Genomic DNA, 57,671 nt, shown 5'->3' with positions numbered 1-57,671 from the left:
ATCGGGGCCGATGTGGCGGTACAATTCCGTCACGAACGATTGGCAAAAGCGCATCACTTCCGCGTCCGATTTTCCGTGCGGATCGAAATCGCTTCCGCCCTTGCCTCCGCCCATCGGGAGCGTCGTTAAACTGTTTTTGAGCGTCTGCTCGAAACCCAAAAATTTCAAAACCGAAAGATTCACTTCGGGGCTGAAGCGCAGGCCTCCCTTGTACGGGCCGATCGCGCTGTTGAACTGCACACGATATCCGCGGTTGATGTGAGGTGCGCCCTTGTCGTCCGTCCACGGCACGCGGAACATGACGGTGCGTTCCGGCTCTACGAAACGCTCGAGGACCGCATTGCGTTCAAGTTCTTTTTGCATCTTTGCAACGGCGGGTTCGATCGTCGTTAAAACTTCCTGAACCGCTTGGAGGAATTCGCTCTGATCCGCATTTTTCAGCTGAACGTCTTCCCAAATCCGTTTGACGTATGCGTTTTTCATTTTTCTTCTACCTTCTTATCCGGCCGAGTTCATTGAAGCCGAATAAATAATACTAGCGCAAATTATCGTTTTTGGGTAGTATGTCGCTATGACGCTCTACGTTACCCGACACGGCGAAACCGAATGGAATGCAAAACACATCATCTCGGGTCTTGCAGAAATTCCGCTGTCGGAAAAAGGCAGGCTGCAAGCAGCTTCTCTCGCCGCCCGACTTGCCGAACATCAAAACGATTATCGTATCAAACACATTCTCGTCTCGCCTCTCGGCCGCGCACGGGAAACCGCATCCTATATCGAAAAGGCGCTCGGCATCGATGCCGTCGTCGAAGAACGTTTGCACGAAATCGATTTCGGCGCATTCGAACACACGAGCACACAGGGTGCGGAATTCCTTGCGATAAAGGCGAACCCGTATAAACGCTTTCCCGGAGGCGAATCGCTGCTCTATGCCGCTTACCGCGTTTACGGAGCTATCGAAGAAGGGCGTGCGCGCTTCGCGCCCGACAATATACTCTTCGTGTGTCACGGTATGCTTTCGGTGCTTATCAGTACGTACTTTCAGGATTACGAAACCATCGAAGAATTCACGAACAGCGGCTTTGAAAACTGCGGCTTACAGGCCTACGAATTCAAGTGATGAAGCGGATCGCGCGGATCAAAATTAATAATTATTAAATTATAGGAATATACGATGAAAAAACAAACGATACTGCCGGCTGCGGCGCTGGTGTGCGCCGCGGCGCTTACTCTGCTGTTTTTCGCCTTCGGGCGGAAAAGCGCCGGAAAAGCTTCCGGTGCGGAAACGGCTTTTTTAACAAAATCACAAAGTGCTCCCGCCGCACCGAAAACGGTTGAAGAGGTGCAGCGGGAAAAAGACGAGGCGTTCGTCCGTTCCGTGATTTCAAAGATGAGCGCTCGGGCGAGGGAAACGATCGTCATAGACGATTACGGTGAATTTATCGCGGATTTAAAAGCGGTGCTCGAAGAAGACGCACAAAATCCGAAAGACGATCTTTCGCTTTTGACCCTCGTCGATAAAACGCATCCGCTCCCCGACGGCTACGCCCCTGCCCGCCTCATTCCGCTCGTCAAAAACGATGCGTTCAACATTATCCGAAACGATCTTTCGTTGAGACCCGAAGCCTACGAAGCGCTCGTCGTTATGGGACGAGAAGCAAAAAAAGACGGCATTACCCTGCTCGTAAGCTCAACATACCGCTCCTACGAATATCAAAAAAAAGTATTCGAGCGCTGGGTTGCGATCGACGGACTTGCGGAAGCCGAAAGGGAAAGTTCTCGAGCGGGCACGAGTCAGCACCAGACGGGTCTCGTCATCGACTTCGGTTCCATCGACAACACCTTCGCAAACACCCGCGCGGGCGCGTGGATGCGAAATCACGCCGAAAGTTTCGGCTGGAGTTTGAGCTTTCCCGACGGCTATGAGGACGCGACGGGCTACCGCTGGGAAAGCTGGCACTTCCGCTACATCGGGAAAAAGGCGTGCGCGTTTCAAAAAAAATACTTCGGCGACATCCAACAGTTTACGCTCGAATTCATCGACGCGTGGAAATCTTTATGATCGAAGAAATCACGCTCATCGTACGCCCCGAAAACGAGCACGATGAACGGGTATTGAAACATAAAGCGACGGAAGCGCTTTCGAAAAAAAATATCAACGCCCGAAACGAAGACATACGGCTCGCAGTCGTAAAGCGTTCGATCGACGCACGGCACGGCCGCATACGCATCTGCCTGCGCTGCAAAGCCTATATCGGCGAAGCGCCCGACGTACAATTCGAAAAGTCCGTTCCCGAATGGAAGCGTGCCGACGGAGCAAGACGCGTCGTCATCGTCGGATCCGGTCCCGCCGGATTGTTCGGCGCACTCCGCCTGCTTGAAGACGGCATCACGCCGATAATCGTCGAACGAGGTGAAGAGACGGACGAGCGCAAAAAAACGATAGCTAAGATCGGTACGAAAAGCTCGGTCGACGGCGACAGCAATTACTGTTTCGGCGAAGGAGGCGCCGGCGCGTTCAGCGACGGAAAGCTTTACACGAGAAGTACAAAGCGTGGAGACGTAGGCCGCATCCTCGCCCTGTTCAATTTTTTCGGCGCGTCCGAATCGATCCTCTCCGACGCGCACCCGCACATCGGTACGGACAAGCTTCCGAAAATCGTAAACGCGATGCGCGAAAAAATCATGTCACTCGGAGGCGAATTTCACAGCTGCACAAAATGCGTCGATTTTCTCACGGAAACCGAAAACGGCAAAAAACGCATCACGGGAATCGCCGCAGAGCATACGAAAACGAAAGAGAAGCGCACGATCGAAGCGGACGCGGTGCTGCTTGCATCGGGACATTCGGCAAACGACATATACGCCCTCGTCGCGCGATGCGCTCCGGAAGCGCTCGAAGCGAAAACCTTTGCGGCGGGCGTGCGCGTCGAACACCCGCGAGAACTCATCGATGCGATTCAGTTTCACGGAAAAAATTTTCACTCCGCAGAATACCGCCTTACGACGCAAGTCTCGGGGCGCGGCGTCTATTCTTTTTGCATGTGTCCCGGAGGCTTTGTCGTGCCGTCGGCGACAAGCGGTGACGAAATCGTCGTAAACGGTATGTCGTCGAGCAGACGCAATTCAAAGTGGTCGAACGCGGCGATCGTCGTCGAAACGCGGCCGGAAGACATCCCCGAAGAATTTATTAAAAAAGCGGGCGACTGTCCCGCCCTTGCGGGCTTGTATTGGCGGACGCATCTCGAACGCGAAGCGAAGCTGCACGGAGAGGGACAAGCGGCACCCGCGCAACGCATGGAAGATTTCCTTTTACACCGCAAAAGCGATTCGCTTCCTCCGACGAGCTTTACGCCCGGCATCGTCGCAAGCAGACTCGACGAATGGCTTCCCGCGCACATCGAAAAGAGGCTCGAAAAAGCGTTTGTCGATTTTAATAAAACGATGCGCGGCTTTATTTCGCACGATGCGCTCCTCATCGCCGTCGAAACGCGTACATCGACTCCCGTCCGCATACTGCGAGATAAGGAGACGGGCGAATGCGTTTCCGTCGCGCGCCTCTATCCCGCAGGCGAGGCTTCGGGTTATTCCGGCGGTATCGTATCGTCGGCTATGGACGGAGAAAATGCGGCAGCTCTCATCGCCGAGCAAATCAAATCGGTATGTTGACTATACGCGGAAAAACAGCCATACTGTTCGTATGCATACCGCCGCACGAAAATCGGTTCGATACGACGATATCGGCAGAATAGACGCTCCCCAAATCTGCGCCCTGCCGGGCGTGCTCGACAACATAAGCAAAGAAGGATGCAAAGTGCATTACCCTTTTGCCGTGGTAGTCGACCTCGACAGCGATTATGAAATAAAAGTCATGCCTTCCCGCATCGCCGGCGAAATGCACAAAGCCCCCTTTACGCTGCTCTGTCATCCGCGTTGGGCAAAAGAAGACAAAGGCGTAACCGAAATCGGCTTCCGGATTCTCCGCTCCCCCGACTCCGTCCATCTTTCCGAATATATCGCAAGTCTTTCGGACGCCGCCGAAGATCAGACGGTCGAAAACCAAATCGTCGGCTCCGTATGCCAAGTAGTGTAAAAAAATTATCGGGCGCAGCGTTTTTATCGTTTCCCGACATGTACGATATGCTCGCCGCCGAACTTCGCGAACGTTTTTTTTGCGATTTGCGAGAGTCCGTTCGGTACGGCGATTTGCTCTATACGCCGCATATCGACAATTTATTAATTAATAATTTACAAAATGAAAGCGAAGCGATCGACGACGGGAAAATTGCACAAGGTATTCCCTCCTTGCGTGTGCCGTATTGGTGCCGCACCGCCATGCTCTCGCCTCTCTCGATCGATTTCGAATCGATCGGCGATGCTTCCCGCGAACTTTCGGACATACAGCGAAACTGGGCGCCGTATGACTATCAATTTTTCAGACGATCGGCTCTCATCAGAGCAAAGCTTCCGTATATCAATCTGAAAGAACGCTCCTTTCCCGTGCGCATACCGACCGCCCCTATCGGATTATATACGCTTACCGGAAAACACACGATGCTCGCCTCGGCCGCAACGACGAGCTTTTTGCCCGCAGGTGCGATTCGTTTTACGGAAAATCACGAAGACCCGCCGAGCCGCGCATATCTGAAACTCTACGAAGCGCTGACGCTCATGCGCCTTTTTTTCGGCTGCGACTTGCCGGGAAAAGGCGACCGCTGTTTTGACGCCGGTGCAAGTCCCGGAGGCTGGACGTGGGTGCTTACAGGTTTGGGCTGCAACGTGCTTTCCGTAGACAGGGCGGAACTCGTGCCAGAACTTATGAAAAACCCCCGCGTCGATTTTTTGCGCCACGACGCTTTTACGCTTAAACCCGAAGACGTCGGTGCATGCGATTGGGTTTTCAGCGATGTGATATGCTATCCCGAAAGGCTTTACGAATGGATCGGTATGTGGCTTTCAAGCGGTCTTTGCCGCAACATGATCTGCACCGTTAAAATGCAGGGCGGTATCGATTGGCAGCTTATCGAAAAATTTGCAACGCTCCCCGACAGCCGCCTCGTACATTTGAATTATAACAAGCACGAACTTACATGGCTCTGCTGCAAAAAATAATTAATAAAATAAATATCGGCTTAAAAAAAATCGGACACCCATCCGCAGATATCGCCGAGTAATCTGCAAAAAGAACGTCCGTTTTCTAAAAAAATTAATTTTTATTTTTCAAAATATCGCGAATTTCTTCCAAAAGCACGACATCGGCAGGCTTTGCGGGAGGCGCTTCGATTTCTTCTTCTTTTTTCTTAAATCGTTCGAATATTCTGACGACCGTAAAAATACAGATTGCGACGATCAAAAAATCGACGACGGTCTGTATAAACTTACCGTATGCGACCGTCGCTTCACCGATTTTGACGCTCAAATTCGTAAAATCGATACCGCCGATCAACAAACCGATAAGCGGCATAATGATATCGTTTACGAGGCTCGAAATGATTTTTCCGAACGCACCGCCGATGATGACACCGATCGCCATATCGACGACATTGCCGCGGGAAATGAATTTTTTAAAAGCCGTCGCTTCTTTCGATGCCGCGGAAAATCCGCTCTTTAAGCTGAACTTATTTTCCGAATTGTTTTCACCCATAGATTGCTCCTGTAATTGCAATTGATACATTAGGGAACCTCTAAAAACTTCAGTTTTTAGAGGTAACTTTGAAAATGCGATATCAGAATATGCTTTGTCGGACTTTCTGTCAATGATACGACAGATCGATTTCCGTGTTGCCTCGTAACCTGCGCTTGTCATAATTTTTTTTAACGGATATAGTACAAACTGTTTTAAAACACGCCGACGCGCTTTCTGCGAAATACGCGCACGACTGATTTTTTTTCGAAAGTTAAAACTTTGCTTGAAGCTTCGCTGCAAGTACCTGCAAAAGTTTTTATGGAGGATGATGAAAAACGCCGTCTGAAATATCGCCGGCGTCTTTCATTTCGAGTTTGCTTGGATGTTTGCAGAAGACGTATATACGTGCCGTTTTAATAAAATTACACGAAATACGATACGCTTTATTTTGCAAACTCGACTATTCGACGTGTGCGCCGCTCGAAACTTCGCGCTTACGCGCTCGTTGCGAGTCTCGCGCACGACTAAAAACTTTTTCGAAAGTTAAAACTTTCTGCAAAAGTTTTTATGGAGGATATATGATAGAAGTTTCGCACTTGTCCCGAAATTACGGGACATTCCGTGCGGTAAACGATGTGAGCTTTTCGATCCCGACGGGGCAAATCGTCGGTCTGCTCGGCCCGAACGGCGCGGGCAAAACGACGACGATGCGCATGATCACCGGTTTTTTAAAACCGTCCGGCGGCATGATTTCGATCGACGGAGTGAACATCGAAGATGCAAGCGTCGCATCGAAACGAAAGATCGGCTACATGCCCGAAGCCGCGCCTCTCTACGGCGATATGATTGTCGAAGATTACCTGCGCTATATTGCGGACATGCAGGGCGAAAATGCCGATGAAAAAATTCCCCGTCTGTGCGAAGAGTGCGGCCTCAAAGAAGTGATGGATAAAAATATCTCCGAGCTTTCGCGCGGCTACAGGCAGCGTGTCGGACTCGCGCACGCGCTCATGCACGATCCTGAAATATTGATTTTGGACGAACCGACGAGCGGACTCGATCCGAATCAAATCGGCGAAGTGCGAAACTTGATCCGCGAAATCGGAAAGACGCGCACGGTTATCGTTTCGACGCACATCCTCGGCGAAGTGGAAACGCTGTGCAGCCGCGTCATCATCATCGCAAACGGCAAGCTTGTCGCCGACAGTCCGACCGATGAACTGCGCGAACGATACGGCCATAAAGCAGCTCTCAAACTGACCGCAGGCGGATGTTCAAAAGACGATATCGCAGCCGAACTCAAATCGATTGCGGGAGTCGAAAACGTTTCGGCGGTAAGCGGAGAAGCCGTAACCGGAGATGCGGATGCGTTTTCTCTCCTCGTTTCGGTTTCGGGAACGGCTGAAGTCCGGCCGGCTCTTTTCAAAGCGATCGCAGCGAAGGGCGGCTGGTTATACGAACTTGCAATGCAGCGGAACAGTCTCGAAGACGTGTTCCACGAACTTACTACAGCGGAGGCGCAAAAATGAGCGACACGCTTAACAAAAAACATTCTCCCGCCGCCGTCATCATGAAGCGGGAACTCGCCGCGTATTTTACGAGTCCCGTCGCATACATCGTCACGGCACTCTTTCTCATCATCGCGGGTATCACCTTTTTCGTCTTTTTCTTTTTTCAAGATCGGGCGGAGCTGCGGAATTATTTTTCGCTCCTTCCGATTTTGCTTTCGTTTTTTATTCCGGCGCTGACGATGCGGCTGTTCGCCGAAGAAAAGCGAAGCGGCTCGATCGAAACGCTCATGACGCTTCCCGTCACCGAAAGCTCCGTCGCCGCAGGCAAATGGCTTGCAGCCTTTTTAAGCGCTGCCGTCATGGTCGCTCCGACAATGCTGTACGTCATTCCGCTTTTCATATTCGGTTCTCCCGATATGGGGCCTGTCGTCGGAGGCTTTTTGGGCGCTTTCTTTTTGTGCGCCGCCTTTTCGGCGATCGGAGTATTCGCGTCGGCGGTTACGAAAAATCAAATCATCGCGTTTTTCACAGCCTTTATCATCTGCATTTCGCTGACGCTGATCGATTCGTTTTTGATTTTCCTGCCGGCTGAAATCGTCGCCGCACTGTCGTACATCTCCGCATCGTCGCATTTTTCATCGATCGCACGAGGCATCATCGACACGCGCGACCTCTTGTACTTCGCTTCGCTCACCGTCTTTTTCTTTTATCTCACGGTGATCGTTCAGCAAAATGAAAGGAAGTAAAAATGAAAAAAATCATCAATTGGTTTCGCTCCCCTTCGAGCGATTTTGCGCTTCTCATCGTTTTATTAATTCTCGCAAACCTTGTCGGGCGCAGGGCCTTTTTGCGTTTCGATTTGACACGTCCGAAATCCTATTCGTTGTCGGAGGCGAGCAGACAGCTCGTCAAAACGCTCGACGAACCGCTGTCGGTCCGCGCGTTTTTCAGCAGCAACTTGCCCGCTCCGTACAGCACGACCGCGCAGTACGTACGCGACATCCTCGTCGAATACAAGGGAGCGGCAAACCGCAACTTTTCCTATTCGATCGTCGATATGAGCAAAGCGGAAAACGAAATGCTCGCGCAGCAATACGGACTGCAGCAAGTACAGATTCAGCAGCTTGCGAACAACGAAGTAGGCTTCAAGCAGGCGTATATGGGACTCGTCATCTCTTACGCCGACGCAATCGAAACGCTCGACGGCATCACGTCGTCCGAGGGATTCGAATACAAGCTTACGACGAAAATCAGCAAAATGATCTCGGCGGCGAACGTGCTTTCAGGTCTTCCGAAAGACGAGCGCATCAAACTGACGCTCTACGTAACCGACGCGCTCAAGCAGTTCGACATACGGGGCTTCGACGATATCGAAAAGACCGTGCGCGAAGCGTACGAAAGCGTCAACAAGCAAAGCATGGGCAGAATCGATTATGAAAAAATAAATCCTTCTTCATCCGATTTGAATACGCTGCAGTCGCGCTTCGGCATACCGCTCATCAATTGGACGGCGGAAAACGGTTCGACAGGCTCGGGCGCGATCGGCCTCGTGCTGGAACACGGAAACGCGTTCCGTCTCATCCCGCTTTCGATGCAGCGCTCGCTCATCGGCTACGTCATTACGGGACTCGGAGAACTCGAACAATCGCTTTCGGAAAGTCTTCAAAGCCTGCTCTTAAAGGCGACGAAGATCGGCTACGTAACGGGGCACGGAGAGGCGCCGCTTTATTCGCAGGCAGGAGCCTCACCTCTCATATCCCTTACAAACGATATGTACGAACTCGATGAAATCGATCTTTCAAAAGATACGATTCCCGCAAACGTCGCGTCTCTCATCGTCAACGGGCCGAAAACGGAATTCTCCGATGAAGAGCTGTATAAAATCGATCAGTTTATCATGCGCGGCGGCAACGTTCTCTTTTTTGTCGACCCCTTCGATTCGCAGTCGGCAGGCTATTATCAAGCGCCGTCGTTCGCGCCGCTTTCGACAAAGCTCGAAAAATTATTAAACGCTTACGGTATCAAGCCGGAAACGAACTACGTGCTCGACGAAAACTGTTATAAAGCGCGTCAGCAAAATTACGGAAACGTATCCTTGTGGTGGGCGCCGTTTATCCCCGCCGAACAGCTTGCAAAAAAGAACGAAATCACGGCAAACCTCGGCAGGATCCTTTTTCTGCAAACCTCCGCAATCGACACGAGCGGCGCCGAAAGCAACGCAGACGTGAAAGTGACAAAGCTCGTGCAGTCGTCTCCGAAATCATGGCTGCTTTCGGACAATATCCAGCTGAGTCCGATGATGTCGCCGCCCTACGACAAGTCCGTCGAAAAAGCGGAAACGCTTGCGGCGCTCGCCGAAGGAAAATTCAAAAGCGCTTTCGATTCCGATCCCGCTTCATCCGCAGAAGGAGCGCTTACGGCAAAAACACACTTGGCTGAAAACGTACAGAGCGGAAAAATCTTCGTCGCGGGAACGTCCGAAATCACGGGGCCGCAGCTCATCGAAGAAAACAGCTCCGAGCCGGTCGCGCTTTTTACGCGCAACGTCATCGACTATATGAACGGCAACGGCGATTTTTGCGCCATGCGCACGAAGGGGCTTTCGCTCAATACACTGCATAACTCAGGAAGCGCGCTCGCATTTGCCGTGCAGTATTTCAACGAATTCGGACTTGCCGTCATCGTCGTCATCGCGGGCTTTATCGTGTGGCGCATGCGCAACAAACGCCGAGAACGCATCCGCGCGAAATATAATCCGAACGATGCGCGCATCATCGATACGAAATCGAAGGAAGGTGATACAAAATGAGCAAACGAAAAATAATTCTTTTGACGGCGTGCGTACTTTTGCTCGGCATATATATCGCGCAGCTCGCCTCTTCTCTGCGAAGTTCGGTAAAAAACAAAACGCTCGGTGCGGATCCCGATAAGCTCACAATTGAAAACGCCGGCACTCTAATCGAACTTGTAAAATCGGATGACGGCTGGACGATCGGAGAAAAGCGCTACAAAGCGGATACAAACACAATTGACGGGCTTGTCAATGCGGTAAAAAATATACGCGTTCTCGACACCGTCGCCCAAGCCGGAAGCGATGCGGTCGATGAGCGCTACGAAATCGATAAAGCGAATGCGATCGTCGTAAAGGCATATAAAGGAAACGAACTTGTGCGTACGCTCACGATAGGAAAAGCGTCGTCGACGGGTTCGCAATCCTACCTTACGCTCGACGGCAAAAAAGACATATACCTCGTATCGGGAACGCTGCGCGACACGTTCAAAAAAGACGTCGCCGCTTTACGCAGCAAATCGGTATACACCGTCGATTCGAACGACCTCACCGCCGTTTCCGAAAGCATGGGAAGCACGGTGCTGTCGATTGTAAAATCGGGCGATCCCGCTGCATGGGTCGCAGCCGGCGGCGCGGCGAACGTCGATGCGGAAAAAGCGGCGAGTTGGGCGGCATCGCTTGCCGTTCTCAATGCGGACTCGTGGCTCGACGACGATTTTATCCTGCCCGCCGCAAACGAATCCGTTACCGTTATAACGGCAGGCGATAAAGCGATTACGGTGAGCGTGTATAAAGAAGGAGACGGCGACGATGCGAAATACTACGGCACGTGCAGCGAAACGCCGTACAAATTTGCGCTCTCCCGCTACTCCGCGAGAAAATACCTTAAAACCGCAGCAGACATGGCTGCGAATAAGTAAAATCGACAATCGATAAAATAAATCGAAAGAGAGGCTGTCAAAAAGGTCACCGACTTTTGCGACAGCCTTTTTGTTTTTTACTTGACAAACAGTATTTTCAGTGATAATATATGAACAGTTGTTCATTTATTTATATTACCGCAAATTGTCTAAGGAGAATCGGCGTGGCGAAAAAAAAGATCGAAGGCGGACAAAGCGACAAGCGTTTTCAGGATATTTTAAACAAACTGCCTGATGAAGACGAACTGTTCGATTTGGCGGAACTGTTTAAAATTTTCGGAGACTCGACGCGCATAAAGATTTTGTTCGTACTGCTCGAATCGGATATGGCGGTAAACGACATCGCAAGCGTTCTCAAAATGACGCAGTCGGCGATAAGTCATCAACTGCGTATTTTGAAAACGAACGGTCTCGTAAAATATACGCGAAACGGAAAATCGCTTATCTATTCCCTCGCCGACGGCCACGTAACGACGATTTTAAGCCAAGGCATCGAACATATAAGCGAATAAATCCGAGCAGTGCGGAACTTGCAACGAGCGCGAAGCGCGAAGTTCCCCGCGCAGGATTTATGAGCGCATCGGATAAAAGAAAAATGCGTCAAGCATTTTTCGACTTTCGACTTACAAAGAATAAAATTTATTATTAGGAGGTATGATAAAAAGGAAAACGAACAAGTGGTAATGTGATAAGCTGAACAAAGAAAGAGTTCAGCGGGAACCAGGCAAGAGTTCGACATATTTAGTGGAGGCTATGACCTTCGGTTAGGAGAATGAAGAGCTATTGCCGCACCATACGATAGTCGTAAGAGACTGAATGGGAGAATGGGACACATTACCGAATAGACTTTCCGCTGAGTGAGAACGGAGGTCAAGATGACAGTTTACATTGGCGTTGATTTGCACAAAACACAGTTTACCGTGCATGAGCGGACAGAGGAAACGGTTGAAAGCTTTGAGCAGATCAAACAGTATCCGACGACAGAAGTTGGGTATGCGGCATTTCTTGCGAGAATAACGGAGTACAAGATAGGCGGTTTCACTGTGAAAATCGGAGTTGAATCAACCGGCAACACAAGATTCTTCAAGGCTCAGGTAGAAAAAGTGGGAGCGCACGTGACGGTAATCAATACGTTGAAATTCAAGGTAATCAACGAATCGACGAAGAAAACCGACAAGCATGATGCTTCGACGATTTCAGAGTTTCTATCAAAGGATATGCTTCCGGAAAGCTATCTGTGCAGTAAGGGAACGGAAAACTTGAGACGGCTTTTGAAATCAAGGGAGCGGCTGGTTCATTCGATTGTCGGACAAAAGAATGAAATTCATGCGCTTCTGGTGAGTATGGGGCTACAGGATGAAAGTCGAAGCCTCCAAAGTAAAAAAGGGCGCCAGGAAGTTCTGGACACCCTGTCGTCGCGTAGCGACCTCGTGCTCGAAGCACAATCAGTAAAACTGATGATTGAAATTATAGAGCAGATGAGCCAATCGGTCAAGCTGATTGAAAAGCAGTTAAGCGAATTAACGAAAGACGATGAAATGGTTAGTCGTCTTATGACGATTCGAGGCTGCGGAAAAATCACGGCATGGATAATCCGCTCGTACACAGAAGATATAGGTAGGTTTGCCAGTGCGAAGAAATATGCGGCCTTTTGCGGGCTTGTGCCATGGGTACAGGATTCAAATGAAACGGTGAGACATGGCAGAATAACCAAGCGCGGTCCTCAGGAATTGAGAACGGCGTACGTACAGTTGGTGTTGGGAATTCGTCGTTGCAAGGATACTTCGGGATGGAGGATCATGCAGCGACTGGATTATATGAAAAAGAACAAAGGCAGCGGCAAATCGATTGTTGCAGCTGCAAGGAAGATGGCAGAAATCGTGTGGGCGTTGCTCACGGAAAAACAGGACTTTGATTCAACAAAGATGATGGGCAGATATAAACCTATGAGTCTTGCTGAACAAGCCCTCGTTGCCATGAATTAAACAGCTTAGAAAGTCACCTTGTTCATTGACTTTTTATGGGAGGAGCTATGAGTCACGAATGTCACTGTCATGCGTGTTGTAAAAGCGGACATGAACATGAGCATGAAGAAGGGAGCGAATTAAGCGTCCGTGAAATCGTCATCGCGGCGGTGCTGTTTGCACTCGGCTTAATCGTCGAACACGCGCATCCTTTCAGGGCGATCGATTTTTCGCTCGGTAAATTCGCGTCGGCGGATGAACTCGTTTCAATCGTACTTTTACTCGCAGCATACCTCGTGTGCGGCAGGAGCGTCGTCATCGACGCGGTAAAAAATATTATCAAAGGAAATTTCTTCGATGAAAAATTTTTGATGAGCGTCGCATCTCTCGGCGCTGTCGCAGTCGGTCAATATCCCGAAGCGGTCGGCGTCATGCTGCTCTATCAAATCGGGGAATACGCACAGGACAAAGCGGTCGACAAATCGCGCGATTCGATTCAATCGCTCATGGAAATCAGGCCGGACAAAGCATTCGTAAAACGCGGCGGTAAAATAATCGAAGTATCGCCCGACGATGTGAACGTCGGCGAAACCATACTCGTCAAGCCGGGAGAGCGCATTCCGATCGACGGCGTAGTCATGCAGGGAAAATCGTTTCTCGATACGTCCGCCCTTACCGGAGAAGCGGTGCCGCGACGCGTATTCGTCGGAAGCGACGTTATGGCGGGCGCGATCAATACGGACAGCGTGATCGAAATCGAAACGACGAAGATCGCCGGAGAATCGGCCGCCGCGCGCATCATCGAACTGGTCGAAAAGGCGCAGGGAAAAAAGGCGAAATCGGAACGCTTTATCACGCGGTTTTCAAAAGCGTATACGCCTATCGTGTGCGTAGCGGCGGTTTTGCTTGCGCTCATTCCGTCCCTCATCACGGGCGATGCGCACACGTGGGTGTACCGCGCGCTCATCTTTCTCGTCGTCTCCTGCCCCTGCGCGCTCGTCATATCGGTGCCGCTCGGATTTTTCAGCGGCATCGGAACGGCAAGCAAAAACGGCATCCTTATCAAAGGAAGCGAATGCGTCGAAACGCTTGCGCGCACCCGGACGGCGGTATTCGATAAAACGGGAACTTTAACAAAAGGCGTATTCGCCGTCACGGGAGTTCACCCGACGGACGAAGAACGCATACCGGCGGACGAACTCATCGCAATCGCGGCGCATGCGGAAACCTATTCGAATCATCCGATATCGAATTCGATCAAAGCGGCGCATTCCGGAGCATGCTGCAATCTCGTAAAGATCGCCGACGCGGAAGAGATAAGCGGAGAGGGCATCAGCGTCGTCCTCGACGGAAAGCGCGTACTTGCCGGCAATATGAAACTCATGGAATCGCACGCGGTAGAAGGCATCGTTCCGTGCAGCTTAAACGATTTCGGAACGGTCGTACACGTCGCAGTGGACGGACTGTATGCGGGACACATCGTCATAGCCGATCAAACGAAAGACGACGCGGCTTTTGCCGTCAAAAAGCTTCGGAAGCTCGGCGTCAAAAAAATCGTCATGCTCACCGGCGACAACAGAGAAACGGCGGAAGAAGTCGCGTCCGAAATCGGAGTCGATACCGTTTTTTCGGAACTCCTTCCTGCAGATAAAGTCGATAAAGTGGAAGCGCTGCTTGCGGAGCTCGGCGAAAAACCGCGGCGTCCGACGCTCCTCTTTGCCGGCGACGGCATCAACGATGCACCGGTACTCGCGCGGGCCGACACGGGGATCGCGATGGGCGGACTCGGAAGCGATGCCGCGATAGAATCGGCGGATGCCGTCATCATGACCGACGAACCGGCAAAGATAGCGGACGCGATTTCGATTTCACGGAAAACCGTACGCATCGTCACCGAAAACATCGTCGTTTCGCTCATCGTAAAAATCGGCATCATGGCGCTCGGCGCCTTCGGTATCGCAAATATGTGGACTGCCGTTTTCGGCGATACGGGCGTGGCCCTCCTCGCCGTAGCGAATTCGATGCGCGTCATGCTGTGGAAAGAGCGAGGGTGATGAGGCCGATTTCCCACTCCGCCGTTTTTGTGCTATACTCCGTCTATGATTCGGCTTGTCGCTTTTCTCGGAAATTACGGGCGCACATACGAAAATACGCGCCACAACGCCGCGTGGCTTTTTGCGGATTCATTACCCTTTGCACATCGCCTTTCGTGGCAGCATAAATTCAAAGGCGCTTTTTGTTCGCTCGATGCATCCCGCCTCGCTTCTTGGGCGGACGAATATCATCTCGGCACTTCAAACGCCCGAACCGCTTCCGACGCGATATATTTTTTAAAGCCCGAAACTTATATGAACGCGTCGGGCGAAAGCATCGGTGAACTCGCAAACTTTTACAAACTCACGGCGGATCACATACTCGTCGTACACGACGAGCTTGAACTTCCGGCAGGCACGATCAGCTTAAAGAAAGGAGGCGGACTCGGCGGGCACAACGGACTGCGTTCGACAAAAGCCGTTTTAAATACGGCGGATTTTTGGCGATTCCGCTTCGGCATCGGGCGGCCGGATAATCCCGACGTAGCCGATTACGTGCTCTCGCCTTTTACAAGCGACGAGCGCATAACGATGGCGCAAACGTTTAGCGCAGCGGCGATCCCGTTTACCGAAGCAATTCTTTCAAACGATCCGGCAAAACTCGTCGCGGCGTGGGGTAAGAAAAAAGTGTCCGCCGACTGACACGGGCGGAGGCGCGATACCGCTCCGTACCCTCACCGGCAATACATTAGATGGCGAGTTTTGAAAATAAATAAAATTATGCTTACAGCGAAGTTGCGACCGTATACCGGAACCGCTTGACGTGTGCGGGATGCGGCGTAACAGCGGGAGACACGCGTGCGACTTTGTGCGTTCAGCTTGCGCAAGTTTTGCTTTAAAAGCACAACCGGAGCGTAAGCGGGGATTCCGCTGTGAGAGCCGCGTTCACATGCGTCTACAAAGATTGTATGCCGGTCATTTTCGCCGAAAGCATATCTTTTGCTAATATTTTCAAAACTCGACATTTGACTTAATAATTGTTAAGGATTATACTATGAGCGATATACAAAACGATACGAATGCGGAAAAAACCGCGGCGGCGTACAAGCGGCTGTACGAAACGATACGAACGCTTCGCGCGCCGGGCGGCTGTCCGTGGGACAGAGAGCAGACACCGCTCACGATGCGGCGCGATCTGATCGAAGAGACTTTCGAAGCCGTGGACGCCGTTTCGACAGGGGATGCGGCGCATGCAAAAGAAGAGCTCGGAGACGTCATACTCAACGCATCGATGATCGCGTATATGTACGAACAGCAGAACGATTTTTCCGTCGCGGAAGCTTTGGATGAACTCACCGATAAATTGATACGGCGGCATCCGCACGTTTTCCCGCAGAGCGAAGGCATGTCGGAAGTGACGGAAAAAGTGACGACGGGCGAACAGGTTTTAAATCAATGGGACAGAATCAAAGAAAACGTCGAAGGAAGAAAGCGACTAAAAACGATTCTCGATGAAGTGCCCGAAGGCTTTCCTCCGCTCCTGCGCGCGTATAAGATGCAAAAAAAAGCGGCAAAAAAAGGCTTCGATTGGCAATCGATCGAAAGTGTCTCGGCAAAAGTGTACGAAGAACTTGAAGAAGTGCGGGAAGCATCCCAAGCGCTGCAGGATGCAAAATCTGCGGGCGACACTTTCGGCTCACAGACGGCAGCCGGCACACATACGGCATCTCCGCCGCAAAGCACACCGCCCGCTCGCATGAGCCGGGCCGAACGCGCGGCGCTGCACCTCGAAGAAGAATTCGGCGACCTCCTCTTTGCCGTCGTCAATTATATGCGGCACTCAGGTATCGATCCCGAAACCGCGATGGACAGAGCGAACCGCAAGTTTTACAGGCGCTTTGCGTACGTCGAAGAGCGGATGACAGAGGCCGGCATTCCGATGGACAGCGATCACTTGCAAGACGAAGATGCGTTTTGGAACGCTGCGAAAAAAGAGGGATTGTAACCGAATGCAACGGAGCGACATCAAATCGCCGAACCGGCGGAAAACAGTAATTTCTACCGAGTAAACGCAGACCCCCTTAACCCGCCGAATCCTGATTTCCGTTTTTATTGTATTTATACATCTTCCAGTGCTTTTTATCTTTTGCCGCAACAAACGCGTCTTTTAATGCCTGGGGGGAAGTAAAATCCCTGCAGTTACCTTCGGTGCTGTTCGGTCTTTCGGTAAAAAGCCAGCATTCCCCGTTACCGGTTGCAGGCCGTTCCGGCAGCGCGGTAAAGATTTTTATAAAAGCGTCCGCATTTAAAAAGTTGCTGTAGCAATGGAGCTTTTTCAAAGCACTCAATCCGCCTGCATCGAGCGAAGCTAAACGGTTATCTTCACAATGCAGTTCTTCCAAAGCAGCGCAATTTTCCACATTCAAAAACGCAAGCCGGCTCTCACTGCAATCAAGCGTCTTCAAAGCACCGAGGTTTCTCACATCAAGGGACGTAAGCGGATTTCTTTTGCAGTCCATGTATTCCAATATACGCAAGCCTTGGACATTGAGCGAAGTAAGCCGATTGTCGCGGCAGATAAGCTGCCTCAAAGAAGAGCAGCCCTGCACATTGAGCTGCGTGAGCTCGTTTCCGTCGCACGCCAAGTAGTCCAAAGAGCGCAAACCCTGCGCGTCGAGTACGGTAAGATCGTTTCCCGGACAGTAGAGTTTTTTGAGCGGCAAACCCTGCACGTCGAGGGAATCGATGCCGTTGGAAGCGCAATAGAGAAGTTCCAAAGGCAAGCCCCGCACGTTGAGCGCTTTAATCCGATTACCGTTGCAGTCGAGCTGCTTTAAAGAACGCAATCCCTGTACATCGAGCGCTCCGATCCGATTCCGAGTACAGCCGAGAACCCGGAGCTTGGACAACCCCTGCACGTCCAAAGACGTGAGGTTATTTTCCTGACAATGCAGTTCCTCCAAATCTTTCAGACCCTGTACGTCGAGAGAGGTAAGCAGATTACAACTGCAGTCAAGTTTTTTCAAAGAAGGACAGCCCCGTACATTGATGCCGGTAATATGATTAGGATAATAATCGCCGTACTGCCCTTCAATGTTCCAGCGTCCGACATAGAATTCCGTAATGTTTTTTGCCCGAATCGTAACCTTTGTACGTTCCGGATACAGATACAATTCTTCCGCTGCCGCTTCTTCTGCCGTCAGTTGTTTTTTCCATTTGAAGCCTTCTACTTTGATAGGCGATTTATCGGCGGTCACCACCGTAATTTTAATTCCCCTATCGGGATTGGCCAATACATCGGGATGCAGGATGAGCGAAATGCCGTCTTCGATTTTCTGTGCGGCTTCCTGCGCTTGAACATAGACGGTCGTATCCTCATTAACGGAGATATCTTGATAATAACCGTTTAATTCCGGTCCCGTTTCGTTCCCGATCCGCCAAAGACTAAACTCCCAGCTATCGTCATAATTTACGCACCCATCCGCATATGCAAGAATACCGGCCCATGTAAGACCCGCCGGTACGGTAAAAGAATTTTTTATAATACGTACGTGTTTTCCTCCGCGTACGGTAATCGTAATATGAGACGCTGAAGGATCGGAAGGCGGTACACAGCCAAGCATGCTCAAAATAAATGCAAGCGCCGCGATACAAAGGGCGTTTCGCGTATTCATTTTTTTACCTCCGTGCCGAAAAAACCGTACATAGCCGCTCGCATCTCCGATTCACGCAACCCCGAACTTTGTACGTACCCATTACACATTAATTACATTAAATCTCAGTCCAAACTCCGTTTCCCACATACTTCTGCAACGTCCACTTTTTTTCGGTTTTCGCCTTTTCAAAGGCTGCTTTCAAGTCCGGAGGATTTGTAAAATCTTTACAGTTGCCTTCTGAAACACCTTTTTCTTCGGTGTACAGATAGCAGTACGCATAACCTGTCCGCGCCGGTAAATCGCTAAAGAGCTTTGTAAATGCTTGTGCGTCGAGCTTATTAATCAAACAGTCCAACCCTTTTAAAGCGGTACAGCCTTGCACGTTAAGAACAGTAAGCTGATTTTTGCGGCAGTGCAGCTTTTCCAAAGCGGTACAGCCTTGCGCATTAAGAGCCGCAAGCAGGTTGTCGTTGCATTCCAGCTCTTTCAAAGCCCTTAAGCCGTGCACGTCAAGAGAAGTAAGACGGTTGTCGTAACAGCGCAGCGTTTGCAAAGCCCTTAAACCTTGTACCTTAAGCTCGGTAAGCTGATTGGCATCGCATTCCAGTTCCTCCAAAGCGGTACAACCTTGCACGTTGAGCGCGACAAGTTTATTGTTTTTACAGGACAGATTTTGCAAAGCCGTTAAGCCGTGCACGTCAAGCTCGGTAAACAGGTTGCCGTTGCACCGCAGCGTTTGCAAAGCGGTTAAGCTTTGCACGTTAAGAGCGGTAAGCTTATTGCCGCCGCACCTCAGACCTTGCAAAGCGGTCATGCCTCGCAGGTTAAGAGCGGTAAGCTCATTGTTGCGGCATTCCAGCTCTTGCAAAGCCGGCAAGCCCTGTACGTTAAGAGCGGTAAGCCGATTGTTGAAACACTCCAAACTTTTCAAAGCGGTTAAGCCCTGCACGTTAAGAGAGATGAGTTGATTGTTGTCGCATTTCAGCTCGGTGATATCGCCTTTCAGCGTTACCCTTGTGCCTTGTGCATGCAGTTCGGCTTCGGTATCGCTTGTAAGCATCGTTTCTTCGCAGCCTTCTACCGTAACATTACCGACGGCGGTTTTTACCTTAACCGTGATGGTACGCTTATCGGGACTTAAGATGAATGAGACGCCGCCTTCGACAAGGGGAGCTTCGGGTAGTGTTCCCGTACCGTCGCTCGGATCTTTACACGCAGTCATTACGAACAGGGCAAGCACCGAAGCGACAAAGAAAATTGTTTTCATTTTTATTATTACTTCTCCAAAACGTTCCTTAAAATTGCACAGCGAGTAAATCTTCGGATTTAGGAGCCGTGCAATTGGTGCGCGTAAGCGCACACGTACATCCGCGAGTTTTCGAAAGAAAACTCGAAGTTAAAAGTGCCGCGCTATTTCAGCGGCGCTTTTAAACCTTGTTTTTTCCATTTAATATGTAATTACTCATTACATAAACCCTGTATCTACGGTGTATGTTACAATTTTCTTTTTATGATAACTTCCTTATTGTTGCCGTCGATTTTCGGCTGTTATTAATAATAATTTTAATAGGTCTTTACCTCTCGCTGTTATACTTACGACACTGATGATATATCTCCGATTTATTTTTATTTGCATTTATTTTTCATTTGCGTTGCGCGATATACCCTTTCGGTATATAATATACTGTTATGCAAAACGATAAGCCGCTCATCGTTCAAAGCGACAAAACTCTCCTGCTCGACGTTCATGCGCCGAAAGCCGACGAATGCCGGAACGATTTGATTCCGTTCGCGGAGCTTGAGCGTTCACCCGAATATTTGCATACGTATCGTTTGACGCCGCTGTCGCTGTGGAATGCGGCGAGTGCGGGTTTTACGGCGGACGATATCGCGGCGGTTTTGAAAAAGTACAGCCGCTTCGACGTGCCGCAGGCGGTTATTGCATGGATGCGTGAAACGGCGGAGCGCTTCGGAAAGTTGAGGCTCGTCGCTTCTCCTTCTTCGGACGCGGAAGAATATCTCAAACTCGAAACGGATTCGGAGCGCATCTACCGCGAACTGTGTGCGAACCGCGGGCTTGCAAAATATTTATTAATCGATGAAGACGGCAGCCGATGCTTCCGTGTCCGCCTCACCGACCGCGGCACGGTAAAGCAGGAATTGATAAAGACGGGCTGGCCGGTAAAAGACGAAGTGCCGCTTGCAGACGGAGAAGCGCTCGATATCCGCCTGCAGAAAACGACGTCGAACGGCTCTCCGCTTGTCGTCCGCGAATACCAGATTGAAGCGGCGAAAGCGCTCGTCGGGGACAAAGGCCCCGGCACGGGATTCGGCACGATCGTGCTTCCGTGCGGCGCCGGCAAAACGATCGTCGGCATGCAGATCATGGACATGCTCAAAACGAGTACGCTCATCGTTACGACGAATATCACGGCCGTCCATCAGTGGATCGCGGAACTCATCGATAAAACGAATCTCACTGCGGACGATATCGCCGAATACACGGGCGCAGAAAAATCGATTAAGCCGGTGACTGTCGCGACGTATCAGATATTGACGTGGCGGCCGGAAAAAGACGGACCGTATCCGCATTTTTCTCTGTTTCGAAAACGAGCGTGGGGATTGATACTCTACGACGAAGTGCACATGCTGCCCGCTCCCGTTTTTCGCGTCGTTGCGGAACTGCAGGCGGTGCGCCGCGTGGGGCTCACGGCGACGCTCGTGCGGGAAGACGGCTGCGAAAGCTACGTGTTCAGCCTCGTCGGGCCGAAGCGTTACGACGTTCCGTGGAAAGAGCTCGAACAGTCCGGCTGGATCGCGTCGGCGGAGTGCATCGAAGTGCGTCTCGATTTGGATGCCGATGAAGAGATCCGATACGCCGTCGCAAACGCGCGCACGAAGCATCGCATCGCAAGCGAAAATCCGATAAAGGATCGGGTCGTCCGGGAAATCGTCGATCGTTTTCCGAACGATAAAATCCTCGTCATAGGCCAATACATCGACCAGCTCGAAAAGCTCGCGCGTATGCTGCACGCTCCGATCATCACCGGAAAGACGCCCGTATCCGAACGCGATGCGATTTACGGCGAGTTCCGCAGCGGCAAACTGCACGTACTCGTAGTGTCGAAAGTCGCAAACTTCGCGATCGATCTGCCGGACGCATCGCTCGCGATCCAAGTGTCGGGCACTTTCGGAAGCCGTCAGGAAGAAGCACAGCGGCTCGGGCGCATACTCAGACCGAAAGAACGCACGGCACGTTTTTTTACACTCATCACGCGGAACACGGTCGAAGAGGACTTCGGTGCAAACCGGCAGAAATTTCTCGCCGAACAGGGATATTCGTACCGCATCGTCAGATATCGCGACGAAAGCGATTTCGATGAAATTACGGAAGAGGGCTTATGCTGAACGAATCCGATAAAAAACGGCGCACGGCTTTATGGCAAGCCTCTCTCGCGATGCTCCCCGACAGCCGCTTTTTCGATATACTGCGCGCTTATCTCGGAAAAATAAAAACGCCGTACAACAAACAAAATCTCATCGAACAGCTGTCTTCTTTTTTTTGCAGGGAGCAAAACAGAAAAAATCTCCTCGCCCTGCTCGACGACTTCGACGAAAAAATCATCGCTGCCCTCATCCTCGTTCCCGAAGCGACGCAAAAAAAACTTTCGGATTTTTTTTCCGGAGAATACGTTTCTTCGGAAATTGCCGCACGGATTTCAAATCTCACCGACAGATTAATAATTTATAAAGACGAATCGGACAAAGACTGCTCCGAACGTCTGTACATAAATCCGCTGCTTGAAGATTTGCTTGCTCCTCGCATCGATATCGCGCGCATCATCCCCGAAGCGCAGTACGCATCCCGCACGGAAGGCGGAAGCTTTTCGCTCTCGCCCGAATTTATCGCCTCCGTCGTCTGCTATATTGCCGAAAGGCCGGATCTTTGCAAAGCGGACGGCAGTTTAAAAAAAATCGATGCGGCGCGCTTGAAAACAGTGTTCGCCTGCGGAACCGCCCCCGTTCAAACGCTCATTACCGCATTATTGAATCTGTCGCTCGTCAAACGAAACGAAAACGGCATCTCCGTTGATTACGCGCGATTGCTTTCGTTCGCGGAGCTTTCCCCGAAAAAGCAATACGCATACCTCACAGCTGCATCAAGCGCTTCGCTCGATCGGGAAGGACTTCGCTCGTACGCCGAACTCGTTCTCGACGTTGCAGCCTCCCTTCCCGATTCAGGCGTTACGAAACGCACCCTTCTCAGATGTATGTCGCTGCTCGGAAGTTCCGAACGGGCACAAAGCCGTTTCCGTGCGCTCATCGACCGTTCGCACGGCAAAGGCGACGACGGAAGCGATGCGCGTCCGCCCTTCGATCGCATCGTCGATGCTGCGGAAACGTTCGGCCTCTTTTCCGTCGCCGGAGAAACGAAAGAAGGAGATGCGATTTACCGCGTCGGAAAAGCGCTTTCGGATGAAGAGAAAGCAAATACGAGCGCACGATTCGTTTCGATCAATTCGGGCTTTACGGTCAGGCTTTTGCCGGGGCTCCCGCTCAAAACGCTTTTGCCGCTGTCGATTTTTTTGCGCATCGTCAATTTCGATACGACGGTCGAATTCGAAATCGATAAAGAGTCGATGATCCGAGCCTTCGATTTCGGATACACGGCTGAGACGATCTGCTCGCTGCTTGAAAAATACGCCTCGCACGGCATTCCTCAGAATCTCCGCGTCAGCATCGAAGACTGGCAGCAGCTCTATTCGTCGGCGATTTTGTATACGGGCTACGTTTTAAAGCTCGACGAAAAGAATTCGAAGCTCATCGAAAAAAATCCTAAGGCGGCACGCTTTATTCAAACAAAATTGGCGGAGGGAATCTATCTCTTGAACATTCGGAACGATGAAGATGCGGCGGCATTCGGTAAAGAGGCGGGCTTCGATTGCATCGGAAAAATCAATAATCTCGACGCAGAGCAACGAAGTATCGAATCATCCGCACGAACGAAAAGCGACACAGCCGACCGTACGCCGCCGTCATTTCCGCCGATCGGAAGCGGTGAAAACCGATTCAAAAACATTCGGAAAAAGAACGCCGCCCGCCCCGAAAAAAAACAGCGCGACAAACTGCTTTCGGATCTGCACCGCACGCTCGCTTCGCTCGATCTTTCCAAAGCGCAAAAAGAAAATCTTTCAGCCCGAATAAACAATAAAATCATTTTGTCGGCGGAACAGCTCGGCAAAGATACCGTTCGCTCCGAAGGTGCCGAAGCGGGCGGCATGGATTTTCTCGGCAAAGTGCGTCTCGTTGAAAGCGCGATCGCATCCGGCGACATGATCGAAGTGCGTATGCCGAAAACGGACGGTTCGGCAAAACTCGAAACGATTTTGTGTACGCCGCTTTCGCTTTCAAAAGCGAGCGGAGATGCGGAAACGACCGTGCGTATCGAAGCGACAAAAAAAACGGCGACGCTTTCCGTCGGCAGAGCCGCCAATATAAAACTTATTAAGACTTCGATTTTTTAATAAACATACTCCGATGCAAAACAATAAAGCCGCCGGCCGGCAATTGCCCCCTCGCACAAAAAAAACCGCTCCAAGCCGAAGTTTCCTCCAACTTGAGAGCGGTCAGATCAGTTTAATTTGTAATCAAATAGGGGCAGGGCGACACCCCCGTTCAGGGCAGGGGTTTCTCCCTGCCCCTATAACCCCATCCTTCTTCCTCGCACTGTTTAGGGGTTCCACCCCTAAAAACCCCCTAGAAAAGCGGGAAGTTATCTTTAGTCACCGCACACGGATGTGCAATTCCGATACCAGTGGCGGACCCTCATCGTATGCCGTTTAGGACGGCACCGTCAAAACTCCTCAATCGTGCCGAAGTCTTTCCAGCCTTCTGCGGCTTGGTAGAGCGCTTTGGAGCCGGCGGGGACGCGGAGCGTTGCGAATGCGATGGGCGTGCCTTTAAACACTTCTTGGCCAGCTGTAATGACCGGCGGATTTGCCGCTTTGCACGTTACCGTCTTCAGTTTAGGATTTCTCGAAAGTAAATACCACCTTATTTGGGCAAGCGTTGAAGGGAGCTCGACCGATATCAATTCGGGGCAGAAGGCAAGAGAGCCGTTATTAAGAACTTTTATGTTTTCCGGCACAACCATCGAACTCACTTTTATGCTGCGCAGCGAATAATCGCCGATAGATTCCAGCGAAGACGGCAAGTTAAGTGTTGCAAGGTTGGGGCATTCGTAAAACACAAGCCAATCAATAGTCTTTAAGCCGTTTGGCAGCGTAACGGAAGTCAGTGCGGAAATATTGCTGAAAGAAGCCTTTCCCAATTTTCTTACGCTTGCAGGAACGATGTAAGAAGCGTCCGGTTTACCCGGCAGATAGCCTAACAGTACGGTTTTATCTTTGTTAAAGATAACGCCGTTTTCGGCCAAAAGGTAGGCGTTATCGGATGCGACCGTTACGCTTTGCAGCGTAGTTCCCCAGGTAGAGACCCGCTCTACACCTGTTACCGTGTAGGTTACACCGCCGTGGGTAACTTCTTTGGGTATGGTAAGCGATGTTCCCGTGTACGGCGCATAGTTTGAAGAATCTGTATAAGCGGTTACACTCACCTTTCGCTCATCTTTGTTCCTTATGTGGTAGCGCACGCCGCCTTCTTCAAAGTAGTCATATTGAGGCGGTGGGTTTTTTACGGTAATGGTACCTGAAAGGGCGGTTTGTCCGCTTACCGTGTCGGTTACCTTTATGCGCGTTGAGCCGGCATTGCTGCACGTTACCGTAATATTGCCGTGACTGTTCAAGTTAGCCGTATCGAGCGTGATGATGCCCGCCGTTTCAGGCGTTGCCATGTAGCTGCCCGAACCCGACGTTACAAGCGTGTAGGTAAAGTTTTGTCCCTTTTCTTTGGTAAAGTTCCGCGTATCCAGAGTGAGTGCAGGACCGGTATAGGTACTTTTAAACTTTACTTTGATGTTTGCCGCTGCCGTTACGGTATGGTTGTAGGTTGTGTTTGTTCCCACTGCGGCGATAGGTGTTCCGTTGTTCGTCCATTGTTCCACTTCACAGCTCGAACCGGCAGGCTCTGCCGTAAAGACGACGGTTTTGCCGTGTTCGACCGTATCGCCCGAACTGATTTCCGTGCCGTCAACTTTTGCTGTAAGCGTGCCGTTTCCGCCGTCCACGCCGAAATCGATTTTACACAGTACCTGCTTAAAGGTTACGGTTACGGTAACGTCTTCGGTGATTTTAAGCGTCGCGCTCGTACTTCCGTCGGTACCGCCTAGTAAAAATGAGCCCGCCAAAACCGTCCACGTATCTACCGCATAGCCTGCATCCGGTACTGCCTTAAAGGTAATTTCGCTGCCATAGGGCACTTTGTGATGGACGGGAATTATCGGAACGGTATCTACGATGCCGTGCTCCGGCTCGGTAAGCGTTACCGTCTGCAGGGCAGGAAGCGGCTCGCCGTTTCTTTTAAAGAATACAAAAACCTGTGCGTTTGCCGTAACTTTGAGCGTGTAGGTCTTCTCCGTGCCGTTTACTTCTGTGCCGTCAAGCTCCCACTTTTCAAGATCATAGCCTTGAAGCGGTTCTGCCGTAAAGGTAAGCTCGGTATTTTCGGCTGCCATGCCGTCTTCGCTCAGTGCGGGCGATACCCTTACATTGCCGCCGATATTGCGGTCAAGCGCTACTTTGTACTTTGTTACCGGCGGGGTTCCGCCCGAATCGCTGCCGTTGGAGCAGCTTGTAAAAACGAGCGCTGCGGCAAAAAGCAAAACGCCCGCTGTAATCGGTACTTTTTTTAAAAGGGTTTTACCGAGCTCCCCTCCCCCTATACAAATGTACAGGGTTCGATTTTACTTTGTTCATCATAAACCTCCCATAAAAACTTTTGTAGGAAATTAGAGCCTTCGGCTCGTTCTGCAAAGAACTGATTCTACGTGTCCGCTTTCGCGGACTTCGAATCAATTTCCAAGAAGTTTTTAGCCGTGCGCGTATCTCGCAACAAGCGCGTCAGCGCGCAGTTTCGAGCGGAGCGCACACGTAAAATAGTCGAGTTTGCAACGCAAACTCGAGATAAGAACGCTGCGATTTCGAGCAATACACAGAAATCGCGAGTGTCTCCCATAAAAGAAAAACGCTTCGGCGTTTTTCGTCTCCGGACTTTAGCGACGGCGCTATTTTAGCCGCGCTTTGTATCGTACCTCCTCTGAAAACTTTTGCAGGATGCACGTCTTCCGATGTCGAACAGTTCCGCTATTCTATGATTATTATAACATATTCCGCTGATTTTCACAACTTTTATTAATCGAGGACACAGGGCTTACGCATGAGAATCTATATTCCTCAAAAAATAACCATTACCGTAAAAAATCGGCTGCACTCCCGGCAGCAGCCCTGCCGTTCGCCGCGGCAGACCGTGATTGGAATCGGACTGCGCGAACTTTTTTACCAAAAAGTTCGCTTGCCATCGGTCTGAGCGGCTCGGCGGCATTGCCGCTGCCTCGCGTTCCGCCTTTTTTATTTTATATTATGTCTCTTTTCTGTGTATACATTTTTCATGCGTAATCCCTGTCGAGGACACGTGATATTTTTGTTTTATTAATTATTGGAACCTCTAAAACTGCAGTTTTTAGAGCTAACTTTGAAAATGCGATGTTTTCAGAACGGTTGCACCGGAAATGTATACACGGAAAAAAGCATGTAAATGAAAAGAGGTAAAACGAGAGGCGGTCGAAGATGTGACGAATTGCTGCCGCGCGAGCAGCTCGGCTTACAGCTGTTTGATTCCTTTTTCGGTAAGGCCGGTCGCTTGGGCAATCTTTTGTATGGGATCGCCTAGCTGTTTTAAGATTTGAGCCGTTTCAAGCGCTTTTTGATATGAACCTTCGGAAATGCCTTCTGAAAAACCTTTCGCTTCGCCTTCTTGTAACGCTTCTTCCCGCTGCACGGCTATATCCACATCATAATCATATTCGGCAATTAACATATTCATCACCTCCCGGCTTTTTCGCTGTAAGTATTCCCTCAGGATGTCGTTTTGTATACACTCTTTGATCGCGTTCCGAAAGCCGTTTTCACTGTCGAGCTTCGTGTGTCTCCTCACGGTTTCAATGAACAGCGTGTATTCTTTCAGCGGTTTGCACGTGTGTAAGATTTCACTTCCCTTATTATAATTGATATTCGTCACGCTGACAACGACTTCGAGAGCAGGTTTTTCAGGCATCGTCATAAAGGCATCGGAAAGACGGAGCGTCGTGCTTTCGGGGTAATCCTCTTTCCCGTTGTAGAATACGTAAAACTCAGGCATCGGAATCTTTTTCAAACGTCTGAGATAACGGTCTCGCGGGTTTTGTATGCACTCATAAAGCCGAGCGGCATACTGTAAAAAGCGGAGCGGCATGTTGACATTTACAGTAGCTTGATGTTCTACGAGAGCGATGATTTTGTCATCTATGAGATAAGCGACGTCATTGCGGAAAGCCATATACATCACCTGTTCGAGACGGAGCGGTTCGAGTTCCGCCGATGCGTCAAGTTCTGTTCCATGCAATGCGTTGTAGAGCGAAAGAAAATTGCTCTTAGCGTTTTTATCTTCGCCGAAAAAATCGACAAAGACCGAATCTTTGTATCGTCGATTATACTTTACCATAAAACCTCCGGGATAACCGCACCGGAAATGGGTACTTAGAAAAGAAGCGCATACTTACATAAAAAAGGCGGAACGCGAGGCAGTGGAACTGCCGCCGAGCCGCTCTGACCGATGGCAAGCAATCTCTTTGTAAAAAGAGATTGCGCAGTCCGATTCCGATTACGGTCTGCCGCGGCGGACGGCAGGGCTGCTGCCGGGAGTGCAGCCGATTTTTTATGTTATACGCTATTTTTTAGGAATACAATTTTCGGTGCGGTTATCCTGATAATACTTCACTAAATATATATCGCGGAGATATTGCGATTTCGGAGGTTTTTGAAGCGATTTTGGAGAAGGAGCTGCGGAATCACCGTTCGGGGCAGTTCATAAAAAACCGCGTAATATATCGCTTTGTAGGCGATATATAGTTCGGCGGCTTTCTTGCCTGCACTATCTCAACAACTGAGGATATCCCCATGGAATATACCCACAAACCTGTCGAAGAACTCACCTTTACCGACGACTTTATGTTCGGCACGGTCATGAAAAATCAATTTATATGTAAGGGTGTCATCGAACGGCTTTTGCATATCAAAGTCGGTAAAATCGAATATCCCTCCCTGCAAAAAACAATAGCACCCTTTTACGAAAGCAAGGGCATACGCCTCGACGTTTATGTTTCCGACTCGGAGCGTGTATTTGATATCGAAATACAAACGTCGATCCCGCCTTTTCTTCCCAAACGCACGCGCTATTACCAAAGCCTTATGGATGTCGATAACCTCTTGAGAGGACAAAGCTATGCGGAATTAAAAGAGAGCTACGTCATTTTTATCTGTACGCAGGATCCCTTCGGGAAGGGCTTGCCTGTCTACGAATTCCGCAATATCTGTACCGCCGACGGTACTCTTTTTCTTGATGACAAATCGTATAAAGTATTTTATAATGTGGGTGCCTACGGTAAAGAAGATGAGCCTGAATTGAGCGCTTTGTTGAAGTATCTTTGCGAGAGGCGGGCGACGAGCGGTTTTACGCAGCACATCGATGCGCTTGTCGAAAAAGCGAAACGGAACGAAAAGTTCAGGAGCTGGTATATGTCGTTGAATATTCATGAAGATGACTTACGCAGAGAAAGTTTACAGCTGGGTGAAAAGATCGGTTTTGAGCGGGGCGTTGCTGCAGGAATACGCAAAGGCAGAAAAGACGGACTCTTACAAGGCAGACGCGACGGCATTGCTGCAGGAGCTTATCAAGCAAAGCGAGAGACGGCAAAAATTTTATCGGGTATGCAGATGAGTCTTGAAGCGATAGCAAAAGCGACCGGCCTCTCGGAAGCGGAAATCAAAAATTTATAATGGAGTATCTCGAAAAACCGGCATCCCCTATCAGATGAGCGGCAAACTTAATCAACATAGCCTGATGCACAAATAGAATCCGATCGGAGTTATTCCCTCTCGACGGCGCGGTAATCCCAGTTGTGTTTCGGATATCGGCCTTTCATCTCTTTGCAGATTTCCGGCCACGCGCCGCTCCAAAAACCTGCAAGATCGTCGGTAATTTGAAGCGGGCGTCTCGCGGGAGAAAGCAGTTTGAAAAGCACCGGCACACCCATAACGCGGGGCGTTTCAAAACAGCCGAAAATCTTCTGGACGATTATTTCGATCGTCGGTCGAATAATTCCTTCCGCGGCCGTATCGTATAAAAGCGTACAGAATTTTCCATTCGCGAGCACAATCGTTTGCGGCACATTCTTATCGACCTTCGCTCCGTCAAGATAATAATAAAGCGCATCGTATACCGCGTTTTCGCGGAGCGTAGTTCCCGTCAAAAAAGGCGGGAGCCATTCGCGTACGGTTTTTATTAAATTTTCTTCGGACGACTTTGCGATCGTATACGTACCGACAACGCTTACCGCAGAACCGTCGTCGACTGTGCGGAAGGCTCTCGTATGCGTTTCATAAAAACGCGCACGCGCTAAAAACGCTTTCGTCTTTTCACCGAACGGAAGCCTTGCGATACCGTTCTTTTCGACTGCACGGCACACGGCGTATGCAAAATCTCCATCCTGCACGGCGACGCGTCTTTCCGCCAATACGATTTTTCCGAAACAAGTGTATTCGGTTTTTCGAAGCGAATAAGTCCCTTCCGCAAATTCCGTTTCCGTATACGTTTCGCTCCGTACCGAAAGCCATGCTTCCGCTTCTTCCGCAGAAAGCGCTTCCCATCGATAGATACGGCCTTCCTTTTCTCCCGCATCCACGACGGGCGCGACGATCCACTCGGAAAACACGCGAAAAGCGTCACGCTCCTTTTTAGGAAGGGATGCGACACGACCGGAAGGAAATCGATACGTACCGTCCCCTTCCAAATGCGCAATGCGGTCGGGAAATCCTGCAAGCAGCAAAACGGCGGCGGTAACATCGCTCGAGTCCTCCGAGCCGGAGTTTCCGCACAGATCGGGAAAACGGTATGCGCATTTTGCAAGCCGCTTTACAAGATCGGAAAAAAAACGGTTTTGCAAGGCGGCCGGAGAATCCGCATAAGGAGAGTACGCGAGCACGCATTGAAGCGCCGCTTCGGCACAGGACGCAAGGCCGCCGCGCTCTTTTTTCGATATCCCGCTTTTTTTATCTGCGCTTTTGCAGGCGTTTCCGAAGCTGAGTGCCGAAAGCGCAACGCAGGCAAGGCGCGGGTGCAGACCGAGTGTGAGAGCGGCTTTGCCGAGTGAAGTGATACGCACGGAATTTTCCGCATCCGTCTTGTTTTCCGCAGTCAAACAGCCGAGCGCAATTAATAATTTTTGTGCGCTCTTCCAAGCGGCAGCGCTCGGAGGCGTGAGCCATGAAAGCGCATCGCGCCTGTAAACGCCGCGTTCGGCACATTCGAGCACGAGCTCCGTTAAATCGGTACGGGCTATTTCGGGAGTCGTCTCTGCAACGCGCACATCGTTTTCGCGCCACAAGCGCACACATCGGCCGCGCTGCATACGCCCCGCTCTGCCCTTCCGCTGCTCCGCCGAAAAGACGCTTTCGGTTTCGGTGACGAGCATCTCCATACCGGCGGCGACGTTCATACGATTGATTCTTGCCAAACCCGAATCGATGACAACGCTCACGCCGGGAACAGAAAGAGATGTCTCCGCGATCGACGACGATAAAATAACACGGCGTCGAGAAAAGCCGTCCGGAGGGGAGAGCACTTTTTTCTGTTTGTCGAAATCGATCGAACTGTGCAAAAGCAAAATATCCGCGTCGACACTTTCGCGTTCGAGTTCCGCCGCGGTTTTTCGAATATCGGCTATACCTGGAAGAAACACGAGGATGCTTCCCCCATCCCGCTTCCTCAATTCCCGCATCACCGCATCCGACGGAAGCAGGGCACCTGCGTATTCGACATCGACCGGAAATTGACGGCCGGGTACGGTAAACACCGGTGCAGCTTCATCTCCGGCTGCGAGATACGACGACAGCGATGCCGTATCGATCGTCGCCGACATGACGACGACGTATAAATCGTCACGAAGTGGCAGCGTCTCTTTTAAAAATGCAAGCGCGAGATCGGCCTGCACGGATCGCTCGTGAAATTCATCGAGGACGACGACGGAAACGCCGTCCAAAAGCAAATCATCCTGCAGCATGCGCGTCAAAACGGCTTCCGTCATAACGGTAAAGCGCGTAGCCTCCGATACTCTCGATTCGAGGCGCATCACATAACCTGCGGTTTCCCCGACCTCCTCTCCGAGCAGCGTCGAAACCCGCGATGCGACGGAAAGAGCGGCAATCCTCCGCGGTTCGAGCATAATAATTTTCCCCGAAAAGTGATTGAGAAGCGCGAGCGGAAGCGCAGTCGATTTTCCCGCACCTGTTTCCGCCGTAAGTATGAGAGAATGAGAGCGGGAAGATTTGAGAGAGACGCAGATATCGTCCAGATGCGGTGTAATCGGCAGCTGATTAATAAGATCGGGATAAACGTACACGCCGCATTATACTCGTTTCAAACGCGGCAAAGCAAGCCGTTTCAGGATATAAAATCGATTATTATTAATAATCTGTTATTTTAATTTTCAGTATTGATTTATTTTTCATGTTACTGTATATTTATTAATATGAAAGCAACAACAAAAACAGCCGTAAAAAAATCGGCCGAAAAAACACCACGCAAAGCAAAGAACCCTGCCGAAGCGTCAAAGTCGCACTCTATTTCATGCGATGATGTAAGATGGGATAAAATCCAAAAGCTTGCCGAAAAAGCCGGCATGAACGTTTCCAAATACATCATTTCGAAAGTATTGAAATAGTGAACACTCGCTTATCAATAAAAAACCGCAAGGCGACCCCTTGCGGTTTTTTTTATCCGTTGGGCCAGCCAGGACTTGAACCTGGGACCAATGGATTATGAGTCCACTGCTCTAACCGACTGAGCTACTGGCCCGATTAGAAAAGAATCGTATCAGAAAATTGCGTTTTTAGTCAATATGAGATTTTAATAAGTACAAGTGACAAAATGCTCCTTTTCATATCACATCCGATAAATCTAACGTGGTTTTAAACCGCATTGCGGCAAAGGCAATGTCAGGTTGAAGCGGGTGTTATGTGATACCTTTATTTTTTTTAACATCATTCTAATAATAAAAGTACTTTTTATTATTGCATTGACTTGAAACATTTGTATCAAACGCCTTAGAAATAATATCTGAAGTTACGGATAGAGCATTACCATCATAAATTATATTTCCATGATTTAATATAATTAATCGGTCGCAATAATTAACAGCAAGATTAATATCATGGATAGTTAGAAGAATAGCGGCATTTAAGTTTTGCCTTACATCATTTGCAATTGAGAAAAATTCCTTCTGATATTTAATATCCATTGCAGAACACGGTTCATCAAATAGAAAAAAATCAGATTGTTTCATTATCGCTCTGGCAAAAACACAACGCTGCACTTCTCCACCGGAAAGTTCTTTTAAAAAACGCTTTCTATAATCTTGAAGATTACATTCATCAAGTATCTTGTCACTTAGATCGTAATCTTCCTTTGTGTAAAAACCAAAAGGTCTGAAAGGTCTTCTTCCTTCAATTATAAAATCTTCGACAAAATAATAATCCGGCACTGTTATTTTGTTCTGCTGAATATACGACATAGTACATGCACGCTCTTTATTTGAATAACATTTTATATCCTTTCCTTTTACAATTAAACTACCGGAATACTCCGGTAAAAATCCTGTAATTATATTAAGCAATGTAGATTTACCACAGCCGTTTTTACCGAGTATCCCAACTATTTCTCCCCCTTTTATTTCAAATGAAACATCAGAGAGAATATTTTTATCAGGTAAATAACCAAAAGAAATATGGGACACTTCACAAATATTACTCATCTTTGGTTTTTCCTTTTAGCAATTAACAAAAACAGAAGCAAAGGTATTCCGAACAGCGATGTTACCGCACTAATAGGCAAAATTATAGGATTCAAAACCGTTTTAGAGATAATATCAGCACTGATTAAAAGCAAAGCTCCTGCCAGCATTGAAGATATAATAAGAAGCTTTGGCGATTCAAGTCCAAGTAATCTCGAAATATGCGGTGCAACAAGCCCGATAAATCCAATAATTCCTACTATTGAGACTGTGATAGAAGCCAGCAATGAGCATAATATTAAAAATAAAATTCTCTCAAAACTTACATTGACTCCATGCATAACAGCATTTCGTTCTCCCTGTTGGATAATCCCTAAATCTTTTGAGAAAAGAAGTGATACTATTAAAGATATAGTCAATACTGAAAATAGAATCGCGGAATGTTTTAAAACGGCTGTTGTTAATGAACCGGTTGTCCAGAAAGTAATCTGATATACGGCATCCGGTGTTGCATAATACTGTAGAAATGTATTAGCTGCATTAAAGAAAAAATTCACAGCAAGTCCAACTAAAATGATATTTTTTTGACTAACCCCTGAAAAAGTAATTATCAGCATCAGCAGAACTATCGAAGTAATCGAAAATATGAATGCAAAAATACTCGGATTCAACCATGCTATTCCATAATATAATTCAAGACAAATTGCCAGTGCTGCTCCAAAAGCAGAAGCGGCAGATATTCCTAAAGTAAATGGAGAAGCAAGCGGATTGTTAAGAATAATCTGCATTAATGCACCTGCAAGACCAAGACACGCTCCGGCAGCTATAGCAATCATTATTTCCGGAAGGCGAATCTTTGTTATAACATGGAGCAGTTTATTTTTTTCCATCAAAAAGTTAAGTTTTGTTGGAAAAAAAATAAGTGAAGCCCCAGCTATTACAATAAGACCTATCAATAGTATAAGCATCCTAATGAAGTGATTTCTTCCAGTCTTCATAATAATCTTTTATTCCGTATGTTTTTTCAAATATATCGTTTATAGCATCCTTATAATCTTTTTCTGAAATAATATTTGGATATGCATTTCTTGCATAATAATATGCTTCGGCAATTATATAAACATAATCTTTAGGGGCTGCTAAGGAATGAGTATAGAAAATGTTTCCACGATTTACAGATTCTGCAAATCGGAACGCTTCATCATCAATTATAGCTTGCTTTGAAATTGATTTTTCAGAAGCGGGATAATCTATATATATAAAATCAGGATTCCAATTTATAAATTCTTCTTTAGAAATCTCGGCAAAGCCCCATTCATCAACTCTGCTTGCGTTTATAGCAACATTAACTATAGATGCCATATCTAAAGACAGATTATTTTTATGGGTCCAAAATAAGTTATTCTTTGAATTCTGTACTACGATATATGCAGATTTTCTATCAGATTTTAAAACATTTTTGAGTTTAGTTTCAAGAAATTGCTTTTTGGCTGTAAGTTCTTCGATAACCTTCTTTGCTTCTTTCTCTTTGTTTAATAATTTCCCAATTATATTATAAATTTCAAAATCATATCCTGGTTTAGAGATAATAGAAGCAACAGGAATTCCTGTTTTATTCTGAAGAGTATCGGCAGCATCTTTATTTCCCTTAAACAGAATTAAATCAGGTTTAAGCGAAATTATATATTCGTAATTCGGATTCTTTGTTTTTCCAACGTCCGGTAAATCTGCAACTTCGGGATTGGTTTTAGACATCAGATACAAATTCCAGAAGCCTTTAGTTTTAGAATCCAGTGCTATAACTTTATCTATAGCATTCAGTTGTTTTACAACAACAAATGCATTATCACCCATAACGATAATTTTTTCAGCAGGCTTATCAAGAGTTACGATTCGACTTGCATAATCTTGTACTGTGATCTTTGCTCTTGATTTTGTATTATCTTCCTTTGTACATCCGGTAAATAAAACAAAACAGATAACCAATAATATTATTTTTTTCATTTTCCCTCCTGTCCCCAACGCCGTGCGTTGTGCACATAACATGGTTTTAAACCGCATTTCGGCCTGCCTGATTTTTCGGCGTTAAAAACAGCAATTATCCCGCGGTGCCTGCGCTCCGCCTTTACCAGCCGCCGGAAGCGCCGCCTCCGCCGAAACCTCCGCCTCCGCCCGAAAAGCCTCCGGAAGAACCGCCGCTTGAAAAGCCTCCGCCTGAACTCGATGAAAAAAAACCGCTTCCGAAAGTCGAACGGGAGATCCTGCTTGAAGGATATCGTCTGTTGTAACGAGCGCTTATCATCGCAAACAGCACATTGATCAAAAAGAAGATGATAAACGCGGCGATGGGAATCACATCGGTAGGCAGTGTTTCGTCCGCAACGCGCTTCGAAACGAGTTCTTCATCGCCGGCAACGATTCCGACCATATTCTTTACGCCTGCGGCAATACCTCCGCCGTAGTCGCCGTTTTGAAAATACGGCGCGATGACGTTCCGTATGATAAGGCCGCACTTCATATCGGTGAGTTTGTCTTCGAGACCGTAGCCGACTTCGATGCGTATCTTGCGCTCGGCAAGCGCAACGATAAGGATCGCGCCGTCGTCTTCACCTTTTCGCCCGAGCTTCCACTCGTCCGCAACTCTGATGCCGAACGATTCGAGCGAATCGCCTGCAAGCGTTGCGACGGTCAAAACCGCGATTTGCGCGCCGGTAGTATCTTCGAGCGATTCGAGACAGGACGAAAGCTCTTCTTTTTCCGAAGAGCTCAAAAGGCCCGCATTGTCGACGACGCGGCCGGTGAGCGGGGGAACGTCGAGCGCCGCAAGTCGGAAAGCCGTCATCATCGAAAGAAAACACAAAAGCGCCGTCGGACGGAAAAATTTTATCAACGAAGTTAAGATTACGATTTTCGAAATTCGAAATGTTCCGGCAGCCGTTCGATTCAGTACCATTCCGCGTCCTCCAGTACGATAAGGCCGTCCGCGAGTTCGTTCGGATTTTCTTCATGTACGGGAAAGTATTCGGCGAGGAGTTCTCCGCATTTTTCGATCGCGCCGATAAAAGCGTTTACCGCATTTCCGGATTTTATCTCCGCCGCGAGTTCATCGGAAATGATGCGCCACAGGTCGTGCGATATTTTTTTTGAAATGCCCGAATCGGAGACGATGCGCACTTGCCGTTCCAAATACGAAATGAAAATCAAAATGCCCGAACGCTCGGCCGTATCGTAAACGCCGCATTCGACGAAGAGTCGGAACGCGCGCCGCGTAACGCTCGCTATTCGAACGCTTTTCGGCACAACGATGCGGTCGAGCGCAGGTATATTAAAAAGTCTGAATGCCGCGGCTATGCTTACAAAGCACACAAAACCGTACAAGCCCGGCAGCATCCACGTCCGCTCCGTCCACGCAAAGAGACCGTACGTATCGGTTATTTTTCCGGCAAAGGGCAAGAGAAAAGCAAAGACGACGGCTGAAGCGCATACGGCGGCAAGCAGTTCCCAAAACGCATAGTGCGCGCTTTCCGGAGCGAGTACGATTTTGATTTCACCTGTCGTCTTCGATTCGGCTTTTGCAACCGCTTCCGCTATTCTGTCTAATTCGGCATTCGAGAGCTTGAGCTTTTTGAGCATTGTCTGCGTTTTCATATATCATTCAATATACTTGCGCCCGGCTTTTAAAACTGGACTTTCGGAGCCGACTGCGCTTCACCGTCCGCGCTGAAATATTGCTTTGCGGCAAATCTGCCGAAAGACGCAACAAAATTGTTCGGAACCCTTCTGATATACGAATTGAACTCTTGAGCCGCTTCGTTATAACGCTGTCGCGCGACGGCGATGCGGTTTTCGGTTCCTTCGAGTTGATCCTGCAGCGCGAGAAAATTGGTGTTCGCTTTGAGTTCGGGATAATTTTCCGCAACGGCCAAAAGCCGCTGCAAGCTTCCGGAAAGACTGCTTTGAATTTGCTGATAACGCGCAAAGGCTTCCGGATCCGTCAAAATCGATTCGTCGACATTGACGACACCGCCTGCACGCGACCTCGCTTCGGTTACCTGCGTGAGTACGTCGCTTTCGTGGCTCGCGTATCCTTTGACGGTCGAAACGAGATTCGGAATCAAATCATATCTGCGCTGATATTGATTTTGCACTTCCGCCCATCGGCTCGTGACGCTCTCGTCCATCGACACCATGTTGTTGTAAACGCCGCATCCGCGCGATGCGAACAAAAAAATAATTACCGCGACCGCGATAAGCGCCGTCAATCCCTTTGATAATTTCGCCATAATAATTTCCCTCTGTAGAAATAATATATATACGCTTATAATATACCGTTTTTCCGCTGCAGAAATCTATACGTGCGTATTGAAAAAAAAAGCCATTATCTATAATATAAAATAAATTTAAGAGGCGTAAAGTATGACAGACGAAAAATATAATTTTACGATTGAAACGCTCGGACCGTGTAAAATCCCTTCTCCGATCCAGCTTTCCAATGTCGTCGGTGATTTCCGTGCAAACTATGTCAAAGACGATTCGTTCGTACGGTACCGCGTAAACGTATTCGACGGCGGCGAAGAAGACGATCAGACGGCGGCGAACCTCATGCAAAAAGCGGGTCCTCGTCAATATATCTATTTCGATCCGAATCACGTAAAGGCGGGCATCTGCACGTGCGGCGGACTTTGCCCCGGTCTCAACGATGTCATACGTGCGATCGTGCGCAGTTTATACAACCGATACGGTGTGCGCCGCATTCTCGGATTTCAATACGGCTTTAAAGGATTTTTTCCCGATCAAGGTTTTGAAGCGCTCGAACTGACACCCGACAATGTCGATGAAATTCATAAAATCGGCGGTTCGTTTCTCGGTACGAGCAGAGGCGGCGGCGACCGCGTTTCGGACGTTGTCGACTGCATCGAAAAGCTCGGCATCAGCATGATGTTTATCATCGGCGGCGACGGAACGCAGCGCGGCGCGCTCGATATCGCAAACGAAATAGAGCGGCGCGGCTTGAAAGTTGCCGTCATCGGTATTCCGAAAACGGTCGATAACGATCTTTTGTTCATCGACCGGTCGTTCGGTTTTGAAACGGCGGTGCAGCAGGCGAAGGAAGCCGTCGCGTCGATTCACATGGAAGCGCATTCGCAGATCAACGGCATCGGCTTGGTAAAACTCATGGGGCGTGAATCGGGATTTATCGCTGCCGAAACGGCGCTCGCGTGCCATGAAGCCAATTTCTGTCTCATCCCCGAAGTGCCCTTCGATATGGACGGACCGAACGGATTTCTTTCGTACCTCGAACAGCGCTTAAAAGAGCGTCATCACGCCGTCGTCATCGTTGCCGAAGGCGCGGGACAGGAACTGCTCACGAAGACGAACGAAACGGACGCTTCGGGCAATATCAAACTTGCGGATATCGGAGTATATCTTCGCGACGAAATTACGAAGTATTTTAAAAACAAGCATTTTCATATCAATTTAAAATACATCGATCCGGGCTATCAAATCCGAGCGGCCGTTACGACGGCGAACGATTCCATCTACTGCGAGCGTCTCGGCAATAACGCCGTACACGCGGCGATGGCCGGCAAAACAAAGATGGTCGTCGGACTCGTACACGACAAGTTCGTTCACATTCCCATAAGTGAAGTGACGCGCCATCGCAACGTCGTCGACACCGAAGGCGCTCTGTGGCGCGATGCACTCGAAGCGACCGACCAGCCGATCCTCATGGTAAACAATATGGAATCCGCACGAGAGCGTACGGCAAAGGCGGCATGCAACGGCAGAAAAAAACCGAGCGAAAAATAACATGAAACCGCTTTCTCTTTCCGAAACGTTAAAACAAAACGAATATCCCGGCCGCGGCATCGTACTCGGAAAATCCGAAGACGGATCCGCCGCAGTTGCCGCGTATTTTATTATGGGCAGAAGCGAAAACAGCAGGAATCGTATTTTCGTTTCCGACGGTGAAGGGATCCGTACCGAAGCTTTCGACGCTTCTAAAATGAAAGATCCTGCTTTAATAATTTACGCTCCGGTGCGCGTGCTCGGGAAAAATACGATCGTCACGAACGGAGATCAAACCGATACGCTGTACGAAGGCTTATCGAAGGGGCTGACATTCGAACAGGCGCTCCGCTCCCGCACATTCGAACCGGACGAGCCGAACTACACGCCGCGCATTTCCGGCCTGTTGCACATCGAAAACGGATCGTACGACTACACGCTTTCGATTCTCAAAAGCGACAACGGAAATCCTGAAAGCGCGTGCCGCTTTACCTTTGCATACGACAATCCGCAGGACGGCGTCGGACGCTTTATACACACGTACCGCGGAAACGGAAATCCGCTTCCGAGCTTTGAAGGAGAACCGGTACCCGTCGTCATCCGCGGCGATATCGATGTCTTTACGAATCGAATATGGGAAAGCCTCAATGCGGACAATAAAGTGTCGCTCTTTACGCGTTTTATAAAAATAGAAACCGGCGAATGCGAAACGCGCATCGTCAATAAAAACGCTTAATCGACCGAGTCCGGCATATCCGCCAATTCGATGCCGATGTGTTTTTTATAATTAATAAAATCCTTGTCCGCTGTTAATATTGAAAAATCATTATTATGTGCTACGCTGCATATTAAGTAATCTGTATGCGAACCTTGTATGCCTTTACTTCTGCATATATTATAATATTCTGCAGCTTTTTCATAATCGGCCGTAGTGATCTCGAAATCCGAAAAAGCTTCCAATGCTTTTTTCAATTTGGTGAATGTATTTTTATCCGGTATGCCGCTTAAAATTTCTTGCCGTATGGGGCCGATCATTACTGCATATTTGTTGCGAATTAAAAAGGCAAGGTGTTCGATCAACCTTACGTCGTAATCGCTATGTTGTTTTCTTCTAAGAGCGAGCGGCCATACGGACGTATCGATTAATACGAATCTCATCTTAGTCTCATCTTTTTATAATCATACTTCGGATCATATTCGATTTGTCCGAACAGTTTAATAAGGTCTTCGGATTTTCTCCGTTGTATAAATTCTTTGAGAGCGGTATTGATCGTTTCTTTTTTTGTTCCGTACCCGCCGATCTTGTATGCTTCATCGAGAAGCCTTTCATTTATCGCAAGAGAGCCCGCCATAGTTCCGCCTCCATACAATCGTACACGTATCCTTATCCCTGATCAAGACGTCAATTTCATCTGCTTCCCGTGCTATTCGATTTCGTAGCTTTCGCCGTATTTTACGATCGTCACGTTCGGGTAGCCGTGTTCGGCGAGGTAAGCTTTGAAAAAGGCCTGAGCGTCTTTTTCGCCGTGTACCATAAAGATCTGTTTGAGGCGGCTCGTGTCGACAGCATCGAGCCATGCCGTAATTTCCGTATAATCGGCGTGAGCGCTGAACGCGTCTATCTGTTCGACCGTCGCGCGCACCGTATAAAAATCGTTCATTATCTTCACTTCTTTATCGCCGTCGAGGATTCTGCGTCCGAGCGTGTTTTCCGCCATATAGCCGACCGCGAGAATAATATTGCGTTCGTCGCCGATATTGTTTGCGAGGTGATGGAGTACGCGTCCGGCTTCGCACATACCGTCCGCGCTGATGATGATCATGGGGCCGTTTTTTTTGTTGAGCGCTTTGGATTCGTCGACGCTCGCCGTAAAGTTGAGCGAACTGAAGCCGAAGGGATTTTTGTGATGTTTTAAAAACGCTTCGTTCGTTTCTTCGTCGTAGCATTCGGGATGCACTTTGAACACGCTCGTCGCGTTCGTCGCCATCGGAGAATCGACGTAGATCGGAATGTCAGGAATCTTTTTCGCATCGACGAGCAAATGCAGATAAAACACCAATTCCTGCGCGCGTTCGATCGCAAACGAGGGGATGATGATTTTTCCGCTGCGGCGAACCGCTTCATTGACGACGCGTTCGAGTTCGTGCATAGCGAATTCTTTTTCGGCGTGCTTGCGGTTGCCGTACGTACTTTCGATGTAGATGTAGTCGGGCGCCGGCACCTTCGTTTCGGGATCGCGGATGATCGGCTGGTTGCGACGCCCCAAATCGCCGGTATACAAAATGCGCGTTTCATTTTCGCCCGCGTGTCCCGGATGCGGCGCGCTGATTTTTCCGTGCAGGCCTTTTATCGTAACGCTTGCAAACGCCGAACCGAGTATGTGCCCCGCGTCGAAAAATTCGAGCTCGACGTCTGGCGCAATGTACATTTTTCGATTGTATGAAAGAGAAACGATTTGATCTGTCGTCGCGATACAGTCGCGTTCCGAAAACAGCGGCCGCCACGTGAATTTTTCGCCGCGCCTGTCCGCTTTCTTTTTCAAAAATTCGGCGTCTTTCGCCTGAATGCGCGCGCTGTCCATCATGACGATATTCGCTATGTCTCGAGTTGCCGGCGTCGCATAGATGTTGCCGGTAAATCCCTTTCGCACGAGTACGGGAAGCTGTCCGCAGTGGTCGAGGTGTCCGTGCGTCAAAATCACCGCTTCGACCTTATCCGCAGCAATCGAAAAATTGCGGTTTTTTTCGTCGGCCGTTTTCCGTTTTCCTTGAAACGCACCGCAATCGACCATAAACGTACGCCCGTCGATTTCAAATATGTGTTTCGAACCGGTTACTTCTTCGGCCGCTCCGAGCGAATACAGCTTGATCCCCATCGCACGACTCCTTGCACGCTTATACTATTGCAATTTACCGCATTGCTCAAGCAAAATCTGATGAATTGCGCGAGTGATATTTTTACTGTATAATGAACACAAGTGTTTTTACAGTTTTCGAGGTAGCGATTGTATTCAAGGAAAGTAAGCGAAGCTCCCGAATCGATTATCGCCGAAGGTAAAGTACGGTTCGGTACGTTTTCAAGTGTGCCGCAAAAACTCGATATCAAAGGACTCAAAGCTCCGTTCGGCGGAATTCCGATCCCGACATTTTTAACAAATTTCCGAATTAAAAGCCGCCTCGCATATATGTTTTCGATCGGCGATTATATCGGCATGATCGAATTCTTCGACGATAAAATGTTCGGCCTCGCGGAAGTCATTTTTTGGTATCGTTCCACCGGCAAAAAATTCATCTATCATACGTTTATGCCGCCGCGTTTTCGTTTCGTCCCGATACGGCTCGACAAAGCCGCCTGTATCAATCACAAAAAATCGCGCTATATCCGCATTTCATGGAACCGAAAGCGTGACCGTATTTCGGTTGCGTTCAGCGTAAAAGGCGATACGGTACGCCCGGCGGCAACCGGCACATTCGTTTCGCATTTCAGCGATCCGCTGCATGCCGAACTCGTCGTCGTCTCTCCCGCACCGACAACGAGGCGCTGTTCCGCTTCATGGCTTTCGGCGATGAGCATACAAGGCTCCCTCAATATCCTTCCCGGAAAAAAGACGCCTGCCGTTCCGATGAGCGAAACTTCGGGACTTGCTTTTATGGTGATGAACCGAACGTATTACCGTTATCATTCGAAAAGCAAAATGATGTGCGGACTCGGCGACTACGAAGGAAGGAAACTGCTGTTCCGTTTCGTCATGACAAATATGGATGCCGAAGAAGCGAACGACTGCAATGAAAATCTCGTCGTATTCGACGGGAAAGCGACGCCGCTTCCCGAAGTGACGATTACGCATCCGTTCGGAAGCGCCAAAACGTGGGTCGTACAGGATACGGAATCCATGGTCGATCTCACCTTTACACCCGTTTCAATCAACAAGCTGGTCTTGAGTATTCTCGTCATGCGTACCGATTCTTCCACGATTTTCGGAACCTTCGACGGCGTTCTGCTTACCGGCACGGGCGAAAAACTCTTTCTCAAAAATTTCCCCGGCATTGTAAAAAAAAACAGGCTGCGTATTTAATAAATCGCAAAGCCGCTATCGATCGATTCCGCATTCGGTCAAGCGATATTTTTAAACGGAGGTACGGGAATGGCCAAAGATTCCTTTAACAAAACGGCGGACTGGGCGCCCGGCACTCTCGATAAAACGAGAAAGGCGATCGGCGACATCGATCCGAAGGAAGCGGCGACGCTGGCAAAAAAACTCGGCGGCCAAGTTTTGAATGAACGGACGGAGCATGCGGATTCTCCCGTACAAAATACGCCGCGTGCGAAGCGTCCTTCCGCGCCTCCTCCCCGCACGCCTCGCAACCCGTCAAACCCGTCTTCCGGAAGCCGCTTAAAAACATCCGTTTCATCCGCATCTTTTCATACGCCCGTAAAGCACAGAAGAAAAAACGATTTACAAACGCTTCCTCCGAAACTTTGCACCGAAATCGATAAACTTATGATGTCGAGTGAATATCAAATCAAAGCGAATTACGGCATCTTCAATTTTATCCGCCGATTTCAAAAAGACGGGACCGAAAAAATTCTGCCGGCATTTTACAACATAACGCTGAAACTCTATATCGACCAGATGGAAGCGTTTATCACGGTTATTAAAACGCTCATACAAATGGCGCCGCATACATACAAAACGAAGATAGCCGGCGGCAGCGACGTCAAATTCAAATTTCTGCGAATGGTCGCCGGATGGACGATGCAAAATATCAAACTCGCATACGGCGATCTGTTCACACTGCCCCAGCCGATCCTCGTTTGCGATCTCATTCCTTTTATCCGAGCAATCTACCGGCCGCTGATGACGGTTTATTATTACGGCAGTTCGAAGATTCCGAAAATTATTAAAGAAATCTACACCGATGAAGCGGTCTATCCCGATATCGATAAAGAAAAACTCCAGGCGCTCGCAAAAGAAGCGATAACGCGATGGCTTTACATCGATACCGAAATCATCAGAAAATTATATCCGCTGCTCATGCGTATGTGTTCGGACTCCTACGAAGTGTATCCGGTTTTCTTTTCGGCAAAAGTAGCCGATATCCTGCGCTTTGTCGATCTTCATAAATTCGATTTGCTGCTTCCCGATAAGCCGAAAAAAGAAGTGAAAATAACCGAACGCAAAGAAACGGTCGTACGCGAAGTTCGCGGTAAGCGCGATGAAACCGTCAACACGGGATTGGGGCTGCTCGACAGACTCTTCCCCGAAGCCGGCTTTCAAAAACTGGATACGCACCCGGATCTCTTTCCGTATTTCCAGCCGCTTTATAAATTCGGCGACGGCTTCAATATTTTATCGCCCGCAAACCCCATGCAGGTAATCGTCGTTCTGCTCCGCATCATCGAAGATTTTTTTCAAGGATGCCGCAATATCGCTTTCGTCAAAGAAGAAACCGGAGACTCACAATCCGATTCGATCGACGCGGTGCTCGATACATGGTCGGCATACAGAGAAGACGTTTTCAATAAATTATACGCCGAGCCGCTCATCTACTTTGCAAACCAAATATATTCTCAAAGCGATTTCGAATCTTCGGCCTTCGGCAAAAAATCGATTACGAATCTTTTATGGCAGGCACAGTATCAATTTTTGCCCCACTTGCAATTCAAACCCCTCGTCCTCGAGCGCCCCGTAAACGACAGCAAATATCCGACGCTGTATAAACGCATCGACTTCGTACGCAAATATTTTACCGAAGTTGCAAACGCATGCGATGCGGTAGCTCATGTGCGCGGAATCGTCGATTCGGTTAAAAATCCGTGGGAACATTATCGATTCGATATTCCGAATGAAATTTCAAAGCGGCTCGACGTTTTGCTCGGCGCACAAAACACAACGGCGACGACGAACGCAACAAACGCGAATTTATTAAAATATACGTTGTGCATCGCAGCCGTGCTCGATTGGTGGATTAACAATCCCGACAGTCCCGCTTACTCCGTGCCGCCGACGCAAGTGTACCGCATTTCGGAAGAAGACGGGAAACCGCAATTTTCCGTACCCGAACGGCACGATCAAAATAAATTATTTGCCGAAGCGATACGCGCGGCATATCAAAACAAATCATAAGACAGTTTCAGGAGCGTTTTATGGATAAAAACAAATTATTAAATTCCGCGGGAAAGATCGGTGTAAAACCTTTCATCATTCTCGTGCTCGTGCTGCTCTTTTTGATCCCGCTGCACATGCTGGACTCTCTCGTCGACGACAGAAAATCATACCAAAAAGACGCCGTGCGTTCGATCCTCGAACCCAAAGGCGACGCTCCCGTCATAGAAGGATTCGTAATCGCCGTACCGTTTAAGAAAACGGTCGACGTATGGGAAAACGGCGTAAAACGCTCCGAGCGAAAAACGAATTATATCGTGTGCGTACCCGAAACATGGAATATGCGTTTTTCCGCAAAACCCGAATACCTGACGCGCGGTATCTTTAAAGCGCCGGTATTTTCCGGAACGGTACATTCCGACGGCGGCTTTTCCGCAGTCGATTATTCGTATAACAAAATCGACGAGCGCGACATCGTGTGGGACGAATGCGTTTTGATGCTCGGTATTTCCAACAAAAAGAATTTAACGAAACTTCCCGTCATCACCGCAAACGGAACGCCGCTCGAAATGTCGCTCATGTCGCCTGAAAACGCAAGTCCTTTTTCAAATACGGTATTTTATAATGTACCGGCCGAATACTGCAAAAAAGGATTTTCCTTTACGGCTGAAACGGAAATCCAAGGCGGACGATATTTTGCCGCAATGCCGATCGCCGCCGACAATACTTTTTCCGTCGAATCGACATGGCCGACGCCGGGCTTTACCGGAGGATGGCTTCCGACCGAGCGCAGCATTTCCGACGCGGGTTTTTCCGCCGTGTGGAATATCGCGGGCCTTTCGACCGCTTTTCCGAAAGAGTGGATCGCATCGGAAAAAAAAGACGCGCCCGTATCGTCGGTGCGAAAATACAATGAAAAATACGGGTACGATTCATACGACAGGGACGGCGACGCTGCCGAAACCATACAGATCGATTTTGTAACGCCGGTCGACAATTATCAAAAAACAGAGCGAAGTATAAAATACGCACTTCTGTTTTTAATAATTCCTTTTATTACCATATTCATATTCGAAATTTTTACGCATGTAAAAATCCATCCGGTGCAGTACTGTCTTATAGGGCTTGCCGATGTCATATTTTATCTGCTGCTCCTGTCGGTTTCCGAACACATTTCGTTCGGTGCAACTTACTGGATCAGTTCGGCGGCGGTAAGTTTTCTTTTATTGTTCTATGCGGCCGCAATTTTCAAAAAGCCTAAGTGGGGCGCCTGCTTTGCGCTCGTTCAGATGGTATCGTATATATTTTTGTTCGGTACGCTGCAAGCCGAAGACTACGCGCTTTTGATCGGCAGCCTCGGATTGTTCTTCGTCGTAACGCTGCTCATGGTACTGACACGAAAAATCGATTGGTACGCCGCTCAGGAAGAAAATTGACGAGGCGGACGAAATCGCCCGACCTTGCAAAATTATTAAAAGCGCGGAAAGAAATTCCGCTCTCCCGTATTCTCTCGTATATATGGCACTGCAGCGTACCCGGTATGCCGTCCGTATGGCTCGGAGCGGGCGATACACTCATCCCCGGCATTATGAATCTTGCGAGTTTGCGGGGCGTGCGCATCGTGCTGACAATTTTCCTCGTTCCGAGATTCGGATTGTACGAAGCATGGATCGCGATGGACATAGAACTCTGTTTCCGCGGCATGATTTTTTTAATACGCCTTACGCGGACGAAATGGGAAAAAATAGCGTACGCGGGATAAAACCGGGACGACGATGTTCCGCGTACGCAAGTGAATCTTATCGCATAAACAACCGGAGGAATTCCCCGCCGCGATCTATTTTATTTTTATCCATTGCCAAAACAGTTTATCTTCCTGCCCGAGCCGCCAAAACGAAATATTGTTAATTTTCTTTTCTTCGTAGAGACGGCATTTTTTTACGAGTGAATAGGTATCGTCGAAATAGCCGGTTACGTTGACCGTAGCGGTATAGTTTATCTTTGCGACGCCGCCTTCATCGCGTTCGACTTGCGGTACGCCGTTTTCAAGCATTTTACGGTTGATGCCGCTGAAATACCATGCACCCGCATGCCGCTCTTCCATCCATGTACGCCCGTAAAACGGCAGTCCCATAACGATCTTTTCTTTGGGGATTACCGTAAGCGCATAGTCTGTAACGTTGGCGCACCATGCGTAGGATGCGACCGGTCCCGGGCTGCTCGTACTCCAGTGTTCGTCGTACGCCATGATGATGACGCGGTCGGCGATTTCTCCGATCGTCTTATACGGAAAGATATCGTCGGCAATCGTGCGCGTCCGCGCCGGCACGCAAACGCTCAAAATTTTTGCGCCGATCGCTTTTTTCATGTCGCGCAAAAAACTTAAAAAATTTTCCCTGTCGCGCGCGGGAATATACTCCATATCGATGCACAGACCGTCGAAGTCCGCAGCAGCTTCCGCAAGAGAGGTTTCAAATCCTTTCCGGAAACCGAGTTTTTTATCCAATACAAAATGAACGAGCGCGCGGCTGTCACATGCAAAGGTAAGGTGCACGCGGCCGGCGAACGACGGAAGGGATGAGCGACGGGGCACTGAGGCCAGTTCCGCATAATTGTTGAGCGTCGCGGTAAAGAGTGCGATATCGGTGAGCGGAGCGGCCGAATCGATTTCTTCACTCCGTTCCTGCAGTGCAAACCCCCATACTTCGCCGAAAGAAGCATGTTCTCCGTCTATCGGCTCGCGCGGATATGCGGCGCCTTCGTTTTCCGAAAGCGTTCGTTCGGCGTATTCAGCCGGAGTTTCCGGCGGCGGCACATCTTTTTTTCCTCCGGCAAAAAGAATTGCGGAAAAAAACGGCAGCATCAAAATTGCTAATTTTTGTCGGTGTTTTGTCATCTTTTGCGTACTCCTGTTATTTATATTGTTACTATTTTATACATCGGCGTTTTGCCCGGATGCAATTCGAGTATGTGTTTTTCGCATGCGAGCGCTTCGTCGCTTTCGTGCGTCACATGAAGAAGCGTGGTCGTACCGCTTTCCGCAATCGTTTCGAGCAAATCGAGCACTCGCCGCCGGTGATTTTCGTCGAGACCGTGACAGGGTTCGTCGAGCACGAGGATGAGCGGGCATTTTACCGCAGCGCGCAAAATCAGGACGGCGCGCTGTTCACCGTAACTGAGGGCGGAAAAAGTTTCATTTCCGCGGCCGGAAAATCCGCCGAGCGAAAGCCACTTTTCCGCAGCCGCCGTTTCCATATCGGTCGCTTTTCCGTATAGACCGATCGAATCGCGGAATCCCGAAACGACGACATCGCGCAGCGCCGTTCCGCCGAGCATGCGGTATTCGACGTGCATCCGGTACGATACGATGCCGAGCTTCGCTTTGATGTCCCACATCGTTTCACCGCTTCCGCGACGGGAACCGAATACGCGCATGTCGTTCGAATAGACTTGCATATTGTCGCCGGTTATCAATTCGAGGAAAGTCGTTTTGCCCGAACCGTTCGGCCCCCTGATGAGCCAGTGTTCGCCTTCGTACAGCGTCCAGTTCAAATCGCTAAGCACGGCGTGCCCGTCCCATCCGACGTTGACGCGGTGCATTTCGATAAGTACGCGGTGATCCGATTGCGTTTTCACTTGCAAAGCGGAATCGTCATCCATCATTTTCAAATCGCTTTGAAAATTAATAATTTGTCGGGCGAATGCCGCCTTGTCGGTACCTCTCGTTTTCTCGTTTTCGGTTTTACGTTCCTCGATAATTTTTTCGTAATCGCCTCGCGTCCCGGAAAATGAAAGCGCGCCGTCGTTAAATTCAATCACATGCGTTACGGCATCGGGAATTTCGGTATAACGCTCCGCACCGAGGATGATATAGGGATTCGGTTCGTTCGATGCGCTTTCGGCGCGTTGTTCGAGAGCAATCGCATTGAAAAAATTTTTGAGAATCGTACGGCTTTCCGCATCGAGTCCTGCGAAAGGATCGCTTAAAATTAACAACTTTTTTCCGGAAAGGAGGGCGCGGGCAAGCAGTGTGCGGCGGATTTCTCCGGTAGACATATATTTCAGTCCGCGCTCGAGCACCGCTTCGATGCCGCATAATTTTATCGCCCGATGCGCTGCAATCGAATCGAGGATTTCGGATGTCACGGATTTTTTTTTGTCGGTACCGGTAAGCGCTTCCGCAATAAAGGCACGCCCTGTCCGTCCGATATCGACTCCGCCCTCACAGTATTCGCTTTCGTCGTTATCGCGCTCTTCTTGGATAAGGGCGGCTGCACGTTCAAGCGAAACGATTTCCGCTGCATTATTAAATTCGGAAAAAAATCGGCCGCGCGTTTCGCCGTCGTTCGCTGCGATACCGAGTTCCCCCGCAAGCGCCGAAAGAAAAGCGGCTTTCCCTCCGCCGTTCGACCCCGTGACAAGCCACACTTCGCCCGTCCGCATAGTCCACGAAACGGACGCGATCAATATGCACTTTGCATTTTCGATACGGCAATTTTCCAGTGTGATGAGCGCGCGCTGCATTGTATCAGTATACTGCAAAAGCCGTGAAATGTGTATGGAAGATTTTGCAGCCGCACGAAAAAATAGGGGGAACTTCGCGCTCGCTGCAAATCCCGCATTATTCGGATTTGCTCGCTCTTGACATGTTTCTATAAATAGTATTATACTGTTGTTACTGTTTGTAGAAACAGATGAAAATCGATCCGCACGATGCGGGTATATAACAGGAGTTTTGTATGAAAAAATTATGTGCGGCTTTTACGGCGGCCTTGTTTACGGCGGGACTTGTGTCGGCGATGGGGGGACAGGATGCGCCTTCTTCGGGCAAGACGTATAAGATCGGGATCGCAAAAATCGTGCAGCATCAAGCGCTCGACGACATCGAGCGGGGCATTATGGATGTGATCAACGAATCGGGCATCAAAGCAAACTACGATTTACAAAATGCAAACGGAGATGTAAACACGGCCGCTCAAATCGCAACGCGCTATCGTGACGAGCGAGTCGATGTCGCCGTCGGTATAGCAACTCCCGTTGCCGTCGCGCTTGCCAATACGATCAAAGACGTACCTGTCGTATTCGGAACGATCACCGATCCTGTCGGTGCGGGACTCGTATCGACGACGGCTCACGGAGAACGCAACGTAACGGGTATGAGCGATGCGATTCCGACCGATCAGCATATTGCATTATTTAAAGAAGTCGCGGGAATCAAAACGCTCGGCTACATCTACACGAGCAATGAAGCGAATTCGGCAAGTGCGCTCAACCTCGTAAAAAAAGGATGCGCAGAACAGGGGCTTACGCTTGTAACGCAGGCGATCACGAATTCCTCCGAAGTAAAGCAGGCGGCCGAAACGCTCGTAAAGCGCGTCGACGGTCTCTACCTTTCAACCGATAACACGGTGTTCAGCGCGCTTCCCGCAGTCGTAAACGTTTTTGCCAAAGCGAAAAAACCGATCTTTTCAGGCGATGTTACGGGAGCGAAAAACGGCGGCATCTTTATGGCAAGCGGTTTTAATTATTATAAAGCGGGGCGCGCAACGGGTGAAATGGTCGTAGAGATTTTGCGCGGTGCGAAACCTGCGGATATGCCGATCCGTTTTATGACGGAACCGAGCGACAGCGATCTGCTCATCGACGTCGATGCGGCAGCCGCATGCGGCATTGCGATTCCGAAAAAATATGCGGACAGCGCGAATTATATTTATAAAAACGGAAAATTGACGACTCGATAAGTATTGAACCTATGAAAACCGTTTTATTCGTGCCGGAGTATCAAATGCTCCGCACGAATAAAAAAATTATATCACGATTTTATCTATCATAAAACGGCGATCGGAACGACGAGGCTTTCATAACCGACCCGGCTTACCGAACGTACCGATCGTTTACTGTACGGAGCTTTCGCTTCCGACGAGACACATCCATTCTGCTTCCGCAGCCAAAACGTCGCCGACATAGGCTTTGCCCGACTGCTTTACCATGTGAGCCGAAACGCGCAGGTTCGTGATTTCCATGCGCACCGTATCGCCGGGACGCACTTGATTTCGAAACTTCACTTTATCGACCGTAGCGAGAAAAAACAAACTGCCTTCCTGAAATTTCTTTTGAAAGCTGAGCGCCGCTCCTCCCGCCTGCGCCATCGTTTCGATAAGGATAACGCCGGGCACGACGGGATACTGCGGAAAATGCCCCTTAAAAAAGAAATCGTCGTCGGTAAATTTCCGCGTGCTTACGCTGCCTTTTTCATCGCACGAAAGTATTTCATCGACAAATAAAAACGGCTTTCGGTGCGGTAAAAGAGATGCGATATCGTTCGTAACCATAGTGTCTCCCGTTCGGAAAATATTAAATTCTTTTCAATACGATAACGCCGTTGTGTCCGCCGAAGCCGAATGTCGAACTCATGGCACAATCGACTTTGCACTCGATGCCTTTATTCGGCGTATAATTCAAATCGCAGCCGCCTTCGACATCCTGTTCGTCGAGATTGATCGTCGGAGGGATAAAGCCTTCTTGGATAGCCTTGACTGCAAACATCGCTTCGATTGCACCGGTAGCTCCGAGGCAGTGTCCGGTCATGCTCTTCGTCGACGATATGTGCAGCTTTTTCGCGTTTTCTTCACCGAACGCGATCTTCAACATCTGCGTTTCGCAAGGGTCGTTCTTTTTCGTCGCCGTTCCGTGCGCGTTGTAATACTGTACTTCTTCCGGCTTTACGTCCGCATCTTTGAGCGCTTCCGTCATAGCCGCCGCTCCCCAAACGCCGTCGGGGTTCGGAGCGGTCAAGTGATAACCGTCGCTCGTTCCGCCGTAGCCTGCGAGTTCGGCGTATATTTTCGCTCCGCGTTTTTTCGCATGTTCGTATTCTTCGAGCACGAATACCGCGCTGCCTTCACCCATAACAAAGCCTTCGCGCTTTTTGTCGAAGGGACGGCTTGCCGCTGCGGGATTGTCCGCAAAAGAAGTCGAAAGCGCGTGGAGCACTTCAAAACCCGCGATGCCGAATCCGTTGATCGTACTCTCGGCTCCTCCCGCCAGACATATATCACGCCTGCCGCTTCTGATAAAATCGAGCGCATCGCCGAGCGCGTCCGAACCGCTCGCGCATGCGGTCGTCACCGTGTGCGCCGGCCCGTGGATGCCGAAAGCCATGGAAATATTGCCGCATGCTTCGTTCGGGATCAGTTCGGGAATCGTCATAGGCGGCAGACGGTGCTGCGGACTCTGCGAATATTTGATACAGCAATCTTCGTTCACTTCAAAGCCGCCGATACCGACACCCATAAAGATCGCAGCGTCTTTGATAACATCGCTGTTCGCTTCGATAGATGCATCGTCGAGCGCCATCTTTGCCGCGGCGACCGCATATTGCGAAAAGCGCGCCATCTTGCGCGCCGCTTCGGGATTCATATACTTGGTCGCGTCGAAGTTTTTTACTTCGCCCGCATACCGCGCTTTAAACGTACTTGCATCGAAATGCGTGATGAGAGCAACTCCGCTTTTACCCGCTTTTGCCGCAGCCCACGTTTCCGCAACCGAATTTCCGATCGGGGTAACAGCTCCCATACCCGTTATAACAACACGCCTCTTTTCCATAACCGCCAACTCCTGTTTATTCCGTTATAAAATTACTAATCAATAACATAAAAGCGTCTCCAAAAATCCGGCATGGTTTTCGGAGGCGTCCATAGCCTTATGCGCCCATGCCGCCGTCTACACCGAGCACTTGGGCCGTAACGTATGCCGACAGATCGCTTGCCAAAAACAGCACCGCGTTCGCGACGTCTTCGGTTTGCCCCGCACGTTTGAGCGGAATCTGAGCGACCCACGCTTCGCGCGCTTTTTCATTCACCGCCTTTGTCATATCCGTTTCGATATAGCCGGGCGCTACGGCGTTTACGCGTACGCCGCGGGAACCGACTTCTTTTGCAAGGCTTTTCGTATAGCCGATGAGACCCGCTTTGCTCGCGCTGTAGTTGACCTGACCAGCACCGCCGTGTATGCCGACGATGCTCGACATATTGATTATCGAACCGGATTTTTTGTGAATCATATCGTTTGAAACGATCTGCGTTGCAACGAACACCGCAGTGAGATTGACGTCGAGAACTTTTTGCCAATCTTCGATTTTCATGCGGAACGAAAGACCGTCCTTCGTGATGCCCGCGTTATTGACGAGCACGTCGAATCCCCCGGAAGCCGAAAGCGCTTCTTTAACGACTTCCGAAAGGCGGGCGGCATCTCCCGCATCGGCAGCAAGTTCGTGAAAAGCCGTACCCTGCGATGAGGCAACCGTTCCAGCTCCGATTTCGCTTCCGACGGATGCGAGCAGAGCCCCCACACTTCAGCGCCTTCGCGCAAAAAAGTTTCTACGATCTTTCGACCGATGCCGCGGCTCGATCCCGTGACGAGCGCCTTTTTACCTCTAAGCAGCATCACTCGACTCCGCCGATCGATTCGGCCGAATTGACGGGCGTGCTCGGCCGCTTTTCGCCGAAAGGAGAATCGCGCCAAAGCCCGCTCAGCACTTTACCGACACCCGGCTCAAGCACGCGCCATTCGTTCGCGGAATCCGCATCCATGACGTCGGCGAGCACTTTTTCTTCCAGAGTCCACCGCACCGGATTCGTCAAATGCAGCACCGCGTTTTTTTTCGCACCGCTTCCTTTGACGACTTTTTCTCCGGTTACGTTGCTGAACAAATCGATTTTAGGATCGGCGAACGTCACGTCCGCGATAGCCTTTTCAAATTCGTCGGCGGCTTTTTGCATGAGCGGACAATGGAAGGGACCGGCGACCGAAAGCCTGATCGCACGCCGCGCGCCCGCTTCGGTACACGCTTTTTCGGCTGCGGCAAGACCGTCGGCCGTACCGCTGATAACCGTCTGTTTGGCGCTGTTTAGATTTGCAGCGTACACGTCTTTAAGACCTGAACAGATTTCCTGCACCTTTTCAGGCGGCAAACCGATGATCGCGCTCATGCCCGGAGCATGGCCTGCATTTGCGGAAGCGATCTCTTCGCACACGCGCTGCATTATCTCGCCGCGCTTTTGCACGACGCGGATGAGGTCTTCAAACGAAAGGACGCCCGAAATGCCGAGCGCCGGAAATTCGCCGAGGCTGAATCCCATAGCAGCGGACGGTACGATGCCTTTCGCTTTCAGCACTTCGGAAACCATGAGAGAGGCGGACGTGATCGCGAGCTGACTGTTGTCGCTGCGGCTCAATTCCGCCTGATCCGTTTCCCACAAAAGCTTTGCCATATCTCTGCCGGTAATCGATGAAATCGAATCGAGCAGCGTCCTCGCTTCGGGAAAAGATTCGCACACGTCTTTCATCATGCCGGGTTCCTGTGCGCCCTGACCCGGAAACAAAAAAGCATATTTTTTCATTGGTACCTCGTCAAACTCAAAATGACAAAACGCGGTATTTTGTCATTCTCGATACATTTATATGATAGTGAAATTACAGGTTTTGTCAAGGTAAAAATTGACAGGTAAAAATTAACAAGCAATAGAACAAACTGTTTTTAATCCGAAGGGGGAAGCCTCCCCCTCGCGCACACTTCGTTGTGCGCTGCCCCCTCAAGCGGGGACACCCCGCAACGCCCCGTAATTCTTGTCACGCAGGCATTCATTGCATTACAATAGCGTTATGGATCCGCACGGCTCTTACACTCAGGCGTTCGGCAATCCGATTGCGCCGTCCGAAGTGCGCTTTGCTTTTTTCAAATACCGCGTATGCCGTTTTCTTTTTTCTCGGGATGATACGCCCGTCGAACCGGGAGCCGTCGCCGCAGGGGAAGCGTATAACGATTTCGGCATGCTCACGATCGTCGACAAAAATAAAACGAAAGGAAAAGTACGAGACATACAATCGAAACACGCGATCATCATCGGTACGATCCGCATGGGATTCGGACACTGGCGCATTGCAATCGCAATGGCGTCTGCGGCGAAACGTTTCGGCTATACGCCCTATCTTTTGGATTTGACGGCGTTCGACGGAAGCACGGCGCAAAAATCGATCCGCTTTTTACAGTATTGGTATGACGTGCTCTCCCGCGTTTCGCAGCGTTGGAAGTGGTTCAACAAACACGTGTGGGAAAAAGCGACGTCCGTCGGGAGCAGACCGCTTTCGGCGTCGGTGAACGAACGCATCCTCTCGCAGCTTTTCGAACCGATTTTGGAATTGATTCCCGAAGACGTGCCGCTCCTTTCGATGCACCCGTGGGTCGGACACGCGGCGATCATGGGCGGTGTCAAAAACGTCGTCAGCATCATCCCCGACAATTACCCGATGGGATTTTGGCTCGTCGAAGGAAGCCGTCACACTGTGCAGTCGCCGTCGGCATATATGGGTTACCGTACGCTCCTTTCGATGGACGGCAAGTGCAAAATCACGCGCTGTCTCGAACCGGACACGCTGCTCGAAACCGGTCACTACGTCGATTACGAAATCGTATCGGCAATCGAAGGAGACTGCAAACGGCGGATAGAACGCATGAAAGAAGGAAAGCCCCGCCGCTTTTTGCTCACGATGGGAGGAGCCGGAGCGCAGGCACGGCGTTTTGCGGATATCATCGAAACGTGCAAAACATTTATCGAAAACGGCAATGCCGCGTTTTTCGTAAACATGGGAGATCACGCCGGACGATGGAAAGAACTCAAAGCGAATCTCGATAAGAGCGGCGTTTCATATATGATGCACACCGATTGGAATGCGACAAAGCGCTTCGTCAAAGAAACCGAAACGGACGACGTGCGCGGCGTTCACGTCTTTTTGCACGGCGAATTCTACGCGGCCGTCTACTTAACGAATTTGCTGATGCGTGTAAGCGACATCATGATCACAAAGCCGAGCGAACTGTCGTTTTACCCGATACCGAAATTGTTTATCCAGCGCGTCGGAAAACACGAAGCGTGGGGTGCAATCCGCGGCAGCGAAATGGGCGACGGCACGATCGAAACGGAAAACACATCCGACTTGCACCGCACGCTCGCGACGCTCATAGAAACGGACGATCTGCTCGAAATGTACATCAAACATATACGGCAAAACGCAAAAGCCGGCGTATATGACGGCGCCTACAACGCGCTTCGATTTGCGTGCGAGGGGTAAACGCTCATTACGGCGCGTACGACGAAGCGGCTGCATAAGAAAGACGCGGGCGAGGGTTCATCGAGCATCGTTATATTTTTCTACGGTACGTTTAAAATTATTAAAACTCGGCGATTTATTGTTGCAGACATCCATATAGAGCGCTATCGTCGAAGCCCACTTTGATTTCTGCGTACCGATCGCTTGAAAACCGTCCTTTTTCAATTTTAAATGTCCGCCTTTACAGAGGGCATCCGCAAGCAGTTCCCACGTCCCGCAAATGCTGTCGTTTTTATAGCGGGATAACACATTGTCGAGCGCCTTCGGATACGCTTTTCTAATCGCAGCTATATCGCCAAGCAGCCACGCTTCCCCTTCTTCTATGGCAAGACAGAATTCCACTCGCGGTTTTGGGCGGCAATTATCCGATAACGATTTCAGCTCCGACAAAAATTTTCTTTCATTACGGTCATCCAAATCGCATACGACGATAAGAATTTGTTCATTATCCGCTTTATGCACATTACCGTATCCCCTCAATAATCGCGGAAGCTGTTCCAATAAAATCCTATTCGATACGCCGTGCGCGGTTTTCAGATTTTTAGGAATTGTACCAAGTCCTTTGTACGCGTGAACACGAAAAGTATTTTTTGTATGTATAATAATTTTCGGCAGCAAATTATCGAGCATCGCTTTCCCGGATATATCTTCCACCAATATTTCATAATGCACGGCGGTTAATCCTTATCCAAATATTCACTATACCACAGACTTCCCAACGGAATACCTTCAGCAACCATATCTTTTACCAATGTATCATCGCTTGCACGATGAATTGCAGAAAAACCGTCGGCTTGCTTTTCAAGTATCCAAACTTCGTCCGGTTCAAGAGCGTTGACAAAATACGGCTGATGGGTTGTAATAAATAATTGGGAGCCGCTTTTTTTCTCGGCTGCATGTTCACGAAACTCAGCTGCGAGGATTTCCAATAATCTATGATATAAACCGTTTTCAGGTTCTTCTATACAGATAAAGGAATGAGGTTCGGGATCCTCCATGAGCAGCATATACGTAAACATTTTAAGCGTTCCGTCGGACATTTGCTGAGCGTAAAACGGCTCTTTAAATCCCTGCCCGTAAAATTTCAAAAGCAAACGCCCGTC

The 57,671-nt window shown here is 49.5% G+C and carries 49 protein-coding genes, 1 tRNA gene and 1 pseudogene (2 of these 51 cut by a window edge); 26 read left to right on the top strand and 25 right to left on the bottom strand.

Annotated features, from left to right (window positions below; genetic code table 11):
- On the bottom strand, nucleotides 1-483 hold the 5' end (the start) of the coding sequence (gdhA, locus tag HRI97_RS01325; protein ID WP_253726150.1) for an NADP-specific glutamate dehydrogenase. The gene continues 864 nt to the left of window position 1, outside the view; the window shows 483 of its 1,347 coding nt (coding positions 1-483); it begins with the start codon at nucleotides 481-483; its stop codon lies beyond the left edge, outside the window.
- Nucleotides 484-571: 88 nt separating this feature from the next.
- On the opposite strand from gdhA, the gene HRI97_RS01320 reads away from it, so the two are divergent.
- The 5 genes from HRI97_RS01320 to HRI97_RS01300 are packed head-to-tail and all read left to right on the top strand — an operon-like array spanning nucleotide 572 to nucleotide 5,112.
- The gene (locus HRI97_RS01320) at nucleotides 572-1,120 is read left to right on the top strand and encodes a histidine phosphatase family protein (protein WP_253726149.1); all 549 of its coding nucleotides are present in this window, start codon (nucleotides 572-574) and stop codon (nucleotides 1,118-1,120) included.
- 54 nt (nucleotides 1,121-1,174) lie between these two features.
- Nucleotides 1,175-2,062, top strand: a complete 888-nt coding sequence (locus HRI97_RS01315; protein ID WP_253726148.1) for a M15 family metallopeptidase — start codon at nucleotides 1,175-1,177, stop codon at nucleotides 2,060-2,062.
- Nucleotides 2,059-3,669, top strand: coding sequence for an NAD(P)/FAD-dependent oxidoreductase (locus HRI97_RS01310; protein WP_253726147.1), 1,611 nt, complete (start codon nucleotides 2,059-2,061; stop codon nucleotides 3,667-3,669). Before HRI97_RS01315 ends, HRI97_RS01310 begins: the two co-directional genes overlap by 4 nt.
- 31 nt (nucleotides 3,670-3,700) lie before the next feature.
- A complete protein-coding gene (locus tag HRI97_RS01305; RefSeq protein WP_180487210.1) occupies nucleotides 3,701-4,093 on the top strand; it encodes a hypothetical protein in 393 nt (130 codons plus the stop codon).
- Nucleotides 4,078-5,112 carry an SAM-dependent methyltransferase gene (locus tag HRI97_RS01300; RefSeq protein WP_253726146.1) on the top strand — a complete coding sequence of 345 codons (1,035 nt, stop codon included), beginning with the start codon at nucleotides 4,078-4,080 and terminating at the stop codon, nucleotides 5,110-5,112. Before HRI97_RS01305 ends, HRI97_RS01300 begins: the two co-directional genes overlap by 16 nt.
- 94 nt (nucleotides 5,113-5,206) lie before the next feature.
- On the opposite strand, the gene mscL is transcribed toward HRI97_RS01300, so the two are convergent.
- Complete coding sequence (gene mscL / locus HRI97_RS01295; protein ID WP_301338895.1) at nucleotides 5,207-5,644, bottom strand: large-conductance mechanosensitive channel protein MscL; 438 nt, start codon at nucleotides 5,642-5,644, stop codon at nucleotides 5,207-5,209.
- 560 nt (nucleotides 5,645-6,204) lie between these two features.
- Here mscL and HRI97_RS01290 point away from each other — a divergent pair.
- The 9 genes from HRI97_RS01290 to mazG all read left to right on the top strand — a co-directional run bounded on the left by HRI97_RS01290 (nucleotide 6,205) and on the right by mazG (nucleotide 16,850).
- Nucleotides 6,205-7,155 (top strand): ABC transporter ATP-binding protein, encoded by a 951-nt coding sequence (locus HRI97_RS01290; RefSeq protein ID WP_253726145.1) that lies wholly within the window; start codon nucleotides 6,205-6,207, stop codon nucleotides 7,153-7,155.
- On the top strand, nucleotides 7,152-7,883 hold the full coding sequence (locus HRI97_RS01285; RefSeq protein WP_253726144.1) for an ABC transporter permease subunit: 732 nt from the start codon (nucleotides 7,152-7,154) through the stop codon (nucleotides 7,881-7,883). Before HRI97_RS01290 ends, HRI97_RS01285 begins: the two co-directional genes overlap by 4 nt.
- A 2-nt stretch (nucleotides 7,884-7,885) precedes the next feature.
- Nucleotides 7,886-9,946 (top strand): GldG family protein, encoded by a 2,061-nt coding sequence (locus tag HRI97_RS01280; RefSeq protein WP_253726143.1) that lies wholly within the window; start codon nucleotides 7,886-7,888, stop codon nucleotides 9,944-9,946.
- Entirely contained in the window at nucleotides 9,943-10,848 is a 906-nt protein-coding gene (locus HRI97_RS01275) for a DUF4340 domain-containing protein (protein ID WP_253726142.1), read from the top strand. The genes HRI97_RS01280 and HRI97_RS01275 overlap by 4 nt, the downstream gene beginning before the upstream one ends.
- Before the next feature lie 164 nt (nucleotides 10,849-11,012).
- A complete protein-coding gene (locus HRI97_RS01270; RefSeq protein ID WP_253726141.1) occupies nucleotides 11,013-11,360 on the top strand; it encodes an ArsR/SmtB family transcription factor in 348 nt (115 codons plus the stop codon).
- A gap of 363 nt (nucleotides 11,361-11,723) precedes the next feature.
- The gene (locus tag HRI97_RS01265; protein ID WP_253725149.1) at nucleotides 11,724-12,833 is read left to right on the top strand and encodes an IS110 family RNA-guided transposase; all 1,110 of its coding nucleotides are present in this window, start codon (nucleotides 11,724-11,726) and stop codon (nucleotides 12,831-12,833) included.
- Between the two features lie 47 nt (nucleotides 12,834-12,880).
- Entirely contained in the window at nucleotides 12,881-14,866 is a 1,986-nt protein-coding gene (locus HRI97_RS01260) for a heavy metal translocating P-type ATPase (protein ID WP_253726140.1), read from the top strand.
- Nucleotides 14,867-14,911: 45 nt separating this feature from the next.
- Entirely contained in the window at nucleotides 14,912-15,547 is a 636-nt protein-coding gene (pth, locus tag HRI97_RS01255; protein ID WP_253726139.1) for an aminoacyl-tRNA hydrolase, read from the top strand.
- Nucleotides 15,548-15,899: 352 nt separating this feature from the next.
- Nucleotides 15,900-16,850 carry a nucleoside triphosphate pyrophosphohydrolase gene (gene mazG, locus HRI97_RS01250; protein ID WP_253726138.1) on the top strand — a complete coding sequence of 317 codons (951 nt, stop codon included), beginning with the start codon at nucleotides 15,900-15,902 and terminating at the stop codon, nucleotides 16,848-16,850.
- 76 nt (nucleotides 16,851-16,926) lie between these two features.
- Here the strand turns inward: mazG and HRI97_RS01245 are convergent, their stop codons facing one another.
- Nucleotides 16,927-18,519 (bottom strand): leucine-rich repeat domain-containing protein, encoded by a 1,593-nt coding sequence (locus HRI97_RS01245; protein ID WP_253726137.1) that lies wholly within the window; start codon nucleotides 18,517-18,519, stop codon nucleotides 16,927-16,929.
- A gap of 97 nt (nucleotides 18,520-18,616) precedes the next feature.
- Entirely contained in the window at nucleotides 18,617-19,768 is a 1,152-nt protein-coding gene (locus HRI97_RS01240) for a leucine-rich repeat domain-containing protein (protein WP_253726136.1), read from the bottom strand.
- A gap of 422 nt (nucleotides 19,769-20,190) precedes the next feature.
- Between HRI97_RS01240 and HRI97_RS01235 the strand changes: the two genes are divergently transcribed.
- Both HRI97_RS01235 and HRI97_RS01230 read left to right on the top strand, forming a co-directional pair.
- Nucleotides 20,191-21,909: a DNA repair helicase XPB gene (locus HRI97_RS01235; RefSeq protein ID WP_253726135.1), complete on the top strand. Its 1,719-nt coding sequence runs from the start codon at nucleotides 20,191-20,193 to the stop codon at nucleotides 21,907-21,909.
- Nucleotides 21,903-24,026, top strand: a complete 2,124-nt coding sequence (locus HRI97_RS01230; RefSeq protein WP_253726134.1) for a helicase-associated domain-containing protein — start codon at nucleotides 21,903-21,905, stop codon at nucleotides 24,024-24,026. Before HRI97_RS01235 ends, HRI97_RS01230 begins: the two co-directional genes overlap by 7 nt.
- Nucleotides 24,027-24,355: 329 nt before the next feature.
- Here the strand turns inward: HRI97_RS01230 and HRI97_RS01225 are convergent, their stop codons facing one another.
- Both HRI97_RS01225 and HRI97_RS01220 read right to left on the bottom strand, forming a co-directional pair.
- A complete protein-coding gene (locus HRI97_RS01225) occupies nucleotides 24,356-26,281 on the bottom strand; it encodes a leucine-rich repeat protein (protein ID WP_253726133.1) in 1,926 nt (641 codons plus the stop codon).
- 998 nt (nucleotides 26,282-27,279) lie between these two features.
- Nucleotides 27,280-28,158, bottom strand: a complete 879-nt coding sequence (locus HRI97_RS01220) for an Rpn family recombination-promoting nuclease/putative transposase (protein WP_253726132.1) — start codon at nucleotides 28,156-28,158, stop codon at nucleotides 27,280-27,282.
- Nucleotides 28,159-28,613: 455 nt separating this feature from the next.
- Between HRI97_RS01220 and HRI97_RS01215 the strand changes: the two genes are divergently transcribed.
- Complete coding sequence (locus HRI97_RS01215; protein WP_253726131.1) at nucleotides 28,614-29,492, top strand: Rpn family recombination-promoting nuclease/putative transposase; 879 nt, start codon at nucleotides 28,614-28,616, stop codon at nucleotides 29,490-29,492.
- 89 nt (nucleotides 29,493-29,581) lie between these two features.
- On the opposite strand, the gene hrpB is transcribed toward HRI97_RS01215, so the two are convergent.
- Nucleotides 29,582-32,113: an ATP-dependent helicase HrpB gene (gene hrpB / locus HRI97_RS01210; protein WP_253726130.1), complete on the bottom strand. Its 2,532-nt coding sequence runs from the start codon at nucleotides 32,111-32,113 to the stop codon at nucleotides 29,582-29,584.
- A 129-nt stretch (nucleotides 32,114-32,242) separates the two neighbouring features.
- Between hrpB and HRI97_RS01205 the strand changes: the two genes are divergently transcribed.
- Nucleotides 32,243-32,434, top strand: coding sequence for a hypothetical protein (locus tag HRI97_RS01205; protein ID WP_180487224.1), 192 nt, complete (start codon nucleotides 32,243-32,245; stop codon nucleotides 32,432-32,434).
- A 60-nt stretch (nucleotides 32,435-32,494) separates the two neighbouring features.
- Here HRI97_RS01205 and HRI97_RS01200 read toward each other — a convergent pair.
- The 7 genes from HRI97_RS01200 to HRI97_RS01170 all read right to left on the bottom strand — a co-directional run bounded on the left by HRI97_RS01200 (nucleotide 32,495) and on the right by HRI97_RS01170 (nucleotide 37,785).
- Nucleotides 32,495-32,568 (bottom strand) — tRNA-Ile (locus tag HRI97_RS01200).
- Between the two features lie 190 nt (nucleotides 32,569-32,758).
- The gene (locus HRI97_RS01195; RefSeq protein WP_253726129.1) at nucleotides 32,759-33,523 is read right to left on the bottom strand and encodes an ABC transporter ATP-binding protein; all 765 of its coding nucleotides are present in this window, start codon (nucleotides 33,521-33,523) and stop codon (nucleotides 32,759-32,761) included.
- Nucleotides 33,520-34,458, bottom strand: coding sequence for a FecCD family ABC transporter permease (locus tag HRI97_RS01190; protein ID WP_253726128.1), 939 nt, complete (start codon nucleotides 34,456-34,458; stop codon nucleotides 33,520-33,522). The genes HRI97_RS01195 and HRI97_RS01190 overlap by 4 nt, the downstream gene beginning before the upstream one ends.
- A 13-nt stretch (nucleotides 34,459-34,471) precedes the next feature.
- Complete coding sequence (locus HRI97_RS01185; protein ID WP_253726127.1) at nucleotides 34,472-35,506, bottom strand: ABC transporter substrate-binding protein; 1,035 nt, start codon at nucleotides 35,504-35,506, stop codon at nucleotides 34,472-34,474.
- Nucleotides 35,507-35,627: 121 nt separating this feature from the next.
- The gene (locus HRI97_RS01180) at nucleotides 35,628-36,455 is read right to left on the bottom strand and encodes a TPM domain-containing protein (protein WP_253726126.1); all 828 of its coding nucleotides are present in this window, start codon (nucleotides 36,453-36,455) and stop codon (nucleotides 35,628-35,630) included.
- Nucleotides 36,446-37,150: a TPM domain-containing protein gene (locus HRI97_RS01175; RefSeq protein ID WP_253726125.1), complete on the bottom strand. Its 705-nt coding sequence runs from the start codon at nucleotides 37,148-37,150 to the stop codon at nucleotides 36,446-36,448. Before HRI97_RS01175 ends, HRI97_RS01180 begins: the two co-directional genes overlap by 10 nt.
- Before the next feature lie 29 nt (nucleotides 37,151-37,179).
- A complete protein-coding gene (locus HRI97_RS01170) occupies nucleotides 37,180-37,785 on the bottom strand; it encodes a LemA family protein (protein WP_253726124.1) in 606 nt (201 codons plus the stop codon).
- 133 nt (nucleotides 37,786-37,918) lie between these two features.
- On the opposite strand from HRI97_RS01170, the gene HRI97_RS01165 reads away from it, so the two are divergent.
- Together HRI97_RS01165 and HRI97_RS01160 are read left to right on the top strand one after the other, a co-directional pair.
- Nucleotides 37,919-39,313 (top strand): ATP-dependent 6-phosphofructokinase, encoded by a 1,395-nt coding sequence (locus tag HRI97_RS01165; protein ID WP_180487256.1) that lies wholly within the window; start codon nucleotides 37,919-37,921, stop codon nucleotides 39,311-39,313.
- A gap of 1 nt (nucleotide 39,314) precedes the next feature.
- Nucleotides 39,315-40,028 (top strand): IMP cyclohydrolase, encoded by a 714-nt coding sequence (locus HRI97_RS01160; protein ID WP_253726123.1) that lies wholly within the window; start codon nucleotides 39,315-39,317, stop codon nucleotides 40,026-40,028.
- Here HRI97_RS01160 and vapC read toward each other — a convergent pair.
- The 3 genes from vapC to HRI97_RS01145 all read right to left on the bottom strand — a co-directional run bounded on the left by vapC (nucleotide 40,025) and on the right by HRI97_RS01145 (nucleotide 42,168).
- Nucleotides 40,025-40,450, bottom strand: a complete 426-nt coding sequence (gene vapC, locus HRI97_RS01155; protein ID WP_253726122.1) for a type II toxin-antitoxin system VapC family toxin — start codon at nucleotides 40,448-40,450, stop codon at nucleotides 40,025-40,027. The genes HRI97_RS01160 and vapC overlap by 4 nt on opposite strands.
- Entirely contained in the window at nucleotides 40,447-40,644 is a 198-nt protein-coding gene (locus HRI97_RS01150; RefSeq protein WP_016521032.1) for a type II toxin-antitoxin system VapB family antitoxin, read from the bottom strand. Before HRI97_RS01150 ends, vapC begins: the two co-directional genes overlap by 4 nt.
- Before the next feature lie 72 nt (nucleotides 40,645-40,716).
- Nucleotides 40,717-42,168 carry an MBL fold metallo-hydrolase RNA specificity domain-containing protein gene (locus HRI97_RS01145; protein ID WP_253726121.1) on the bottom strand — a complete coding sequence of 484 codons (1,452 nt, stop codon included), beginning with the start codon at nucleotides 42,166-42,168 and terminating at the stop codon, nucleotides 40,717-40,719.
- Nucleotides 42,169-42,297: 129 nt separating this feature from the next.
- Between HRI97_RS01145 and HRI97_RS01140 the strand changes: the two genes are divergently transcribed.
- From HRI97_RS01140 to HRI97_RS01125, 4 genes are all read left to right on the top strand, one after another.
- Complete coding sequence (locus HRI97_RS01140) at nucleotides 42,298-43,368, top strand: DUF2804 family protein (protein WP_180487260.1); 1,071 nt, start codon at nucleotides 42,298-42,300, stop codon at nucleotides 43,366-43,368.
- 69 nt (nucleotides 43,369-43,437) lie between these two features.
- Nucleotides 43,438-45,420: a hypothetical protein gene (locus tag HRI97_RS01135; protein ID WP_253726120.1), complete on the top strand. Its 1,983-nt coding sequence runs from the start codon at nucleotides 43,438-43,440 to the stop codon at nucleotides 45,418-45,420.
- A 20-nt stretch (nucleotides 45,421-45,440) separates the two neighbouring features.
- On the top strand, nucleotides 45,441-46,835 hold the full coding sequence (gene creD, locus HRI97_RS01130) for a cell envelope integrity protein CreD (RefSeq protein WP_253726118.1): 1,395 nt from the start codon (nucleotides 45,441-45,443) through the stop codon (nucleotides 46,833-46,835).
- Nucleotides 46,832-47,161, top strand: a complete 330-nt coding sequence (locus tag HRI97_RS01125; RefSeq protein ID WP_253726117.1) for a hypothetical protein — start codon at nucleotides 46,832-46,834, stop codon at nucleotides 47,159-47,161. The genes creD and HRI97_RS01125 overlap by 4 nt, the downstream gene beginning before the upstream one ends.
- A 75-nt stretch (nucleotides 47,162-47,236) precedes the next feature.
- Here the strand turns inward: HRI97_RS01125 and HRI97_RS01120 are convergent, their stop codons facing one another.
- Both HRI97_RS01120 and HRI97_RS01115 read right to left on the bottom strand, forming a co-directional pair.
- Nucleotides 47,237-48,295, bottom strand: coding sequence for a glycosyl hydrolase family 18 protein (locus HRI97_RS01120; RefSeq protein WP_253726116.1), 1,059 nt, complete (start codon nucleotides 48,293-48,295; stop codon nucleotides 47,237-47,239).
- Nucleotides 48,296-48,315: 20 nt separating this feature from the next.
- Entirely contained in the window at nucleotides 48,316-49,923 is a 1,608-nt protein-coding gene (locus HRI97_RS01115) for an ATP-binding cassette domain-containing protein (RefSeq protein ID WP_253726115.1), read from the bottom strand.
- A 215-nt stretch (nucleotides 49,924-50,138) separates the two neighbouring features.
- On the opposite strand from HRI97_RS01115, the gene HRI97_RS01110 reads away from it, so the two are divergent.
- The gene (locus tag HRI97_RS01110; protein ID WP_253726114.1) at nucleotides 50,139-51,140 is read left to right on the top strand and encodes an ABC transporter substrate-binding protein; all 1,002 of its coding nucleotides are present in this window, start codon (nucleotides 50,139-50,141) and stop codon (nucleotides 51,138-51,140) included.
- Nucleotides 51,141-51,293: 153 nt separating this feature from the next.
- On the opposite strand, the gene fabZ is transcribed toward HRI97_RS01110, so the two are convergent.
- From fabZ to HRI97_RS01090, 4 genes and pseudogenes are all read right to left on the bottom strand, one after another.
- Complete coding sequence (fabZ, locus tag HRI97_RS01105) at nucleotides 51,294-51,731, bottom strand: 3-hydroxyacyl-ACP dehydratase FabZ (RefSeq protein WP_253726113.1); 438 nt, start codon at nucleotides 51,729-51,731, stop codon at nucleotides 51,294-51,296.
- Between the two features lie 22 nt (nucleotides 51,732-51,753).
- Complete coding sequence (gene fabF, locus HRI97_RS01100) at nucleotides 51,754-53,004, bottom strand: beta-ketoacyl-ACP synthase II (protein ID WP_253726112.1); 1,251 nt, start codon at nucleotides 53,002-53,004, stop codon at nucleotides 51,754-51,756.
- Nucleotides 53,005-53,101: 97 nt separating this feature from the next.
- A pseudogene (gene fabG, locus HRI97_RS01095) lies at nucleotides 53,102-53,844 on the bottom strand (3-oxoacyl-[acyl-carrier-protein] reductase).
- Nucleotides 53,844-54,800, bottom strand: a complete 957-nt coding sequence (locus tag HRI97_RS01090; RefSeq protein ID WP_253726111.1) for an ACP S-malonyltransferase — start codon at nucleotides 54,798-54,800, stop codon at nucleotides 53,844-53,846. The pseudogene fabG and the gene HRI97_RS01090 overlap by 1 nt, the downstream one beginning before the upstream one ends.
- A gap of 262 nt (nucleotides 54,801-55,062) precedes the next feature.
- Between HRI97_RS01090 and HRI97_RS01085 the strand changes: the two genes are divergently transcribed.
- Complete coding sequence (locus HRI97_RS01085) at nucleotides 55,063-56,529, top strand: DUF6938 domain-containing protein (protein ID WP_253726110.1); 1,467 nt, start codon at nucleotides 55,063-55,065, stop codon at nucleotides 56,527-56,529.
- A gap of 57 nt (nucleotides 56,530-56,586) precedes the next feature.
- Here HRI97_RS01085 and HRI97_RS01080 read toward each other — a convergent pair whose 3' ends face one another.
- Both HRI97_RS01080 and HRI97_RS01075 read right to left on the bottom strand, forming a co-directional pair.
- Nucleotides 56,587-57,222, bottom strand: a complete 636-nt coding sequence (locus tag HRI97_RS01080; RefSeq protein ID WP_253726109.1) for a DUF4276 family protein — start codon at nucleotides 57,220-57,222, stop codon at nucleotides 56,587-56,589.
- Between the two features lie 23 nt (nucleotides 57,223-57,245).
- On the bottom strand, nucleotides 57,246-57,671 hold the 3' portion of the coding sequence (locus HRI97_RS01075; protein WP_253726108.1) for an AAA family ATPase. The gene runs 867 nt beyond the window's last position; the window shows 426 of its 1,293 coding nt (coding positions 868-1,293); its start codon lies beyond the right edge, outside the window — the gene reads right to left on this strand; the stop codon is at nucleotides 57,246-57,248.

Origin of the sequence: Treponema socranskii subsp. buccale (assembly GCF_024181585.1) — a bacterium.
Classification (GTDB): domain Bacteria; phylum Spirochaetota; class Spirochaetia; order Treponematales; family Treponemataceae; genus Treponema_D; species Treponema_D buccale.
Note: the sequence above shows the minus strand (reverse complement) of the source record. Positions and strands in the feature narration are given on the sequence as shown.

Coding starts and splice junctions, on each gene's coding strand:
- HRI97_RS01320 (WP_253726149.1), top strand. CDS start 572: ATGACGCTCTACGTTACCCGACACGGCGAAACCGAATGGAATGCAAAA.
- HRI97_RS01315 (WP_253726148.1), top strand. CDS start 1,175: ATGAAAAAACAAACGATACTGCCGGCTGCGGCGCTGGTGTGCGCCGCG.
- HRI97_RS01310 (WP_253726147.1), top strand. CDS start 2,059: ATGATCGAAGAAATCACGCTCATCGTACGCCCCGAAAACGAGCACGAT.
- HRI97_RS01305 (WP_180487210.1), top strand. CDS start 3,701: ATGCATACCGCCGCACGAAAATCGGTTCGATACGACGATATCGGCAGA.
- HRI97_RS01300 (WP_253726146.1), top strand. CDS start 4,078: ATGCCAAGTAGTGTAAAAAAATTATCGGGCGCAGCGTTTTTATCGTTT.
- mscL (WP_301338895.1), bottom strand. CDS start 5,644: ATGGGTGAAAACAATTCGGAAAATAAGTTCAGCTTAAAGAGCGGATTT.
- HRI97_RS01290 (WP_253726145.1), top strand. CDS start 6,205: ATGATAGAAGTTTCGCACTTGTCCCGAAATTACGGGACATTCCGTGCG.
- HRI97_RS01285 (WP_253726144.1), top strand. CDS start 7,152: ATGAGCGACACGCTTAACAAAAAACATTCTCCCGCCGCCGTCATCATG.
- HRI97_RS01280 (WP_253726143.1), top strand. CDS start 7,886: ATGAAAAAAATCATCAATTGGTTTCGCTCCCCTTCGAGCGATTTTGCG.
- HRI97_RS01275 (WP_253726142.1), top strand. CDS start 9,943: ATGAGCAAACGAAAAATAATTCTTTTGACGGCGTGCGTACTTTTGCTC.
- HRI97_RS01265 (WP_253725149.1), top strand. CDS start 11,724: ATGACAGTTTACATTGGCGTTGATTTGCACAAAACACAGTTTACCGTG.
- HRI97_RS01260 (WP_253726140.1), top strand. CDS start 12,881: ATGAGTCACGAATGTCACTGTCATGCGTGTTGTAAAAGCGGACATGAA.
- pth (WP_253726139.1), top strand. CDS start 14,912: ATGATTCGGCTTGTCGCTTTTCTCGGAAATTACGGGCGCACATACGAA.
- mazG (WP_253726138.1), top strand. CDS start 15,900: ATGAGCGATATACAAAACGATACGAATGCGGAAAAAACCGCGGCGGCG.
- HRI97_RS01245 (WP_253726137.1), bottom strand. CDS start 18,519: ATGAATACGCGAAACGCCCTTTGTATCGCGGCGCTTGCATTTATTTTG.
- HRI97_RS01240 (WP_253726136.1), bottom strand. CDS start 19,768: ATGAAAACAATTTTCTTTGTCGCTTCGGTGCTTGCCCTGTTCGTAATG.
- HRI97_RS01235 (WP_253726135.1), top strand. CDS start 20,191: ATGCAAAACGATAAGCCGCTCATCGTTCAAAGCGACAAAACTCTCCTG.
- HRI97_RS01230 (WP_253726134.1), top strand. CDS start 21,903: ATGCTGAACGAATCCGATAAAAAACGGCGCACGGCTTTATGGCAAGCC.
- HRI97_RS01220 (WP_253726132.1), bottom strand. CDS start 28,158: ATGGTAAAGTATAATCGACGATACAAAGATTCGGTCTTTGTCGATTTT.
- HRI97_RS01215 (WP_253726131.1), top strand. CDS start 28,614: ATGGAATATACCCACAAACCTGTCGAAGAACTCACCTTTACCGACGAC.
- HRI97_RS01205 (WP_180487224.1), top strand. CDS start 32,243: ATGAAAGCAACAACAAAAACAGCCGTAAAAAAATCGGCCGAAAAAACA.
- HRI97_RS01195 (WP_253726129.1), bottom strand. CDS start 33,523: ATGAGTAATATTTGTGAAGTGTCCCATATTTCTTTTGGTTATTTACCT.
- HRI97_RS01185 (WP_253726127.1), bottom strand. CDS start 35,506: ATGAAAAAAATAATATTATTGGTTATCTGTTTTGTTTTATTTACCGGA.
- HRI97_RS01180 (WP_253726126.1), bottom strand. CDS start 36,455: ATGGTACTGAATCGAACGGCTGCCGGAACATTTCGAATTTCGAAAATC.
- HRI97_RS01175 (WP_253726125.1), bottom strand. CDS start 37,150: ATGAAAACGCAGACAATGCTCAAAAAGCTCAAGCTCTCGAATGCCGAA.
- HRI97_RS01170 (WP_253726124.1), bottom strand. CDS start 37,785: ATGGCGAAATTATCAAAGGGATTGACGGCGCTTATCGCGGTCGCGGTA.
- HRI97_RS01165 (WP_180487256.1), top strand. CDS start 37,919: ATGACAGACGAAAAATATAATTTTACGATTGAAACGCTCGGACCGTGT.
- HRI97_RS01160 (WP_253726123.1), top strand. CDS start 39,315: ATGAAACCGCTTTCTCTTTCCGAAACGTTAAAACAAAACGAATATCCC.
- vapC (WP_253726122.1), bottom strand. CDS start 40,450: ATGAGATTCGTATTAATCGATACGTCCGTATGGCCGCTCGCTCTTAGA.
- HRI97_RS01150 (WP_016521032.1), bottom strand. CDS start 40,644: ATGGCGGGCTCTCTTGCGATAAATGAAAGGCTTCTCGATGAAGCATAC.
- HRI97_RS01145 (WP_253726121.1), bottom strand. CDS start 42,168: ATGGGGATCAAGCTGTATTCGCTCGGAGCGGCCGAAGAAGTAACCGGT.
- HRI97_RS01135 (WP_253726120.1), top strand. CDS start 43,438: ATGGCCAAAGATTCCTTTAACAAAACGGCGGACTGGGCGCCCGGCACT.
- creD (WP_253726118.1), top strand. CDS start 45,441: ATGGATAAAAACAAATTATTAAATTCCGCGGGAAAGATCGGTGTAAAA.
- HRI97_RS01120 (WP_253726116.1), bottom strand. CDS start 48,295: ATGACAAAACACCGACAAAAATTAGCAATTTTGATGCTGCCGTTTTTT.
- HRI97_RS01115 (WP_253726115.1), bottom strand. CDS start 49,923: ATGCAGCGCGCGCTCATCACACTGGAAAATTGCCGTATCGAAAATGCA.
- HRI97_RS01110 (WP_253726114.1), top strand. CDS start 50,139: ATGAAAAAATTATGTGCGGCTTTTACGGCGGCCTTGTTTACGGCGGGA.
- fabZ (WP_253726113.1), bottom strand. CDS start 51,731: ATGGTTACGAACGATATCGCATCTCTTTTACCGCACCGAAAGCCGTTT.
- fabF (WP_253726112.1), bottom strand. CDS start 53,004: ATGGAAAAGAGGCGTGTTGTTATAACGGGTATGGGAGCTGTTACCCCG.
- HRI97_RS01090 (WP_253726111.1), bottom strand. CDS start 54,800: ATGAAAAAATATGCTTTTTTGTTTCCGGGTCAGGGCGCACAGGAACCC.
- HRI97_RS01085 (WP_253726110.1), top strand. CDS start 55,063: ATGGATCCGCACGGCTCTTACACTCAGGCGTTCGGCAATCCGATTGCG.